Source organism: Thermus neutrinimicus (assembly GCF_022760955.1).
GTDB lineage: Bacteria > Deinococcota > Deinococci > Deinococcales > Thermaceae > Thermus > Thermus neutrinimicus.
In genome coordinates this window covers 220859-273167 of record NZ_JAKTNU010000001.1, presented here as the reverse complement: position 1 = coordinate 273167, position 52309 = coordinate 220859, and the positions used below count along the sequence as shown (strand labels likewise).

At 65.9% G+C, this 52309-nt stretch carries 61 protein-coding genes, 2 tRNA genes and 2 pseudogenes (2 of these 65 cut by a window edge); 36 read left to right on the top strand and 29 right to left on the bottom strand.

Features of this window, described 5'->3' with window-relative positions; translation table 11 throughout:
* The 3 genes in view from L0C59_RS01490 to L0C59_RS01480 are tightly spaced (each overlapping or abutting the next) and all read right to left on the bottom strand, a layout consistent with a single transcriptional unit that may run on beyond the window.
* A protein-coding gene (locus L0C59_RS01490; RefSeq protein WP_243089386.1) for a PSP1 domain-containing protein crosses the window boundary here: on the bottom strand, positions 1-511 show its 5' portion. 278 nt of this gene lie to the left of the window's left edge; the window shows 511 of its 789 coding nt (coding positions 1-511); the start codon lies at positions 509-511; its stop codon lies off the left edge, out of view.
* Positions 508-1317: a DNA polymerase III subunit delta' gene (locus L0C59_RS01485; RefSeq protein ID WP_243089385.1), complete on the bottom strand. Its 810-nt coding sequence runs from the start codon at positions 1315-1317 to the stop codon at positions 508-510. The genes L0C59_RS01490 and L0C59_RS01485 overlap by 4 nt, the downstream gene beginning before the upstream one ends.
* Positions 1284-2006 carry a metallophosphoesterase family protein gene (locus L0C59_RS01480; RefSeq protein WP_243089384.1) on the bottom strand — a complete coding sequence of 241 codons (723 nt, stop codon included), beginning with the start codon at positions 2004-2006 and terminating at the stop codon, positions 1284-1286. The genes L0C59_RS01485 and L0C59_RS01480 overlap by 34 nt, the downstream gene beginning before the upstream one ends.
* A 23-nt stretch (positions 2007-2029) precedes the next feature.
* Between L0C59_RS01480 and L0C59_RS01475 the strand changes: the two genes are divergently transcribed.
* Both L0C59_RS01475 and L0C59_RS01470 read left to right on the top strand, forming a co-directional pair.
* Positions 2030-2653, top strand: coding sequence for a hypothetical protein (locus L0C59_RS01475; RefSeq protein WP_243089383.1), 624 nt, complete (start codon positions 2030-2032; stop codon positions 2651-2653).
* Positions 2654-2666: 13 nt separating this feature from the next.
* Positions 2667-2867 carry a hypothetical protein gene (locus L0C59_RS01470; protein WP_243089382.1) on the top strand — a complete coding sequence of 67 codons (201 nt, stop codon included), beginning with the start codon at positions 2667-2669 and terminating at the stop codon, positions 2865-2867.
* Positions 2868-2914: 47 nt separating this feature from the next.
* On the opposite strand, the gene L0C59_RS01465 is transcribed toward L0C59_RS01470, so the two are convergent.
* Both L0C59_RS01465 and L0C59_RS01460 read right to left on the bottom strand, forming a co-directional pair.
* Complete coding sequence (locus tag L0C59_RS01465) at positions 2915-3334, bottom strand: hypothetical protein (protein ID WP_243089381.1); 420 nt, start codon at positions 3332-3334, stop codon at positions 2915-2917.
* Positions 3335-3378: 44 nt separating this feature from the next.
* Positions 3379-4347: a tetratricopeptide repeat protein gene (locus L0C59_RS01460; protein ID WP_243089380.1), complete on the bottom strand. Its 969-nt coding sequence runs from the start codon at positions 4345-4347 to the stop codon at positions 3379-3381.
* Between L0C59_RS01460 and L0C59_RS01455 the strand changes: the two genes are divergently transcribed.
* The 10 genes from L0C59_RS01455 (at position 4304) to L0C59_RS01410 (ending at position 14934) form a co-directional block, all read left to right on the top strand.
* Positions 4304-5527 (top strand): MFS transporter, encoded by a 1224-nt coding sequence (locus tag L0C59_RS01455; RefSeq protein WP_243089379.1) that lies wholly within the window; start codon positions 4304-4306, stop codon positions 5525-5527. The two genes, L0C59_RS01460 and L0C59_RS01455, sit on opposite strands and share 44 nt — an antisense overlap.
* A 179-nt stretch (positions 5528-5706) precedes the next feature.
* Complete coding sequence (gene thrS, locus L0C59_RS01450; RefSeq protein ID WP_243089378.1) at positions 5707-7686, top strand: threonine--tRNA ligase; 1980 nt, start codon at positions 5707-5709, stop codon at positions 7684-7686.
* Complete coding sequence (locus L0C59_RS01445; RefSeq protein WP_243089377.1) at positions 7686-8468, top strand: PaaX family transcriptional regulator C-terminal domain-containing protein; 783 nt, start codon at positions 7686-7688, stop codon at positions 8466-8468. Before thrS ends, L0C59_RS01445 begins: the two co-directional genes overlap by 1 nt.
* Before the next feature lie 10 nt (positions 8469-8478).
* A complete protein-coding gene (locus L0C59_RS01440; RefSeq protein WP_243089376.1) occupies positions 8479-9669 on the top strand; it encodes an ABC transporter substrate-binding protein in 1191 nt (396 codons plus the stop codon).
* A gap of 45 nt (positions 9670-9714) precedes the next feature.
* Positions 9715-10911, top strand: a complete 1197-nt coding sequence (locus L0C59_RS01435) for an ABC transporter substrate-binding protein (protein WP_243089375.1) — start codon at positions 9715-9717, stop codon at positions 10909-10911.
* Positions 10912-10940: 29 nt separating this feature from the next.
* A complete protein-coding gene (locus L0C59_RS01430; protein ID WP_243089374.1) occupies positions 10941-11708 on the top strand; it encodes a sugar phosphate isomerase/epimerase family protein in 768 nt (255 codons plus the stop codon).
* Positions 11709-11803: 95 nt separating this feature from the next.
* Positions 11804-12529, top strand: coding sequence for a c-type cytochrome (locus tag L0C59_RS01425; protein WP_243089373.1), 726 nt, complete (start codon positions 11804-11806; stop codon positions 12527-12529).
* Positions 12530-12539: 10 nt separating this feature from the next.
* Positions 12540-13022, top strand: a complete 483-nt coding sequence (locus tag L0C59_RS01420; RefSeq protein ID WP_243089372.1) for a DUF1129 domain-containing protein — start codon at positions 12540-12542, stop codon at positions 13020-13022.
* Between the two features lie 10 nt (positions 13023-13032).
* The gene (locus tag L0C59_RS01415) at positions 13033-13662 is read left to right on the top strand and encodes a QcrA and Rieske domain-containing protein (RefSeq protein WP_243089371.1); all 630 of its coding nucleotides are present in this window, start codon (positions 13033-13035) and stop codon (positions 13660-13662) included.
* Positions 13663-13671: 9 nt separating this feature from the next.
* Positions 13672-14934 (top strand): cytochrome b, encoded by a 1263-nt coding sequence (locus L0C59_RS01410; protein WP_243089370.1) that lies wholly within the window; start codon positions 13672-13674, stop codon positions 14932-14934.
* Positions 14935-14991: 57 nt separating this feature from the next.
* Here the strand turns inward: L0C59_RS01410 and L0C59_RS01405 are convergent, their stop codons facing one another.
* Positions 14992-16611, bottom strand: a complete 1620-nt coding sequence (locus L0C59_RS01405) for a 30S ribosomal protein S1 (protein WP_243089369.1) — start codon at positions 16609-16611, stop codon at positions 14992-14994.
* Between the two features lie 198 nt (positions 16612-16809).
* Here L0C59_RS01405 and L0C59_RS01400 point away from each other — a divergent pair, with 198 nt between their 5' ends.
* Genes L0C59_RS01400 through L0C59_RS01380 form a run of 5 tightly spaced genes read left to right on the top strand, consistent with a single transcriptional unit; the run spans position 16810 to position 19373 of the window.
* Positions 16810-17925, top strand: a complete 1116-nt coding sequence (locus L0C59_RS01400; RefSeq protein ID WP_243089368.1) for a M20 family metallopeptidase — start codon at positions 16810-16812, stop codon at positions 17923-17925.
* Positions 17922-18398, top strand: a complete 477-nt coding sequence (locus L0C59_RS01395; protein WP_243089367.1) for a YbaK/EbsC family protein — start codon at positions 17922-17924, stop codon at positions 18396-18398. Before L0C59_RS01400 ends, L0C59_RS01395 begins: the two co-directional genes overlap by 4 nt.
* A gap of 1 nt (position 18399) precedes the next feature.
* Positions 18400-18678 (top strand): hypothetical protein, encoded by a 279-nt coding sequence (locus tag L0C59_RS01390; RefSeq protein WP_243089366.1) that lies wholly within the window; start codon positions 18400-18402, stop codon positions 18676-18678.
* A gap of 9 nt (positions 18679-18687) precedes the next feature.
* A complete protein-coding gene (locus L0C59_RS01385; RefSeq protein WP_243089365.1) occupies positions 18688-18972 on the top strand; it encodes a hypothetical protein in 285 nt (94 codons plus the stop codon).
* A 2-nt stretch (positions 18973-18974) separates the two neighbouring features.
* Complete coding sequence (locus tag L0C59_RS01380) at positions 18975-19373, top strand: hypothetical protein (RefSeq protein ID WP_243089364.1); 399 nt, start codon at positions 18975-18977, stop codon at positions 19371-19373.
* Positions 19374-19416: 43 nt separating this feature from the next.
* Here L0C59_RS01380 and L0C59_RS01375 read toward each other — a convergent pair whose 3' ends face one another.
* Positions 19417-20775, bottom strand: coding sequence for an alanine/glycine:cation symporter family protein (locus L0C59_RS01375; protein ID WP_243089363.1), 1359 nt, complete (start codon positions 20773-20775; stop codon positions 19417-19419).
* 2 nt (positions 20776-20777) lie between these two features.
* A complete protein-coding gene (locus L0C59_RS01370; protein WP_279232434.1) occupies positions 20778-21590 on the bottom strand; it encodes a DUF4388 domain-containing protein in 813 nt (270 codons plus the stop codon).
* A gap of 94 nt (positions 21591-21684) precedes the next feature.
* Here L0C59_RS01370 and L0C59_RS01365 point away from each other — a divergent pair, with 94 nt between their 5' ends.
* Together L0C59_RS01365 and L0C59_RS01360 are read left to right on the top strand one after the other, a co-directional pair.
* Positions 21685-22380: an alpha/beta hydrolase gene (locus L0C59_RS01365; protein ID WP_243089361.1), complete on the top strand. Its 696-nt coding sequence runs from the start codon at positions 21685-21687 to the stop codon at positions 22378-22380.
* Positions 22381-22393: 13 nt separating this feature from the next.
* Entirely contained in the window at positions 22394-23140 is a 747-nt protein-coding gene (locus L0C59_RS01360; protein WP_243089360.1) for a ZIP family metal transporter, read from the top strand.
* Here L0C59_RS01360 and L0C59_RS01355 read toward each other — a convergent pair.
* The 4 genes from L0C59_RS01355 to L0C59_RS01340 form a co-directional block, all read right to left on the bottom strand.
* Positions 23093-23440, bottom strand: coding sequence for a DNA/RNA nuclease SfsA (locus L0C59_RS01355; protein WP_243089359.1), 348 nt, complete (start codon positions 23438-23440; stop codon positions 23093-23095). The genes L0C59_RS01360 and L0C59_RS01355 overlap by 48 nt on opposite strands.
* A 60-nt stretch (positions 23441-23500) precedes the next feature.
* Positions 23501-23803: a PDDEXK family nuclease gene (locus L0C59_RS01350; RefSeq protein WP_243089358.1), complete on the bottom strand. Its 303-nt coding sequence runs from the start codon at positions 23801-23803 to the stop codon at positions 23501-23503.
* Positions 23804-23839: 36 nt separating this feature from the next.
* Positions 23840-23932 (bottom strand) — tRNA-Ser (locus L0C59_RS01345).
* Positions 23933-23940: 8 nt separating this feature from the next.
* A tRNA-Ser gene (locus L0C59_RS01340) sits at positions 23941-24031 on the bottom strand.
* Between the two features lie 72 nt (positions 24032-24103).
* On the opposite strand from L0C59_RS01340, the pseudogene L0C59_RS11185 reads away from it, so the two are divergent.
* A pseudogene (locus tag L0C59_RS11185) lies at positions 24104-24498 on the top strand (HEPN domain-containing protein).
* Between the two features lie 89 nt (positions 24499-24587).
* Positions 24588-24665: pseudogene (locus L0C59_RS01330) on the top strand (hypothetical protein); the annotation flags it as partial.
* 102 nt (positions 24666-24767) lie between these two features.
* On the opposite strand, the gene L0C59_RS01325 reads toward L0C59_RS01330, so the two are convergent.
* The 3 genes from L0C59_RS01325 to L0C59_RS01315 form a co-directional block, all read right to left on the bottom strand.
* Positions 24768-25673, bottom strand: coding sequence for an alpha/beta hydrolase family protein (locus L0C59_RS01325; RefSeq protein WP_243089357.1), 906 nt, complete (start codon positions 25671-25673; stop codon positions 24768-24770).
* A complete protein-coding gene (locus L0C59_RS01320) occupies positions 25670-26686 on the bottom strand; it encodes an acyltransferase (protein WP_243089356.1) in 1017 nt (338 codons plus the stop codon). The genes L0C59_RS01325 and L0C59_RS01320 overlap by 4 nt, the downstream gene beginning before the upstream one ends.
* Before the next feature lie 178 nt (positions 26687-26864).
* Entirely contained in the window at positions 26865-28274 is a 1410-nt protein-coding gene (locus L0C59_RS01315) for an SWIM zinc finger family protein (RefSeq protein ID WP_243089355.1), read from the bottom strand.
* Positions 28275-28346: 72 nt separating this feature from the next.
* Here L0C59_RS01315 and amrS point away from each other — a divergent pair, with 72 nt between their 5' ends.
* Together amrS and amrB are read left to right on the top strand one after the other, a co-directional pair.
* On the top strand, positions 28347-29399 hold the full coding sequence (amrS, locus tag L0C59_RS01310; RefSeq protein WP_243089354.1) for an AmmeMemoRadiSam system radical SAM enzyme: 1053 nt from the start codon (positions 28347-28349) through the stop codon (positions 29397-29399).
* Complete coding sequence (gene amrB / locus L0C59_RS01305; protein WP_243089353.1) at positions 29387-30190, top strand: AmmeMemoRadiSam system protein B; 804 nt, start codon at positions 29387-29389, stop codon at positions 30188-30190. The genes amrS and amrB overlap by 13 nt, the downstream gene beginning before the upstream one ends.
* A gap of 94 nt (positions 30191-30284) precedes the next feature.
* On the opposite strand, the gene L0C59_RS01300 is transcribed toward amrB, so the two are convergent.
* The 5 genes from L0C59_RS01300 to L0C59_RS01280 all read right to left on the bottom strand — a co-directional run bounded on the left by L0C59_RS01300 (position 30285) and on the right by L0C59_RS01280 (position 32894).
* A complete protein-coding gene (locus L0C59_RS01300; RefSeq protein ID WP_243089352.1) occupies positions 30285-30674 on the bottom strand; it encodes a hypothetical protein in 390 nt (129 codons plus the stop codon).
* 78 nt (positions 30675-30752) lie between these two features.
* The gene (locus L0C59_RS01295; RefSeq protein WP_243089351.1) at positions 30753-31502 is read right to left on the bottom strand and encodes an HAD family hydrolase; all 750 of its coding nucleotides are present in this window, start codon (positions 31500-31502) and stop codon (positions 30753-30755) included.
* A gap of 13 nt (positions 31503-31515) precedes the next feature.
* Entirely contained in the window at positions 31516-31899 is a 384-nt protein-coding gene (locus L0C59_RS01290) for a VOC family protein (RefSeq protein WP_243089350.1), read from the bottom strand.
* Positions 31896-32411: an LOG family protein gene (locus L0C59_RS01285; RefSeq protein ID WP_243089349.1), complete on the bottom strand. Its 516-nt coding sequence runs from the start codon at positions 32409-32411 to the stop codon at positions 31896-31898. Before L0C59_RS01285 ends, L0C59_RS01290 begins: the two co-directional genes overlap by 4 nt.
* A gap of 48 nt (positions 32412-32459) precedes the next feature.
* Entirely contained in the window at positions 32460-32894 is a 435-nt protein-coding gene (locus L0C59_RS01280) for a universal stress protein (protein ID WP_243089348.1), read from the bottom strand.
* 46 nt (positions 32895-32940) lie between these two features.
* Here L0C59_RS01280 and rlmB point away from each other — a divergent pair, with 46 nt between their 5' ends.
* The 5 genes from rlmB to L0C59_RS01255 are packed head-to-tail and all read left to right on the top strand — an operon-like array spanning position 32941 to position 36074.
* Positions 32941-33657, top strand: a complete 717-nt coding sequence (gene rlmB / locus L0C59_RS01275; protein ID WP_243089347.1) for a 23S rRNA (guanosine(2251)-2'-O)-methyltransferase RlmB — start codon at positions 32941-32943, stop codon at positions 33655-33657.
* A gap of 4 nt (positions 33658-33661) precedes the next feature.
* Positions 33662-34732, top strand: coding sequence for a M20 family metallopeptidase (locus L0C59_RS01270; protein WP_243089346.1), 1071 nt, complete (start codon positions 33662-33664; stop codon positions 34730-34732).
* Entirely contained in the window at positions 34717-34953 is a 237-nt protein-coding gene (locus tag L0C59_RS01265) for a hypothetical protein (RefSeq protein ID WP_243089345.1), read from the top strand. Before L0C59_RS01270 ends, L0C59_RS01265 begins: the two co-directional genes overlap by 16 nt.
* Entirely contained in the window at positions 34950-35855 is a 906-nt protein-coding gene (locus L0C59_RS01260; protein WP_243089344.1) for a glucokinase, read from the top strand. The genes L0C59_RS01265 and L0C59_RS01260 overlap by 4 nt, the downstream gene beginning before the upstream one ends.
* A 36-nt stretch (positions 35856-35891) precedes the next feature.
* Positions 35892-36074 carry a DUF2905 domain-containing protein gene (locus tag L0C59_RS01255; RefSeq protein WP_243089516.1) on the top strand — a complete coding sequence of 61 codons (183 nt, stop codon included), beginning with the start codon at positions 35892-35894 and terminating at the stop codon, positions 36072-36074.
* Here the strand turns inward: L0C59_RS01255 and L0C59_RS01250 are convergent.
* Positions 35985-37706, bottom strand: a complete 1722-nt coding sequence (locus L0C59_RS01250; RefSeq protein WP_243089343.1) for a hypothetical protein — start codon at positions 37704-37706, stop codon at positions 35985-35987. The two genes, L0C59_RS01255 and L0C59_RS01250, sit on opposite strands and share 90 nt — an antisense overlap.
* Positions 37707-37858: 152 nt before the next feature.
* On the opposite strand from L0C59_RS01250, the gene L0C59_RS01245 reads away from it, so the two are divergent.
* The 6 genes from L0C59_RS01245 to L0C59_RS01220 are packed head-to-tail and all read left to right on the top strand — an operon-like array spanning position 37859 to position 44862.
* Complete coding sequence (locus L0C59_RS01245) at positions 37859-38692, top strand: hypothetical protein (RefSeq protein ID WP_243089342.1); 834 nt, start codon at positions 37859-37861, stop codon at positions 38690-38692.
* A 52-nt stretch (positions 38693-38744) separates the two neighbouring features.
* A complete protein-coding gene (locus L0C59_RS01240; RefSeq protein ID WP_243089341.1) occupies positions 38745-39587 on the top strand; it encodes a DUF916 domain-containing protein in 843 nt (280 codons plus the stop codon).
* The gene (locus L0C59_RS01235) at positions 39584-40072 is read left to right on the top strand and encodes a hypothetical protein (RefSeq protein WP_243089340.1); all 489 of its coding nucleotides are present in this window, start codon (positions 39584-39586) and stop codon (positions 40070-40072) included. The genes L0C59_RS01240 and L0C59_RS01235 overlap by 4 nt, the downstream gene beginning before the upstream one ends.
* 1 nt (position 40073) lies before the next feature.
* A complete protein-coding gene (locus tag L0C59_RS01230) occupies positions 40074-43187 on the top strand; it encodes a hypothetical protein (protein WP_243089339.1) in 3114 nt (1037 codons plus the stop codon).
* Positions 43188-43218: 31 nt separating this feature from the next.
* Positions 43219-44379, top strand: coding sequence for a hypothetical protein (locus L0C59_RS01225; RefSeq protein ID WP_243089338.1), 1161 nt, complete (start codon positions 43219-43221; stop codon positions 44377-44379).
* 51 nt (positions 44380-44430) lie between these two features.
* A complete protein-coding gene (locus L0C59_RS01220; RefSeq protein ID WP_243089337.1) occupies positions 44431-44862 on the top strand; it encodes a hypothetical protein in 432 nt (143 codons plus the stop codon).
* A 143-nt stretch (positions 44863-45005) separates the two neighbouring features.
* Here L0C59_RS01220 and folE read toward each other — a convergent pair whose 3' ends face one another.
* Genes folE through L0C59_RS01200 form a run of 4 tightly spaced genes read right to left on the bottom strand, consistent with a single transcriptional unit; the run spans position 45006 to position 47563 of the window.
* Positions 45006-45614 carry a GTP cyclohydrolase I FolE gene (gene folE, locus L0C59_RS01215; RefSeq protein WP_243089336.1) on the bottom strand — a complete coding sequence of 203 codons (609 nt, stop codon included), beginning with the start codon at positions 45612-45614 and terminating at the stop codon, positions 45006-45008.
* A 38-nt stretch (positions 45615-45652) separates the two neighbouring features.
* On the bottom strand, positions 45653-46345 hold the full coding sequence (locus L0C59_RS01210; protein ID WP_243089335.1) for a gamma carbonic anhydrase family protein: 693 nt from the start codon (positions 46343-46345) through the stop codon (positions 45653-45655).
* Entirely contained in the window at positions 46326-46706 is a 381-nt protein-coding gene (locus L0C59_RS01205; protein WP_243089334.1) for an NUDIX hydrolase, read from the bottom strand. The genes L0C59_RS01210 and L0C59_RS01205 overlap by 20 nt, the downstream gene beginning before the upstream one ends.
* Positions 46697-47563: a DUF1028 domain-containing protein gene (locus L0C59_RS01200; protein WP_243089333.1), complete on the bottom strand. Its 867-nt coding sequence runs from the start codon at positions 47561-47563 to the stop codon at positions 46697-46699. Before L0C59_RS01200 ends, L0C59_RS01205 begins: the two co-directional genes overlap by 10 nt.
* A 52-nt stretch (positions 47564-47615) precedes the next feature.
* Between L0C59_RS01200 and typA the strand changes: the two genes are divergently transcribed.
* Positions 47616-49379 carry a translational GTPase TypA gene (gene typA, locus L0C59_RS01195; protein ID WP_243089332.1) on the top strand — a complete coding sequence of 588 codons (1764 nt, stop codon included), beginning with the start codon at positions 47616-47618 and terminating at the stop codon, positions 49377-49379.
* Between the two features lie 45 nt (positions 49380-49424).
* Here typA and L0C59_RS11070 read toward each other — a convergent pair whose 3' ends face one another.
* Both L0C59_RS11070 and L0C59_RS01190 read right to left on the bottom strand, forming a co-directional pair.
* On the bottom strand, positions 49425-49550 hold the full coding sequence (locus tag L0C59_RS11070; RefSeq protein WP_279232395.1) for a hypothetical protein: 126 nt from the start codon (positions 49548-49550) through the stop codon (positions 49425-49427).
* A 62-nt stretch (positions 49551-49612) separates the two neighbouring features.
* Positions 49613-50296, bottom strand: coding sequence for a nucleotidyl cyclase domain-containing protein (locus L0C59_RS01190; protein ID WP_243089331.1), 684 nt, complete (start codon positions 50294-50296; stop codon positions 49613-49615).
* Positions 50297-50340: 44 nt separating this feature from the next.
* On the opposite strand from L0C59_RS01190, the gene L0C59_RS01185 reads away from it, so the two are divergent.
* Positions 50341-51588: a replication-associated recombination protein A gene (locus L0C59_RS01185; RefSeq protein ID WP_243089330.1), complete on the top strand. Its 1248-nt coding sequence runs from the start codon at positions 50341-50343 to the stop codon at positions 51586-51588.
* On the opposite strand, the gene L0C59_RS01180 is transcribed toward L0C59_RS01185, so the two are convergent.
* Together L0C59_RS01180 and L0C59_RS01175 are read right to left on the bottom strand one after the other, a co-directional pair.
* The gene (locus L0C59_RS01180) at positions 51566-52120 is read right to left on the bottom strand and encodes a hypothetical protein (RefSeq protein WP_243089329.1); all 555 of its coding nucleotides are present in this window, start codon (positions 52118-52120) and stop codon (positions 51566-51568) included. The two genes, L0C59_RS01185 and L0C59_RS01180, sit on opposite strands and share 23 nt — an antisense overlap.
* 10 nt (positions 52121-52130) lie before the next feature.
* On the bottom strand, positions 52131-52309 hold the 3' portion of the coding sequence (locus L0C59_RS01175) for a hypothetical protein (protein ID WP_243089328.1). 343 nt of this gene lie beyond the right edge of the window; the window shows 179 of its 522 coding nt (coding positions 344-522); its start codon lies off the right edge, out of view; its stop codon occupies positions 52131-52133.

Below are 52309 nucleotides of genomic sequence, written 5' to 3'. Positions count from 1 at the left end.
CCTGGAGCCAGGTGGAGCAACAGGACTCCATCCCGCAGGCGCCCAGGGTGCCCAGGTAGGCGGCCTCCTCCCGGGGGCCCTCGGCCAAGAACTCCACCCGGGCCCCGAAGCGCTCCGATAACTCCCGGGTAAAGCGCCTAAGGTTAACCCGCTCCTCCGCGGCGTAGTGCACGGAAAGGTGGCGGCCATCCAGGGTGAAGTCGCACCCCAGGACCTTGGCCTTGACCCCCTCCTCCCGAAGGCGGGCCCTGAGGTAAAACGCCGCCTCCTCCGCCCTGGCCCGGAGCCTCGAGGCCAGGTCCAGATCCTCCTTGGTGGCCAGGCGCACCACCTCCCCGGCCTCCTTCTCCTTCCGGGGCGGGGTGCGCACCTTGCCCACCTCCAGACCCCGGCTGGTGCGCACCACCACATATGCCTCCAGGGGCGGGGGCTCCCCCTGGAAGCGGAAGTAGCGCAGGACAGGGGTGCGGGCTTTGCGCACATCGGCGTGCAGGCGAACGCCCACGGTCATGTTTCCAAGTCTAAGGCCAACCGGGCCAGGACCAGGTCCGGGCTCACATACCGTTCCAAGGCCTCCCGGGCCGCCTCCAGGGCCAGAAGGGCCCGAGGGGAGTGGCGAAAGGCGGCATAAAGGGCGAAAACCCCTTCCTCATCCGCCAAGAGCTCCCTCAGGAGGGCAAGCCGCCGCCAGGGGGAGGCACCCCCCACCTCCCTGGCCTTCTCCATGCGGGCGCGAAAGGCACTAGGATCAGCCAAAGCCCTTAGGAGCCGGCCTGGGGCCCCGCCGGCATAGGCCAGGAGCTCGGGGTCTTGGGTCAAGGGGTAAAGGCGTTCCTCGGGCACGGGGGCAAAGGCCACCTCCAGGGCCCGGCTGGCCAGGGTGGGAAGAAGGGTGGCGCGGCTTGGGGCGATGAGGACGATGCGCCCGTAGGAAGGGGGTTCCTCTAGGAGCTTCAAAAGGGCATTGGCCGCGGCCTCGGTGAGGAGGTGGGCAGCATCCAGGATGGCCACCTTGACCCGCTCCCGGGGGTGGGTGGCGAACCAGGGCAAAAGGGGCTCCACCTCCTCGAGGCGGATCTCCGCCTGTCCCTTCAAACCCCGCTCCGGAGGAGCAATCTCCCAAAGATCAGGGTGCTCCCCCAAGGCGGGGGGAGGGAACCCCCGGTTGAGCCCCCAGGCATACCAGCGGGCCACAAGGCGCCTTCCTACCCCTTCCGGCCCCGAGAAGAGCAAGGTGGAGGCGCCAAGCCGGGGAAGAAGCTCTAGGATGGCCTCATGGCCGATTATTCCCCCAGGGTCAGGCGGGTGTAGAGCCACGTGGGAAACCCCTCCTCCTTCAGGCGGTGGGCCACCCGTTCCAGGTCGTAATCCACCCGGAAAAAGGTGATCCCATCCCCTTCCCAAAGGGCAAAGGCCGCCCCCGGCACATGGTCGCGGGGCTGGCCCACCGAACCCGGGTTGGCCAGGGCCCGTACCGTGGGGGGAAGGATCAGCTCACCCCCCTCGGAAAGGCGTTGGTAGCGCACCCAGGAACGAGGTCCGGAAAGCTCCAGAAAGGCCCCGGCCAGGTGGGTATGCCCGTGGAAGGTGAGGCGGTGCTCCGTGCAGGCAAAGGCCTGGCGGGCCATATCCAGCCCATCCACGTACTCCATGGGGTCGCAGGGGCTCCCGTGGACCAAAAGCGCCCCCTCCACCTCCTTTTGCCAGGGCCAGGAGGCGAGGAAATCCAGGTGCCTTTGGGAAAGCCTCCTTCGCTGCCAGGCCAGGATCTCCAAGACCACCCCCTCCTTGGGCAACCGGTCCAGGGCCAGAAGCCAGGCGTCGTGGTTGCCCAGGACGCACCAGGCCTCCACCTCCATGAGCCAGTCCAACACCCGGTCCCCATCCGGATAGTAGCCCACCGCATCCCCCAGGAAGAGCACCCCATCAAAAGGGGGGGCAGCCTGAAGCACAGCCTGCAGGGCAGGCCAGTTGCCGTGGATGTCGGAGAGGACCAGGTAGCGCACGGGGTTTAGGATACCATGAGAACATGGTTTCTTCCCTACTGGAACAGCTTTCCGCGGACCTCGAGGTCCTCTCGGAGCACCTCCGGGCGGGATTGGACGAATTCGGCACCCTTTACTGCTACCTGGAGGGCGGGCGGGGAGGCAGGACCTACCTTCTCCACGCTCCCTACGGGGAGGCTTTGCCCGTGCTCCAGGCCCTAAACGGCCTCTCCTTTCGGGGGCGGATTCTCCTGGCCTTGGATCCCTCCCCCCTCTCCCCCACCCTGGAAGGCCTTACCCTTTCCGGACCCACCCGGGCACCCCTGGCCCACCTTCTGGAAAAAACCCGCCCTGACCGCCTCCTTCTAGCCTTTCCCGGGGAGGGCCTTGGCCAAAGCTTCCCAGGAGCCAAGGAAACCCCAAAGGGCTGGCAACCCCTAAAGGCCGAGGAGGAACCCCTGGTCTTGCGGGTGGAGGCCCCCACGGGCCTCACCTACCAAGAGGTGCGGGCTTACGAGCCCTGGGAAAGCCCCTCCCTTCCCCTTGAGCTACCCATAAGCCCGGGGCCCTATTGGGGAAGCGTGGGCTTGGCCTTGGGGATTCCCACCTACGGGGTGGGTTTGGTAAACTTACGGGCAAGCCTGGAGGCGCTTCTTAGCCTCTGGTAAGCGGAGGGAGAATATGGTGTACATCGCGCTGTTTGCCTTGGGAGCGGCCCTGGTTACCCTGCTTTTCTACCTGATCCTGAACCCCCGCGTGCTCACCACCGAGGGGGAGACCTTTGACCTGCGCTTTATCCTCTTCATGCTGATGCTCATCATCCTGGCCGCCAGCACCGTGGCCCTGATGCTGACCCTGGGCAAGATGCACCACCTGCTCTAAGCCCAGGCCCGGCTTGGGCCGGAGGGCGCCTTTTGCGGGCTTCCCCCTCAGGAAGCCCGGGTGGCTCCCTTATGGGAAAGCTCTTTGCGAAGATACTCCAGGTCCTTCTCCAGGACCTTGCGGGTGGCCTCGAGGACCGGGGCGAACCCGGGGGGGAACTCCCGGGCCAGGTGGCCCACGCACACCAAAAGCCCCTCCACCATGGCCTTCTCCTGCTCCCGCCGGCGCCTTCCCCCCCGCAGGGCGCTATAGGCCAGGTGCTCCAGCCGCCGCACCACGCACACCCTAGGCTCCCCTCCCACCCCGGCACAGGGGAGGCCCTCCGCACCCCCACAGGCCGCATAGGCCTTGGCGTACAGGGGCGCCAACTCCGGATGCCCTAAAAGGGCGGGCCCCAAGGGTCCCGCATGGGCCGCGGCCAGGCGGAGGTAGGCGGCATGGCGGGCGCGGCGAATCTCCACCTCCATACTTCCATCTTAGCCAAAGGCCCGGGGGACAAATGCCCCCAGGGCTAGGGAAGCCGGAAAGGGCTCCTCAGCCCGGCTAGGGCGATGGCCCTGGCCTCCTCCGGGGCCCAGGAGAGGGCCAAGACCCCCCGGTAGGCCCTCAGGGCCCTCTCCCGCTCCCCCGCCAGGTCCAGAAGCTGGCCAAAGCGGGCCAGCACGTACCCCGGCAGGTAACCAGGGTGCTGGAAGTCCATGCGGAACACCTCCTCCATGAGGCTTAAGGCCTCCTGCCACTCCCCGGCCGCCAGGTAGATCTGGGCCGCCAGATACAGGGCCTCGGGATCCCCTATCTGGAAGAGCCCCTCCAAGAGCCCCGCCCAGTCGTCCCCCTCCTTAAGCTGCCAGGCCCGGTCCAAAAGGGCCCTATGGCGTTCCCCCTCCGTGGGCTCATGGGCCTTGGGCAAGGCCTCGGGAAAGCTTTTGGCCAGAAGGAGGTAGTCCAAAAGCTCCGCCACCACCGCTCCTTCCCGGCCCCTCAAGGCCTCCACCACCCTCTCCATACGGCGGGCCCGGAATCCCGTGGCCGGGCCTTCCCCGAAGGCCTGGGCGTACCCCTCGTAGATGTGGCCCAGACGGTCCAGGAAGGCCTGCGAGCCCAAAACCTCCGGGGCCAGGGGGGTCTTGAGAAGCTGCAAAAGCTCCTGGTCAAAGGCCTGCATCCGCCCCAGGTGGGGTTTCCCCAGGGGATGCTGGGCCAAGGCTTGACGGAAGGCCTCGGCCTCCTCCTTAAGATGGGCCTCCTGGTCCAGGGCCACCACGGGGATCCCCTTTCCTTCCGCCCAGGGAAGCAGGTGAAAGAGAAGGGGGTCCTCCTCCCGCCAAAGCCCTTCCCTCAGGCTTTCCTCCGAGTGGGAGGCCAGATAGAGGACAGGGGCGCCGGCCTCTTCCAAAAGGGCCAGCACCGTGGCGGCGTTGTAGCGTGGATGCAGGATGTGGAAGGGCCCAAGGGAAGGAAGGAGCAGCATCCTCACCATCTTAGACCTCCGGGAGCGCAACTACCGCCTGGCGGTGCTCAACGGCTGGCTGGTGTGGCTGGGGGATACCTTTTTGAATCCCAACATCGTCCTCACCAGCTTCGCCGCCAAGCTGGGGGCCCCCGGGGCCTTGATCGGCCTCCTCCCCGCCTTGCTGCAGGCCGGGGGTATGATCCCCCAGGCCTTCCTGGCCCCCTACGTGGCCCGTTTCCCCCGCAAGATCGTGGTGTACCGGAAGGTGGCGGCCCTAAGGCTTTCCGGGGTGATCCTCATGGCCTTGGCCACCTTCTTCCTGGGTCCTTGGCCCCACCTCCTCCTGGCGGGCTTCCTGGCAGGCCTCCTCCTGAATGCCCTCTTTACCGGGGTTTCCAGCCTCCCCTTCTGGGAGGTGGTGGCCAAGACCACTCCCGTAGAGCGCCGGGCCCCCCTTTTCTCCGCCCGGAACCTCATCGGGGGCTTCCTGGCCTTCCTGGCGGGTTTCGGGGTCCGGGAAATCCTCACCCTTCCCCTTCCCTTCCCCTTGCCCTATGCCCTCCTCTTCGCCCTGGGGGCCTTGGCCTTTGGCACGGGCTGGTACCTTTTCGGCCTCACCCAGGAGCCGGAAGAACCCCCCAGGGAGGAAAGGATCTCCCTGGCTCTACCCCTTAAGCACGGGGGCTTCCGCCGCTACCTCCGGGTGCGGGTCCTCCTGGGCCTTGCGGGGATGGCCGAGCCCTTTTACGCGGTGTACGCGGTGCGCACCCTGGGACAGGGGCAGGAGCTCGGGCTTTACCTCTCCCTTTACGCCCTTTCCTTCACCCTTTCCAACCTGCTTTGGGCCAAGCTGGCGGAGCGGGGTTCCAAGGGGGTGTTGCAGGCTGGGGCTTTTCTGGCCCTCCTCACCCCCCTCTTGGCCCTCCTCCTGCCCGGGGGGCTCTTCGGCCTGGTTTTCCTCCTCCAGGGGGCCTACCTGGCCGCCTTGGGGCTTTCCACCACCACCTATCTCCTAAACCTGGCCCCACCGGAGGAGCGGAGCGCCTTCATCGGCTTGGCCAACACCGTGGCCGGGGTCTTTGCCTTCTCCACCGTCCTGGGAGGATGGCTGGCCGACCGCCTGGGGTTTTCCGGCCTCTTCCTGCTGGCAGCCCTCTTCTACGCCTGGGCCTTTTATGCGGGGAGAAAACTTCCCCACGAGGGCTAAGGAAGCCCTGGGAATCCGGAAGAGTCCCTTTGGCCAGGGGCTTCTTCCATTCGGCCCATCCATGCCCCTCCCCATGCGGGTTCGGCCCCGGCCCCAGCCGGAAACCCTGGGTTTACCCCTAGTCCTCGGCTTAGCTGAATCCATCCCCACCGGCCACGGGGCTGTGTATAGTAGGGTTCATGGTGGTCTACCTGCCGGATGGGAAGGCCCTCGAGGTGCAGGAGGGGGCCACCGCCTGGGACGTGGCCCGGGCCATAGGCCCAGGGCTGGCCAAGGCGGCCGTGGGGGCCTTGGTGAACGGGGAGGTCTACGACCTGCTCAAGCCCCTCCCGCCCGGGGCCCAGGTCCGGATCCTCACAGAGAAGGACCCCGAGTACCAGCTCCTCTTCCGCCACACCCTGGCCCACGTCCTGGCCCAGGCGGTGAAGGAGTTCTTTGCGGAAAAGGGCTACGACCCAGAAAGCGTGCGGCTTGGGGTGGGGCCGGTGATCGAAAAGGGTTTCTACTACGACATCGATGCCCCCGAACCCCTCTCCGATGAGGACCTGCCCGCCATAGAGGAGAGGATGCGGGCCATCATCGCCAAAGACCTTCCCTTGCGCCGCTATGTGCTGCCCCGGGAGGTGGCCCTTTCCCGCTACCAGGGCAAGAACCCCTACAAGACCGAGCTCATCCTGGACCTGCCCGAGGGGGAGGAGATCAGCTTTTACCAGCAAGGGGACGAGGCCTACGGCTTCACCGACCTCTGCCGCGGGCCCCACGTGCCCTCCACCGGCCGCATCCCTCCCCACTTCAAGCTCACCCACGTGGCCGGGGCCTACTGGCGGGGGGATGAGAAAAGGCCCATGCTCCAGCGGGTCTACGGGGTGGCCTTCCGCACCGCCGAGGAGCTTAGGGAATACCTCTGGCAACTGGAGGAGGCCAAGAAGCGGGACCACCGCCGCCTGGGGCGGGAGCTGGAGCTATTCCTGATCGATCCCATGGTGGGGAAGGGCCTGGTGCTTTGGCTCCCCAAGGGAAACGTGATCCGGGAGGAGCTCATGGCCTTTATGCGGGAGGAGCAGATAAGGCGGGGCTACCAGCTGGTCACCACCCCCCATATCGGGAGCCTCGAGCTTTACCGGACCAGCGGCCACTACCCCTACTATGCGGAAAGCCAGTTCCCTCCCATCAGCTTCAAGGAAAGGGGCGAGGAGGAGGAGTACCTCCTCAAGCCCATGAACTGCCCTCACCACATCCGCATCTACGCCTTTAAGAAGCGCTCCTACCGGGAGCTTCCCTTGAGGCTTGCCGAGTTCGGCACCGTCTACCGTTACGAGAAGGCGGGGGAGCTTCTGGGCCTGACCCGGGTGCGGGGCTTCACCCAGGACGATGCCCACCTCTTCTGCACCCCCGGGCAGGTGAAGGAGGAGTTCTTGGGGGTCTTGGACCTGGTTCTGAAGGTGCTCTCCACCCTGGGCCTGAAGGACTACAGGGCCCGCATAGGCACCCGGGACCCCAAAAGCGACAAGTACGTGGGGGACGAGGCCAAATGGTCCCTGGCGGAAAGGCAGATCGAGGAGGCGGCCCTGGAAGCCGGGCTCCACTACACGGTGGAGGAAGGGGATGCCGCCTTCTACGGCCCCAAGCTGGACTTCGTGGTGAAGGACGCCCTGGGAAGGGAGTGGCAGCTGGGCACCATCCAGGTGGACTACAACCTCCCCGAGCGCTTCGGCCTCACCTATGTGGGTCCGGATGGGGCCGAGCACCGCCCCGTCATGATCCACCGCGCCCCCTTTGGCTCTTTGGAGCGCTTCATCGGCATCCTCATCGAGCACTTCGCCGGGGACTTCCCCCTTTGGCTTGCCCCGGTGCAGGCCGTGGTGGTGCCGGTTTCGGAAAAGCAGGAGGACTACGCCAAGGAGGTGGTCTCCAAGCTCAAGGGGGCGGGCCTCAGGGCCGAGGCCGACCTCCGCCCCGAGCGCATGCAGGCCCGCATCCGCGACGCCGAGGTGCAGAAGGTGCCCTATATCCTGGTGGTGGGGGACAGGGAAAAGGCCGAGGGTACGGTAAGCGTGCGCAGGCGGCACCGGGGGAACCTGGGGAGCATGCCCCTGGCCACCTTCCTCGAGGCCGCCCTTAAGGAATACCAAGAACGCCTCTTGGAGCCAGCCTTCTGATGCGGGCCAGATCCACCATCTTCACCCTCTTTGTGGAATACATATACCCGGAACGGCGCGCCCGGGTTCGGGACCTCATCGCCATGATGGAGGCCTTGGGCTTCTCCGAGGCGGCGGTGAGGGCAGCCCTTTCCCGGAGCGCCAAAAGGGGCTGGGTGGTTCCGGAGCGGCGGGGGCGGGTAGCCCACTACGCCCTTTCCGACCGGGTCTACTGGCAGGTGCGCCAGGTCCGGCGGCGCCTCTACGAGGCCAGGACCTCCTGGGACGGGCGTTTCCTCCTGGTCCTGCCGGAAGGCCCCAAGGAGCGGGGGGAAAGGGAGCGCTTCCGGAGGGAGATGGCCCTCTTGGGCTACGGTAGCCTGCAAAGCGGGGTCTACCTGGGGGCAGGGGTGGACCCCGCCGCCACCCAGGAGCTCCTCGCCTTTTACGGGCTTTCCGCCGCCCTCTTTCGGGCGGAGCACCTGGGGCCGAAGGTGGAGGTGCTCCGCGCCTTCCCCCTCAAGGAGGCCTCGGCCCACTACCAAACCCTCCTCTCCCGCCTGCCCCCGGCGCTGGAGGACCCCCTTTTGGCCTTCCAAACCCTGACCCGCCTGGTGCACGAGATGCGCAAGCTCCTTTTTCTGGATCCCCTTCTGCCCCCCGAGCTCCTTCCCCCAGGCTTCCCAGGCCCCTCCGCCCGGGAGCGCTTCCTCGCCCTGCGGGAGACCCTTTACCGGCAGGCCGAACCTTTCCTTAAAAAGCTCTCCCTTCCCCTCTCAGCCCTCTCACCCCAGGCGGGATAACCTTTAGGGGATGAGGCGGTTTTTATCCCTTCCCCTGATCCTGGCCACCCTGGCCCAAGCCCAGGTGGTCATCCCCTTCTGGCACACGGCAGGCCCCCCAGGGAATAGCGTCCTGGAGGAGGCGATAAGGAGCTTCCACGAGTCCCAGCGCACCTACCGCCTCGAGGCCCGCTACGTGGGGGACTACCGGGAAGCGGGGGTGAAGCTCCTGGCCGCCTTGCGCTCGGGAGGTGCCCCGGTCCTTTTCCACGGGGAGCTTTCCTTCCTCCCCCGCCTGGCCCAGGAAGGGGCGGCTTTAGCCCTGAACCCCTACCTGCAAAACCTGCCCAAGGACCTGTACCCGGAGATGATGCGAACCACCCAGGTTCGGGGTCAGGCCTATGGCCTTCCTTTGGGGCTATCCGTGCCCGTCCTCTACTACAACAAAGATGCCTTCCGCGCCCGGGGCCTTAGGCCCCCCAGGACCTGGGCCGAGGTGGAGGAGGCCGCCGGCAGGCTCACCAGCCGCACCAGCAAGGGCCTCGTGGTCTCCACCGACATCTGGAGCTTCAACGCCCTCGTCATGAGCCTGGGGGGAAGCCTGGTCAAGGACGGGCTCCCCGCCTTCACCTCCAAGGAGGTGGTGGAGGCTTTGGAGATGCTTTACCGGATGGTGCAGAAGGGGCACGCCCAGGCCAGAAACCTGGCCGAGGCCCAGTTCGCCGTGGCCGATTTCCTGCGCACCAAGGCCTTCATGGGCATCGGGCCCACCACCGCCTTGCCGGTGGTCCTCTCCCAAACCTCCCTGCCCTTTGGCGTGGGCATGGCCCCCCTGCCCAGACGGGAAGGGGGCGCGGTACCCCTTTCCGGGGCGGCCTTGGCGGTGCTCAAGGGGGCAAGCCCCGAGCAGGCCCGGGGGGCGGTGGCCTTCTGGCTCCACTTCCTGGATCCCCGGCGGCAAGCGGAGTGGGTGCGGACCACCTGGTACCTGCCCTTGCGGAAAGAGGCGGAAAAGGAGCTTGGCGACTTCCTGAAAGACCCCGAAAGGCAGGCGGTCTTCGCCCAGGCGGAGGCGGGGCGCCCGTGGAGCCAGGGCCCAGAGCTGGTGGTCTGGTACGGCTACCTGGAAGAGGCCCTGGAACGTAGCCTAAAGCAGGGGGTGAGGCCCCAGGTGGCCCTCGAGGAGGCCCAGAAAAAAGCCCTGGCGGTGGAGAGGCGGTAGGGCAGCTGACTCCCTTCTGACGGGGAGGATGGTAAAATCCCCGCCATGAAAAAGTTCGTGGCCCTGGTCCTCCTCTTCCTTCCCGCCTTGGCCCAGGTGGAGGTCTCCTTCTGGCATTCCATGGATGGCCCCGCGGGGCGGCTTCTTGCCACCTTCGCCCAGGAGTTCAACGGCCGCCAGGGGCTCTACCGGGTGGTGCCCCAGTACGTGGGGGACTACCGGGATGCCGAGACCAAGCTGGTGGCCGCCTTGCGCACAGGAGGCCAGCCCGTGCTTTTCCAGGCGGAGATCAGCTTCTTCCCCCGGCTGGTGGGGGAAGGCCGGGCCCTGGCCCTGGATGGCTACCTGAACCTGGAGCGGGCCTTCCTGGAGGATCTCTTTGAGCCGGCCTGGAACTACGGGGTCATGGAGGGGAGGCGTTACGGCCTTCCCCTAAACACCTCCACCCCCGTTCTCTTCTACAACCTGGACGTTTTCCGGGCCAAGGGGCTCAAGGCCCCAAGGAACTGGAAGGAGTTTGAGGAGGTGGCCAAGGCCCTCACCTCCCGCCAGGCCAAGGGCTTCATCTTCGTCACCGACCCCCAGGCCTGGCTCTTTGAGGCCATGGTGACCAGCCGGGGCGGGAACCTGGTGAAGGAGGGCAAACCCAGCTTCACCTCCAAGGAGGCCCTCGAGGCCCTGGAGATGCTCTGGCGCCTAAACCGCGCCGGAGCCCTTTCCGCCCGGAGCATGGCCGAGGCCACCTTCGCCCAGCTGGACTTCGTGCGCACCAAGGGGATGATGGTCATGGCCTCCATCGCCAACTGGCCCGCTGCGGAAAACTTCTCCTTCGCCTTCACCCTGGGGGTGGCCCCGGTGCCCCGGGAACCCGGGGGCAAGGTACCCCTGGGCGGGGCCCAGCTGGTGGTGCTCAAGGGTGCCTCCGAGGCCCAGGTGCGGGGCGCCTTGGAGTTTTGGCGGTATCTGATGGAGCCCGAGAACGTGGCCCGGTGGGTCCAGGCCAGCTACTACGTGCCCGTGCGCAAGGCGGCCATCCCCCTTTTGGAGGGCTTCTACCGGGAAAACCCCTTCCGCAAGGTGGCCTTTGAGCAGATCGCCTACGCCCAAGAGCGCCCTCGCACTCCCCAGTTCTCCGCCTGGGCCAGCCTCCTGGCAGAAGCCTTGGAAAAGGCCCTAAAGGGCGGGGTTCCTCCCCAGAAGGCCCTGGAGGAGGCCCAGCGGAAGGCTGAGGCCATCCGGTAGCCGTCCGCAAAAAGCCTAAAATGGCAGGGATGCGGCTAGGTTTCAGTCCCTTCAATGCGGAGATGGGCTACGAGGAAGCCTTCCGCCTGGCGGCGGAGCTGGGCCTGGACCTCGATGTTCCCTACGACCTGCACGAGGTCCTACCCCTTCCTGACCCCAAAAGCCTGCGGGCCACGGGGGAAGCCTTGGGGATAGGGTTCACCCTGCACCTCCCCTTCGTGGAGATGAACCCGGCCAGCCTCATCCCCAGCGTCCGCGCCTTGGCCGAGGAGCGCCTCAAGCGGGCCCTGGAGTTCGGCGAGGCCCTGGGAGCCAGGGTGGGCGTGCTCCACACCGGCCAGGTACCCGTGCGCCACCCCATGGCCTTAAGCCTGGCCCGGGAGGCCTTGGAAAAGACCCTCTCCGCCCTCCTTCCCCTTCCCTTCCCCGTGGCTTTGGAAAACCTGGCCCTTTCCCAGGAGGACCTCCTCCGGGGTCCGGAGGAGCTAAAGGCCCTCCTGGACCGCTTCCCCCAGTACGGCTTCTGCTTGGATGTGGGCCACGCCCTGGTGGAGCTGGGTCCCTTAGGCCCCTTCCTCTACTGGGAGGCCCTGGGAGAACGCCTCATCCACCTCCACCTCCACGACAACCACGCCCAGAGGGACGACCACCTGCCCGTGGGCACGGGAGCCGTGCCCTGGGAGAGGCTGGCCTCCCGACTAAGGGGCTTCCCCGCCACCGCAGCCCTCGAGGTGGGTGGAGGCATCCAAGGGGTGCACCAAAGCCTTTCCCGCCTGCAGGCCCTCCTCGCCTCCTGAGCCTTCCTTTCATAAGTGGGGACATCTGTCCTTGCCGGGGTACGCTTATAGTAGTGGGGTGGGGGTTTGTACCCCCTTTCACAAAGGGAGGCAGAATGGTCGTAGACCGGATTGAGGTGTACCTGGACGGGGCCAGCGAGCCCCTGGCGGTTTTGAAGGAGCCCCCCTATCGGCTAAACCTGGACACCCGAAGGATCCCGGATGGGGAGCATGTCCTGCGGGTGGTGACCCACTTCCGCGGCGGAGGCCAGGAGGTCCGGGAAATCCCCTTCACCGTCAACAACTACCCGGACGTCATGGTCCTGGGCCTAGACGAGGGAGGCGAGGTGGCAGGGAACCTGGAGCTCCGCCTGGCCGTGGGGGAACCCGAGCTCCCCGTGGAACCCGTGCGCTTCAACCCCATCTGGTACGTGGTGGCCTCGGTGATCGTGCTGGGGGGCGTCTGGGCCTACTTCGCCCTCTCCCCCACGGCGGAGAAGGTAGCAGCCCAGCTGGCCCCCCCAGCCCAGGAGGCCCAGGCTCCCAAGGAAGGCTCTGGCCAGGCCGCCAACGTGGACCAGGCCCTTATGGAAAAGGGCAAGTCCATCTACGAGGCCAGTTGTGCCGCTTGCCACGGGGCTAATGGTCAGGGCATACCCCCAGCCATGCCTGCCCTAGCGGGCAACCCCAATCTAAAGGACGCCCAGATGATTCTGGGCATCGTTAAAAACGGCCGTGGGGCCATGCCGGCGGTGGGTGCCGCCCTCTCGGATGAGGAGCTCAAGGCCGTGGCCACCTACATCCGCAACAGCTTCGGCAACGCCTTCGGCCCGGTGGAGTAAGGAGGGTTGGATGTACCGGAACGATCCCATCGTGCCCACCTTCGCCCTCATCCTGGCCGTAGGCCTCTTCTACATGGCCTACCTGGATGGTCTCCACATCGCCCGCCTCTTGGGCCACAGCCCAGAGGAACTCTCCGTGGGCCAGATCGGTCTGATGGCCTTCGGCGCCGTATTCCTCCTCTACGGCCTCATCGGCCTGGTGTCCTACTGGCTGGAGGGAGTAGAGCTCCGCCCCGGCCGGCATTTCCCCGCACCCTCCACGGCTCCTGTGGCGGTGGGGGTAATCCTGGTTCTCCTCCTCACCGCCCTTTCCGGTTTCTTCGTGCGCCTCATCGTTTACTCCGCCCAGACCGGGCACAACCCCACCTGGCTCCAGGGCCTGGTCTTCGGGGCCATCAGCCTGGTGGTGGCCGCCCTCTTCGGCATTTACAAGAAGTACTTCGGCCGGGACGAGGTGGTCACCGAGGAGGAGAAGAGCCACTTCCCCTGGTAAGAGGTGAAGCATGGACGAACGCGAGATTCGCTTGCAAAGATCCCGCAGGCGGCTTTTTCTGCAGACCGCCATCGGCACAGGAATCGGCCTCTCCCTGGTTTCCGCCTTCTACGTGGGGGCGAGCCTACGCCCCAAGGCCGAGGTCACCCCGGAGAAGGAGCCCTTGAAGCCGGGGGATATCCTGGTCTATGCCCAGGGTGGGGGGGAGCCCAAGCCCATCCGCCTCGAGGAGCTCAAGCCCGGCGACCCCTTCGTCCTGGCCTACCCCATGGACCCCAAGACCAAGGTGGTGAAGGGTGGCGAGGCCAAGAACACCGTTTTGGTGGTCCGTTACGACCCGGCTGAGCTTTCCCCAGAGGTGGCCCAGCACGGGGTGGAAGGGGTTGTGGCCTTTTCCGCCGTCTGCACCCACCTGGGGTGCATCGTGAGCCAGTGGGTGGGGGATAAGAAGGCGGGCCTTTGCCCCTGCCACGGAGGGATCTTTGACTTCGCCCACGGGGCCAGGATCATCGCCGGCCCCCCGCCCAGGCCCGTGCCCCAGCTTCCCCTTAAGGTGGAAGAAGGCGTCCTGGTGGCGGCCGGGGAGTTCCTGGGCGAGGTGGGGGTGAAGGCGGAAGCGGGCTTCTGCCGCCATGTCTAGGAGGGAAGCATGTACAAATGGCTTGACGAACGCCTTGACCTCACAGGCCTTTACCAGAAGGTCCTGCGCAAGGCCTTCCCGGTACACCACTCCTTCTTCCTGGGCGAGATCACCCTCTTCGCCTTCATCGTCCTGGTGCTCACCGGCATCTTCCTCACCTTGAACTTCGAGCCCTCTATCCGGGAGGTGAAGCTCCCCGACGGCCGCACCGTGCCCGCGGCTTACGCCAGCGTCCTCTACATCGACAGCCTTCCCTTCGGGGCGGTGATCCGCAGCCTCCACCACTGGTCGGCCCATGTGATGATCGCCGCCGCCTTCTTGCACATGCTCCGCATCCTCCTTTCCGGGGCCTACAAGAAGCCCCGGGAGCTCAACTACCTGGTGGGCCTGGCCCTTCTGGGCCTGGCGGTAGTCACCGCCTTCACCGGCTACGCCCTGCCCTACGACAACTACGCGGTCACCGCCACCCGCATCGGCTACGGCATCGCCGCCTCCATCCCCTGGGTAGGGTCCACCCTAGCCCAGGTGATGTTCGGGGGGGAGTTCCCGGGCTCAGAGAAGGCCATCCCCAGGCTCTATAGCCTCCACGTCCTCTGGCTTCCCCTCCTCCTCATGGCCCTCATCGGGGTGCACATGGCCATCATGATGAAGCAGAAGCACACCCAGCCCCGGTATGCGGAAAGGGTGGCCCCTGGGAGGATTCTCGGCGTGCCCATGTACCCCCAGCAGCTGGTGATGATGGGCATCCTCTTTGCCCTGTACGTGGGCATCATGACCATGATCGCCGGGGCCTTCCTGGCCCACCCCATCGAGGCCTTCGGCCCTCCCACCCCCAACACCCCGGCGGTCAAGCCCGACTGGTACTTCCTCTGGATCTACGGCATCCTGCAGCTGATCCCCTCCAGCTGGGAGTTCCACCTCTTCGGGGCCACCATAGGACCGGAGTTCATCGGGGGGGCAATAATCCCAGGAATCCTGGCCGTGGTGGGCCTCCTTTTGCCCTTCCTGGACACCCGCAGGGACAAGATGCGCTACATGGAGCTTCCCTCGGAGCACCCGGTGCGCACCAGCGTGATCCTGGCCCTTTTGGTCTTCTTCCTCATGACCACCCTGGCCGGCTACAAGATCGACTTCCAGCAACAAGGTTCCATCCTGGGGAGCAACGCCGTGCTCTGGAGCCTGGTCCTGGGCGGTCCCTTGCTCACCTATATTGTCTCCTACACCCTGCTCCGCATCTTTTACGGGAAGGAGGAAGCCCCCAAAAGGGCCTAGATCCGGCTAGAAAAAGGGCCCCCGCCACAGGCGGGGGCCCTAGCCTTCCCCTACGGCCTAAGAGGACTTTTCCTCCTCGAGGCCCAGGCTCGCCAATAGGTCGCCGTAGAGGTCACCCAGCTTCACGCTGGCGCTTGCCGTGGGCACCGCGGAGGCATCGTAGAGGTTGTACTCGGCCACGGCCCCGTACTCGTATTCCCGGCGCTCTTCGCGGCGAGAAGCGGGCTTTCTCTTGCCCCGGGCCTCCTTGCCCTTGGCCCGGCGGGGCCGCTCCTCCTCGGCCTTGGGAGGAGGCGGGGGCAGAAGGCGCTTGCGGGAGAGGGAGATCCTCTGCTCCACAGGATCGATGTTGAGGACCACCACCTCCATCTCCTCCCCCTTCTTGAAGAGGGCGGCGGGGTTTTCGATGCGCCCGTGGTCCAGCTCGGAAATGTGGACCAGCCCCTCCATGCCGGGCTCCAGCTCCACGAAGACCCCAAAGTCGGTGATCCCGGTGATCCTGCCCTTGACCACGGTGCCCGGGGGGTACTTTTCGGTGAGGAGCTGCCAGGGATCGGGCTGGGTTTGCTTAAGACCCAAGGAGAGGCGGCGCTCGGCGGGATCCAGCCTCAAGACCACCACCTCCACCTCCTCCCCCTCCTTCACCACCTCAGAAGGGTGCTTGGGCCTTTTGGTCCAGGAAAGCTCGGAGATGTGGATGAGCCCCTCGAGGCCAGGCTCCACCTCCACGAAGGCCCCGAACTGGGTGAGGCCCACCACCTTGCCCCGAACCCGGCTCCCCACCGGGTACTTCTCGGCCACGGTGGTCCAGGGATCGGGGATCAGGGCCTTGATGGAGAGGTTGACCCGCTCCTTTTCGGGGTCCACGGAAACCACCTGGGCCCGCACCTTCTGCCCCTTGTGGATGACCTCCTTGGGGTGGTTAAACCGTCCCCAGGTGATCTCGGAACGGTGCACCAAGCCGTCCACGGGGCCCAGGTTCACAAAGGCCCCGAAGTCCGTGACGTCCACCACCGTCCCCTCCACCACCTGGCCGGGCTGGAGGCTTTGGAAAAAGGCCTCCTTGGCCCGCTTCTGCTCCTCTTCCAAAACCGCCCGACGGGAGAGGAGAACCCGCCCCTTCTTGCGGTTAAACTCGATGATCTTCACCAGGATCTGCTGGCCCACGTAGGCATCCAGGTTGGGGATACGCTTGAGGTCCAGCTGCGAGGCAGGGATGAAGGCGGACACGCCATCCAGGTCGGCCACCACGCCCCCCTTGACCTTTTCCTTTACGGTGACGGTCACCGGCTCGCCCTTCTCATAAAGCTCCCGGATGCGGTCCCAGTGCTCCGTGGCCTCCACCCGCTTGCGGGAAAGGAGGACCTGGCCCGTTTCAGGGTCCACCTTGATCACCTGGACCCGCACCTGGTCCCCAGGCTTCAAAAGAGCCCGTAGCTCCTCCTCGGGGAGGGACTTCTCCGTAAGCTCGTTAAAGGGAATGGTGCCTTCCGTCTTCGCGCCGATATCTACCGCCACACCCTCCGAGCCCACCAGGACCACCTTGCCCGTCAGGATCTGGCCCGGACGCACGCGCTTTTCCAAGCGGGCCTCGGTTTCCTGAAGGGCCTCCTCCATGCTGAAGGTCTGGCCTGGGGTCAAGTTGGCTTCGCTGACCTGGGTCGCCTTTTCTTCCATGCCGCCTCTTTCCTCCTTACGCGCCTTCCAGGGAAGGCGGGCGCATTTTGCGCACGTCCACACGAAAAGGAGGGGGAGAAGCCTCACTCCCCGCTTCCGTGTGAACCGGCCCCGAAGGGCATACCCTTCCTTTATACCACGGGGAGGCCACCTTGCCAAGAGGCACCAGGCCTCCTGGGCTTAGGTGATAATGGACTCATGGAAACCCTAGCCTGGATGCAGGCGAAGCTCCCGGAGTTTTTAAAGGACCTCGAGGCCTTCGTGCGCCGGGAATCCCCCTCCAGGGACCTAAAGGGCCTGGCGGAAGCGGCGGCCTTTCTGGAGGAGGCCTTCGGGCCCCTAAAGGGGCGGCTTTCCCGCAAGGACACCCCCTTGGGCCCCATCCTCCTCTTGAAGCGGGAGGGGGACGGGGCCCCGGTCCTGGTGCTCTGCCACTACGACACCGTCCACCCCAGGGGAAGCTTCCCCGCGCCCTTCCGCCTGGAAAGGGACCGGGCGGTGGGGCCTGGGGTCTACGACATGAAAGGGGGCATCGTGGGCTTGCTCTATGCCCTCCGCCACGCGGAGGCCACGGGAAGGAAGCTTCCCCCTTTGGAAATCCTCTTCACCCCCGACGAAGAGATCGGTTCCAAGGAAAGCCGGCCCCTCATCGAGGCCGCTGCCAGGAAGGCCAGGGCGGCCTTGGTCCTCGAGCCCCCCACCGCGGAAGGGGATCTAAAGGTGGCCCGAAAAGGGGTGGGGCTTTACCGCCTTAAGGCCCTGGGCAAGGCCGCCCACCAGGGGGTGGAGCCGGAAAAGGGGGTGAACGCCATCCTGGAGCTCGCCCACCAGATCCTGAGGGTGGCGGCCCTCGAGGACCGGGAAAAGGGGACCACCCTAGGCCCCAACGTGGTGGCGGGGGGCACGGTGAGCAACGTGGTGGCGGAGGAGGCCTGGGTGGAGATTGACCTCCGGGCCTGGACCCTGGAAGAGGCCAGGCGGGTGGAGGAAGGCCTTAAGAGCCTCACCCCCATCCTCCCGGGAGCCAGGCTGGAGCTTTCCGGTGGGTTAAACCGTCCCCCCATGGAGCCCACAGCGGAAAGCCTAGCCCTCTTTGAAAAGGCCCGGGCCATCGGCGAGGCCCTGGGCCTCTCCCTGCGCCCAGGGCGGGTGGGCGGGGGATCGGATGGAAACTTCACCGCCGCCTTGGGGGTGCCCACCCTGGACGGCCTCGGCCTTTTGGGCGGCGATGCCCACCAGAAGACCGAGTACGTGGTGGTCTCGGAAATCCCCAGGCGCGCCGCCCTTCTGGCCGAACTCCTCTATGCCCTATGAGCCTCTCCCCTTCCGCAAAAAAGGTGCAAAGGTTCTTGGAGGAAAAGGGGTTCGGCCACCTAAGGGTGGTGGAGCTTCCCACCTCCACCCGCACCGCCCAAGAGGCGGCAGAGGCCGTGGGGGCCGAGGTGGGTCAGATTGTGAAAAGCCTGGTCTTCCTGGGAGAAAAGGGGGCCTACCTCTTCCTGATGAGCGGGAGAAACCGCCTGAACCCCTCCAAGGCCCAAAGGGCCACGGGCGAAGCCGTGAGGCGGGCTACCCCAGAGGAGGTGCGCGCCCTAACCGGCTACGCCATCGGCGGGGTGCCCCCCGTGGGGCACGAAACCCCTCTTCCCGCCTTTTTGGATCAGGACCTCCTGGCCTACCCCCTGGTCTGGGCCGCAGGGGGTACCCCCAAGGCCCTCTTCTCCCTGAGCCCAAAGGAGCTCCTGGCCCTCACCGGGGCCCAGGTGGCGGACCTCAAGGAGGTCTAGCGTGTGGTTTTTCCGCACAGACCCCCACGTGAAGCCCGAAGGACCCTTGGCCTTCCGGGTGCGGGTGCGCACGAAAAGCGGCGAGGTGGTGGAGCTTAGGCTCTCCAAGAGCATGGAGATCAGCCCGGTGGAGGGAGGCTATTACGTGCGCAAGGAGATCGTGGCCCCCAAGAGCCTGGACCGGGCGGTTTTGGAGATCTGGTTTGACAGCCGCTACCGCCCCGTGCGCAAAAGCATTGAGGGGGGAGAGCTTATACCTATCCGGGAATGGAGGGGTTAAAATGGGGCCATGGAAAAACTCGCGTTGCTCCTGGGCCTTTTGGTCATGGTGTATAACGTCCTTTACGGCTTCCGGCTCAAGCGGGCCATCCCCGGAGGGGTCATGGGGGAAAGGGGCGGGCAGATGCTGGGGCTCATCGTCTTCTTCGCCTTGGCCTACCTGGTGGTCCTGATCCTCACCTGGAACGAACCCACAAGCCTCCTCCTCTTCCTCCTCTCCCTGATCCTCCTCCTGGGGGCGGTCTTTGTCTACATGGTCCTGCGCTTGGTGGACGCCATCGTGGCCTCCTTGTAGCCATGGTCTTCCGCCGCAATCCCAACCCTCCGGAAACCGACTGGAAGCCCACCCCCGAGGAGTGGCGGGTCTACACCCTCTGCGACGGCCAGCGCACCGAGGAGGAGGTGGTGCGGGAAAGTGGCCTTGGAGAAGAGGCCTACGTCATCCTGGCCGCCCTACTCAAGCGGGGCCTGATCCTGCCCGTGGAGGGCGTTAGGGAGCTTTGCCAGAAGCTGGTGGACCTCCTCAAAACCCGGCTTGGCCCCAGGGCGGGCCCCTTTGTGGCCCGCCTGGAGGGGTGCAGAAGCCGGGAGGCCCTCGAGGAGGAAGCCCTAAGGGTGGCCCTCAAGGTCAAGCTCACCCTGGACCGCAAAACGGGGGAGGAGCTGGAAGGGGCTATACGGGCCCTGTTCCGCTAGGCGGGGAAAGAAAGCCCAGCCCCTGGTGGACGTCCCCAGGCATCTATCCGCGGGGCGGTATCCAGGGCTCGCCCCGGAAGAAGCCGTACACCAGCCGGGCCACCACCGGCCCCAGGAGGAGGAGGCCCAGGAGATTGGGTATGGCCATGAGGCCGTTTAGGGTGTCGGAGATGGCTAAGAAGGCCTCGAGGCCTCCCAAAGGCCCCACGAAGGCCAAGACGGCAAAGGTGAGGCGGTAGGGCCAGCGGATTCCCTCGCCAAAGAGAAAGGCTGCCGCCTCCTCCCCGTAAAACCCCCAGGACACCATGGTTCCCAGGGCGAAAACCGCCACGGTGCCGGCCAGGATAAGCCCCCCCAGGGGGTGGGCCTGGAAGAGGGCGCTGGCGGCCTCGGCCGCGCTCCCTCCTCCCCGCCAAAGCCCCGAGGCGATGAAGGTGAGGGCGGTGAGGCTGGTCACCAGGAAGCTCACGAACATCTCCGTGACCCCCCAGAAGCCCTGGCGCACGGGATGGTCCACCTGGGCCTGGGCGTGGGCGATGGGGGCGGATCCCAAGCCCGCCTCGTTGGCAAAGATGCCCCGGCCAAGCCCGGCGTTGATGGCGGCGAAGAGGCTGTACCCTGCCGCTCCTCCCAAGGCGGCCTCCGGGCTGAAGGCCGCCTGGAAGACCAGGGCCAGGGCCTCTGGGATCTGGCCCCCATAGACCACCAGAAGGGGAACCACTGCCACCAGGAAAAGCAGGAGCTTCAAGGGCACCACCACCTGGGCGAAGCGGGCTACCCGCACAATGCCCCCGCCCAACACCACCCCCACCAGCAGGGCCAGGAAAAGCCCCACCAACGCTGGAGGCACCCCCAAAGGAGCCAGGGCGCCCCCCACCGCCCCGGCCTGGGAGAGGTTGCCGATGCCAAAGGCGGCCACGGCGGCGAAGAAGGCGAAGAGATACGCCAGAAAGCGGAGCCTGGGGAGACCCCGGTACAGGTAGTACATGGGTCCACCGGAAACCGAGCCATCGGCAAAACGGCGGCGGAAATGCACCGCTAAGGTGGCCTCGGCGAACTTGGTGCCCGTGCCGAAGAAGTAGCCCAGCCACATCCAAAAGACCGCCCCGGGCCCCCCGAGGAGCACCGCCGCCAGCATGCCCAAAAGGTGCCCGTTCCCCACCGTGGCGGAGAGGGCCACCATGGTGGCCTGGAAGGGGGTGATCTGCCCGCCGAAACCGTAGGCGCGCTCGCGGATGGCCCCCAGGGTTTCGCTGAAGGAAACCCGCATCATCCGCAAGGGGGCGCTGAACCAGCGGATCTGGAAGATGACCAGATACGCCCCCACCAGGAGGAAGACCAGCTTCATGGGAAAGCCGTATACGAACCGATTAAGATACTCGTTTAAGGCCAGGATATCCATGGCTATACCTCCGGCGCCACCTCCACCCTATCCCCCCGCCTGAGGCGGAGGCGCTTGATGTCCTCCTCCAAGAGGCCAAGCCGCCCCGGGATATTGGGCCTGGGCCGCACCTCCATCACCGCCTCGGGAGGCTTTAGGCGCAGGCGGAACCCATGGCGGATGGCCCGGGCCCACTCGGCGTAAAGGGCCTCGTCCACGTAGGCTACCCCGGACCCAGGACCGTAGATGGGAAGGACCAGAAGGGAAACGGGCGGTACCTCCACCAGGGGCACCGCCTCGAGGGCCCCCATCTGCAAAAGGGTGTGCAGGATGCGGGCCAAGCGCAACACCCCGGGGGCCAGGAGCACCTCCACGATGCGCTTACCCTCCACCTGGGCAAGAACCCGCAAGGCCTCGAGACCCAGTTCCACCGCACCCCCCTTGGCGGGCAGGCGCAGGACATACCCCCAGTCGGCGGGAAGCGCAAGCCCCCGCCACTGGGCCTCAGCCTCCGCCAGGCGGGCGGGCACCGCAAGCCCCCCAAGGAGGGTGGTGTGGGGGGGCGAGACCTCGGGCTCGAAGCGGTAGGGGGCCCGCCGGATCCCCGTGAGGAGGTCCAAGGCCTCCTCCCCCTCCAGGGCCTTTTCCCCCGAGCGCACCCGGGCGTGGGCCACCTGGCCGCTTCGCAAATAGACCTCTCCCTCCAGGTAAGGGGTGCGAACGAGAAGTCTTCCCGTGCGCCCGGTGCTCATCAAAGCCCCCACCAGAGCCGAGAAGGGGAACTCCGCAAGGTTGCCTTCAAGGTGGCCAGAAGGTTGACCAGGATGGCCCAGCATTCCCCCCTGTTTTACCATGCCGCCTCCCAAGCGTCCAGGCAGGGTATCCTGGGGCTTTGCCCGAAGGGCGAACCCCTTTGCGTAAGCTAGGGGCATGAACCTCCTCTTGCTCCACGGGTTTACCTCGCATCCGGTCCTCACCCTAGGTCCCTTGCCCCAGGTGTTGCGGGAGGCTGGGTTCCAGGTGAGCCAGCCGGCCCTTCCCGGCCACGGCACCCGCCCCGAGGACCTCCTTAAGGTGCGCTGGCAGGACTGGCTGGAAACAGCCCGGGCTGCCTACCGGGAACTGCCCGAGCCTCGAGGGGTGGTGGGGCTTTCCATGGGAGCCCTGCTTTCCGCGCACCTGGCGGCGGAAGCCCCCACCCAGGCCCTGGTGGCCCTGGCCCCCGCCTTAGCCCTAAAGCATCCCCTTGCCCCCCTGGCCCCCCTCCTCGCCTGGCTCATTCCCCGCTTCCCCGGCCCCGACTCCATCCAGGACCCCGAACTCAAGAGGTCAAACCCCAACTACCCCTACTTCCCCACCCGGGCTTTGCTCCAGCTTCTGGCCCTGATGCGGCGCACCCCGGAGGTCTTGCCCAGGGTGAAGGCCCACGCCCTGGTGGTGGAGGCGGGCCGGGACAAGGTGGTGGCTTCCGCTGGGGTGCGGGGCTACCACGCCCTTTTGGGTAGCCAAAGGAAGGACTACTTGGTCTTCCCCGAAAGCGGCCACGACCTGCTTCTGGACCAGGACCGGGAGGCGGTGGCCCTGGCGGTGCGGGACTGGCTTATTGCTAACAATAATCACTTGTAATAAGATGGAAGGCATGGAACCCACATCCATCTCTCCCTGGACCGTTTTCCTGTACGCCCTCCTCACCGCCATCGCCACCGGTCTAGGGGCCCTGCCCTTTCTCTCCACCCGCCGCATCCTGGCCCACCACCTGGGCCTGGCCAACGCCGCAGCCGCCGGCCTGATGCTCTCAGCCAGCTTCGGCCTCATCTACGAGGGGGTGCACTACCACCTGGGCCGCACCCTCTTGGGGGTGGTGCTGGGCCTTTTCTTCATCCAGCTTTCCCACCGCTTTCTCCACGGCCGGGAGGTGAGCTTCGGAAACCTGAACGGCCTGGATGCCCGCAAGGCCCTCATGATGGTGGGGATCATGACCCTGCACTCCTTTGCCGAGGGGATCGGCGTAGGGGTGGCCTTCGGGGGTGGGGAGGCTTTGGGGGTTTTCATCACCCTGGCCATCGCCGTGCACAACATCCCAGAGGGCTTGGCCATCAGCCTGGTCCTGATCCCCAGGGGGGTTAGCGTCCTGGGCGCTGCCCTTTGGAGCGTCTTCTCCAGCCTGCCCCAGCCCCTTATGGCCGTGCCCGCCTTCCTCTTCGTGGAGGTCTTCAAGCCCGCCCTCCCCGTGGGCCTGGGCTTCGCCGCCGGGGCCATGATCTGGATGGTGGCGGCAGAGATCCTCCCCGAAGCCTTGAGGGAAGCCAAGGCGGAAGGAGTGGCCACGGTGCTCACCCTAGCGGCCGCCCTGATGGTGGCCTTCCAGATTCTCCTGGGAGGGTAGCCAGATCCAGGGGAGCTGTTCCTCCAGGTGGAGGGCCTCGAGGGTCGGCCGCACCCGGTAGGCCAGGAGCTGTACCCCAGCCCGCTCCGCTTCCTGGGCTGCCCGGTGAAGAGCCCGGTCCTCAGGGTCTAGGGCGAAGGCCCGGGCCAGGGGATGCTGGACCATCCACACCGCATAGGCGAGGCCCCCACCCCGGGCGAAGTCCGCCAATAGGCTAAGGTGCCTAGCCCCGCGGAGGGTGGGGGCATCGGGAAAAAGGGCCAGGCCTCCCTCAACCCGGTTGCAGTTCTTGGCTTCCAATAAAGCCTCCTTACCCCCGATCCGGGCGGAGAAGTCCAGCCTCTCCCCTTCCAGGCGTACCTAATTCCTCAAATCCGCAAGGGAGCCGAAAACCCCCTCCTTCAAAAGGAGCTCCAGGAGGCGGTTGGCCAAGGAGGCATCCACCCCCACCAGCACACCCCGGCTTTCCAAAAGAAGAAGCCGCCCCACCGTCTTGGGGGTGACCCTGGGATGGTAAAAGCAAGGGCTTCCGGGTAGGAGGAGCTCCGCCATCCGCCCGGAGTTGGGAAGGTGCAAAGGACCCACATCCGACGCCACCAGGAAGCGGTTTTTCCGTTCCAGGAAGCGGCAGGGCTTTAGGGGAGGCAAGGGCAAGGCCAGCATGACCAAAACTTTAGCCCGGTCCAAGACCGGGCCCTGTGGCGGAGAGGGCGGGATTCGAACCCGCGGTACCGGTTTTCCCGGTACAACACCTTAGCAGGGTGCCGCCTTCGACCACTCGGCCACCTCTCCAAGCCTTCTGGCGGAGGGTGAGGGATTCGAACCCCCGGTGGGCTGGAGGCCCACAGCGGTTTTCAAGACCGCCGCCTTCAACCGCTCGGCCAACCCTCCAAGGTATGGCCGCAACCTTTACTATGCGGCAAGCGTCTCCGCTTGTCAATCGGAATGGGCTATACTGCCCTTGTGCAGCGAAGCCGGGACTTTATTCTTCAAGCCCGAAGGGACCTGGAACACGCCCGCTTCGCCTGGAAAAAGGGGTTTTACGGGTGGGCCACCTTCTCCGCCCAACAAGCAGCAGCGAAAGCGGTTAAGGCGGTTTTTCAGCACATGGGCGCCGTGGCCTGGGGGCATGCGGTGCTGGGGCTTTTGCAGGAGCTAACCCAGAAGCACCCGTAAGCGAGGCCCTACTAGATGGGGCCAGCGAGCTGGATAAGGCCTACATCCCCACCCGCTATCCCGATGCCCTCCCCGAAGGAGCCCCCTTTGAGCGGTACCGGCGCCCTGAGGCCGAAAGGCTTTTGCGCTATACCGAGGAAATCTATGCCTTCTGCCAGGGTCTTCTTCCCCCCATGGACTAAGGAGGAAATCCTAAGGCGCCTGAAGGAGGGGCTTAGGGTGCTAAGCCCTACGACAGGCCTACCTCTTCGGCTCCTGGGCCACGGGCCGGGCGCTACCGGGAAGCGACGTGGACCTTCTCCTCATCTACGAAGGCCCTCCTCCACCGCCTGGCGTGGAAGGCCTTTAAGGGCCTTCCGGTGGAGCTCCATGCCTACACGGAGGAGGAAGCAAGGACCTTAGAACCCCTTCTTAGGCGGATGCTGGCCCAGGCCATCCCCCTTTTGACCCCCTAACGGAGCCGGGCCAGGACAAACCGTTCCACCAAGGCCTCCATGGCAGGGGTCACCGCATGGTGGAGGTCGGGGAAAAGGATTAGGTGGTCCTCCTCCCAAGGGCCAAACCCCGTGGGCCTAAGGCAGGCCCGACCCTTGGTGAGGGGCCGGGTCCAGGGTTCGCCCTCCCGGGTCAGGGCCACCTGGTACACCCTGCGGCCTGCTTTCTCCCGCACATCCCTCAGGCGGCAGGCCTGCGTGGGGGGGATAAGGGGGTCGTTGCCCGCATGCAGGATGAGGAGGGGAGCCCCCAGGCGGGGGGCATAGGGCAAGGGGCTCTGCCGGGCGTAGCAGTCCGGGCAATCCTCTGGAAGCCCACCGAAAACCTCCCGCCAGCGGGCAAGGGCATCCGGGCGGGTTCGGCGTAGGATCTCCACCTGCTCGGCGAAGTCCACGGGGCCGATGACAAAGGCCACGCCCCTGGCCCTCCCCTCCAAGGCCGCTGCCTTCAGGGCCACGCAGGCTCCCAAGGAGTAACCGGCATAGGCGTGGTACCTTATCCCAAGCCTCGTCAGCAGGCGGGCCAGAAGGGCCAGGTCCTCGGCCTCCTCCAGGCAGCCGGTGGGCTTGCCTTCGCTTTTCCCCCGGCCCCTCAGGTGGGGCACCAGGGCCATAACTCCCTTTCCCGCGTAGAGACGGCACCGCTTTTCCATGTCCGCCGTGGGTGGGCCGAACCCACCGGGCACCAGGATCACCGCCCGGTCCGCGGCCCCTCGAGCAGGGCATACCTGGGCGAACAGGGTGAGGCCATCCCGCCCATAGACCACACCCCCCTCCACCCGCTTAAGCCCCGGGCTTGCCCACCCTAGCCCCCAGAATAGGCCCAGGGATAGGACCAAGAGCCAAACCGCGAAGGCTCTCATCGGCCGAAGATGGCGGGGGACACCCTGGCCCTCCCCAGGAGGTAGGCCAGGGAAAGGGGGACGAGGAGGGCCAAGGCCAGGTAGACGACAAAAGCAGGCTTAAGCCCCAAGGGCTCGGGAAAGTCCGGGTACTTCTCCAGAAGGCGCACCACCATGGGGTGGACCAGGTAGATCTGTAAGGAATAGCGCCCCAGAAAGGCCAAGGGTGCCCGCAGGGGAGTACGGGACAAGGCGTAGGCCAAGGCCAGGAGGAGGAAGGCCATGCCGGTGGTGTACAGCCAGTGGGAGGCCTGGTAGAGGAAGGTGTTCACGGGGAGGCGCTTAAGCACCTCCAGAGCCAAGGGCAAGTACCCCCATAGCCCAAGCCCGGCCACGAAAAGGGCTAGGGGCCAAAGGCGGAGAAGACGGGGTAGGTGCTCGAGGCGGCTTGCCAAGTAAAGCCCCAAGGCAATGGCTGGGGTGTACCAAAGAACGAAGCTGGCCGGATAGGGCAAAAGCCAGTAGTGGCGGTTCAGGAAGTAGACCCCCAAGGTAAGCCCCACCCCCAGGACGAGGAAGGCCCAGCCCGGGGGCCGCCGCCTTAGGAGGGGAAGGAAAAGGGGCAGGAGGAGGGTAAGCTGCAGGGCCACCGCCAGGAAGTAGAGGTGAAAGTAGGCCTTTCCCCAAAGGAGCTGGTGGGGAAGGCGTTCCGGCTGAAAAACCCCATAATCCCAGTAGCGGAAGGCCAGATAAACCCCGCTCCAGAGGAGGTAGGGCCATAGGAGGCGAAGGGCCCGGTTTCTCAGATAGCGGCCTAAACGGAACTCCCTTAGGAAACTGGCTCCTAAGACCAGGGTGGTCATGAAGAGGAAGGCGGGCACGGCAAAGTGCAGGGTGCGGTTCGCCGCCGCCAGGAGGTGCCACTCTAGGCTTCCCGGGGAAAGCTCCCGCAGGAAGCGGCCCGTCACGTGATGCAGGACCACCTCCAAAATGGCCAGGCCCCGGAAAACCTCCACCCAGGGAAAGCGCTCCATAGCGATATTTTTACCCACCCAGCAGGCTACGGCCTGCCGGGGAGCGCGATCGTGTGGTGCACAGCGATTAGGCGAGAAGGAGAACCCTACCGGGGGACTCCCCCCAAACAAGAGGAGCCCTTCCGCATCCTGCCCGAAAAGAGATAAGCCCAGGACATCCATGCCCCCGGGAGAACCCCTAGCCCAGCAGGGGAGCCAGTTCCTCCTTCAGGGCAGGCCGCCTGGGGTAGGCCAGGACCAGGGCCAAGGCCGCCTCCTTGGCCGCCTTGGGGTCCAGGCGGGAAAGGCGCTCAAGAAGCACCCGGGCCTGGCGGTAGGCCTGGCGGCTTCCCCTTTCCACCTCACGCCTGGCCGCCTCCCGGTAAAGCCCTTTGGCCTCCTCGGGAAGCCTCTCCTCCAGGACCTCCGCCAGGCGGGGGTAGGCCTCGAGGGGAGCACCCCTTAAGAGGCGGTCCAGGGCCTTCCAGTCCTCCTCGAGGAGGTAGATGCGGGCCAGGAGGACAGGGTCTTGCACCCGGCGCAGAAGGGCCTTCCGCTCCGCAAAAAATCCCCGGCCCAGCTTGGCCTTTAGGGCCAGGTAGTCCTCGAGGTTCGGCCTCACCTCAAACCGGGCCCTGTGGTCCTCAGGAAGCCCCCGATGGGCCACCAAAAGGTCCAGAAGGGGCAGGAGCCTGGGGTCCTTGCCGAACCAGTCCCGGGCCTCCTCCGCATACCTTAAGGCCTCCCCCACCCGGCCCAGGGCCACAAGGCGCTCCACCAGAAGGAGGTAGTCCTCAACCCCTTCCAGTCCCTCCCGCAAGGCGGCAAGCCCCTCCTCCACCCGCCCCAGGCGAAAGAGAAGCTCGGCCCTAAGGGCCCGCTTAAGCTCCAAGCCGTCCCCACCCCTTAGAAGCTGGAGGGCCTCCTCCCCCCTTTCCCCCGCCACCCCCAAGAAAGCCTCCCGCAAGGCCTCGGAAGGGTACCTCAGGTAAAGGTCCAGGAGGAAGGAAAGCCTAGGGGTAAGGGACAGGTAGCGCTCCAGGGCTATCCGCAAGTAGGGCTCCGGGTCAAAGGGGGCTCCCAGCAGCGCCTCCAGGTAGGCCTCCACCTCCTCCCTCCCTACCCGGTCCAGGCGCAAGGACAAGGCCCGGGCCTCCCCCTCCCCTCCCCCCAGCCTAAACGCCCGGCGCAGGTCCTTCACCCCTTCCAGGAAGGCCTTCTTTGGGGCCAGGGCTTCCGCCAGGTAAAGGCCCACCTCGGGAAGGAGGGCGAGCCCCTTCAGGAGACCCCTGGCCTCCTCAGGGGCCAGGGCCTCAATCAGGGGTGCCAGGTCCGGGGCCTTTCCCTCCACATAGGCGTAGAGGAGGGCCACCGCATGTTTGCAAGGGAACTCGGGATAGGGGCAGGTGCAATGGCCCCAAAGCCCCGGGCCCACCTCCACCTGGTAGGGCACCTCCGCGGAGCCCTGCACCAGGCCCAACACCTTCTCCCCCACCCGGTAGACCCTGAGCACCCGGCCCTCCTTGTAATAGGCCAGCCCCCGGCGCAACACCTCCTGGGGAACAAGGGAGGCAAAGTCCCCTTCCTCCCTGGGGGGGAAAGCGGGCACGGGATCAGTTTAAGGCTTGCCATGGGAGGGAAACCCCCTGGGCGTGGTACCATGGGATGAGAAGCCTATGAAATGACCCTGACGGTTACCCTCAGGGAAGCGGATCTTAAACGCCCCTTGCCCAGGGGCTATGTGCAGTGCCGGGCCTGCGCCCACTACTGCGCCATCGCGGAAGGGGAAGCGGGGAAATGCGGCGTCCGGCGCAACTTTGGGGGCAGGCTGTACCTGGTGACCTATGGAAAGGCCGCCGCGGTTCACCTGGACCCGGTGGAGAAAAAACCCCTTTACCACTTCCATCCCGGGGAAGGAATCCTTTCCCTGGGCACCGTGGGGTGCAACCTCTTCTGCGCCTTCTGCCAAAACTGGCAGATCTCCCAGTTCCGGGAGTTCAAGGTTACGCCAGAAGGCCACCTAAACCGGCCCATCGGGGAGGACTGGCCCCCCGAGGCCATCGTGGAGAAGGCCGAGGCCCTGGGGGTGAGGCTCATCGCCTACACCTACAACGAGCCCGCCGTCTGGATAGAATACGCCCACGACACGGCCAAGCTGGCCAAGGAACGGGGCATGAAAAACGTCTTCGTCACCAGCGGCTTTGAAACCAAGGAGGCCTGGGAGTACATCCACCCCTTTCTGGATGCCGCCAACGTGGACCTGAAGGGCTTCACCGAGGAGTTCTACCGGAGGATCTGCGGGGCCCGGCTGAAGCCGGTCCTGGAGAGCCTCGAGCACCTTGTGGCCCAAGGGGTCTGGGTGGAGGTGACCACCCTCCTCCTGGAGGGCTACAACGACTCCCCGGAGGAGGTCCGGGCCATGGCCCGCTTCCTCAAGGGCCTTTCCCCCGAGATCCCCTGGCACCTCACCGCCGCCCACCCCGACTACCGCATGCTGGACCTGAGGCCCACCCGGCACAGCACCCTGGTGCGGGCCTATGGGATCGCCAAGGAGGAGGGGCTTAAGTTTGTGTACGTGGGCAACGTCCTGGACGAGGAAAGAAGCTCCACCCGCTGCCCGGATTGCGGAAGGCTCCTCCTCCGCCGCCTAGGCTTTCGGGTGGAGCCCCTTTGGCAGGTCCCCGGGGTCTGCCCGGGGTGCGGGAGGAGGATTCCCGGGGTATGGACCTGGTGAGGCCGCCGGCGGTGGCAGGCTACTTCTACCCCCTGGAGGCAAGGCGCCTTTGGCAGGAGGTGGAAGGTCTCCTGCAAGGAGCCCAAGCCCCCCCTGACCCAAGGGCAAGGGGGCTTCTTTCCCCCCATGCCGGCTACCCTTACTCGGGGAAGGTGGCGGCGGAGGGCTTTAAGGTGCTTTCCGCCTGGCGGGGAAGGGCGAGGAGAATCCTCCTCCTGGGGCCCAGCCACTTCGTGCCCTTCTTGGGGGTGGCCTTTTACCCCTACCGGGCCTGGGCCACCCCCTTGGGGGAGGTGGCGGTGGACCTGGAAGGGGGAAGCCGGCTTGTGGCCAAGGGTCCTCCCTTTTTGATCTACGAGGAGCCCTTCCGGGAGGAACATAGCCTCGAGGTCCTCCTCCCCTTCCTCCAGGTGGCCTTGCCCAAGACGCCCATCCTCCCCCTCCTCTTCGGGGAGGTGGACCCTAAAGGGGTGGCCGGGGCCCTCTTGTCGGAGCTGGGGGAAGGGGACCTGGTGGTGGCTTCCAGCGACCTTTCCCACTACCATCCCGACCCCGTGGCCAGAAGCCGGGATCAAAAGACCCTGGGAAAGGCCTTGGCCTTGGACGTGGAGGGAGTGGCCCAAGGGGAAGCCTGCGGCCACCTTCCCTGGGCCACCCTCACCGCCCTGGCCAGGGGCTTGGGCTGGAAGCCCACGCTTCTCGCCTATGCCACCAGCGCCGAGGCCTCTAAGGATGCAAGCCGCGTGGTGGGCTACGCCGCGGTGGCCTACCTGGAGGAAGGTCCACCCTAGGGTGAGGCCATAACCCCAGCGGGCAGGCGGTTTACCCGAGCGTTTCCCCAAGATGAACCAGGTGGCCCCCTTAGGGGAGGCTTACCGGTCTGGGCTAGAGCCTAAGAAGGGGCCGGAACCAGGGAATGGAAAGGATGAGGAGGGCCAAGGCCAGGGCGAAGAAAATCCGGGCCTGGGGTCTTCCCTTTCGCGCCTGGGAAAGCCCCGCGTGGGCCAGCCCCAGGGCGACAAGCCCCCCCACCCAGTGTTCCGCCACAAAGTAGCGGGCCTCGCCCGGGGTTTGCATGGTGGCCTCGAGGTTGGCCAAGGCCCCCTGAAAGAGAGGGCTTACGAAGGCCAAGAGGATCCCCAACACCACCTGCAGGGTGAGGGTGTGGGCGAAAAAGGCCCCTTCCCTGGCCCTAAAGCGCCAAAGGGCCAGGAGGCCAAAGGCCAAGACCGCCCAACGCACCAGGTTGTGCACGAAGAGGATCGCCTCGAACATAGCCCAAGGCTATCCCGGCAAGCCCTTGGTCCCCGGAAGAAAATCACAAAGGGCACCAGAACCCAGGGCAGAGGAGGGTCAAACCCCCAAAAGGGGCAGGGCCTCCCTCAGGTCCCGCACCTCCAGGTGGGCGGGATACCGGGGGTCCTTGGGGCGGTGGCCCCGGTCCACCCAGACCGCCCTGAGGCCCGCCAAAAGGGCCCCCTGGATGTCCCGCTCGGGGTTATCCCCCACCATCACCGCCTCCCCCGGGGCCAGATCAAAGGCGCAAAGGGCCATGCGGAAAAGCCTGGGATCGGGTTTGCCAAGCCCCACTTCCCCGGAAACCAAGGCGAGGGAAAAGGCCTCCCCCAGGCCTGCCCCGAAGAGCTTTTCCCGTTGCAGGTCCGGCACCCCGTTGGTGAGGAGGACCAGGATGGCGCCCTTGGCCCTCAGGGCTTCCAAAAAGTCCGGCACCTCGGGGAAAAGGGGGTAGCGGCGCCTCTCCTGAAAAAAGGCCTCCGCCAGCTCCCTTGCCCGCTCCACAGGACCGCCAAGCTCCCTAAGGGCCTCCCGGAAAACCCTTTCCCGAAAGGGCCAGGCCCACGCCGCCAGGGCTTCCAGCCCCGGGGTGGAGTAGCGGGCCCAAAGGGCCTCCAGGGCCGAGTGGCCGATGCGCTCCGCCCAGGGGTAGAAGGGAGCCTGCCGGAAGAACCCCTCTGCCCTTCTCCGGACCGCCTGGGGTAGCCCCTCCACCCCCACCTCCTGCCCCAAGCGGCCTAAAACCTCCTCGCTCACCCGGTGGTCCACAAGAAGGGTATCGTCCAGGTCCAAAAGCCAAAGCTTCATGGATCTCCTTGGGTCAGGAATGCTTTTCCAGGGGAGGCTCCCGCACCAAGACCGGGTTTTCCCCCGGGTCAAAGAGGAGGAGGTGCTCCCCTGCCTCGCGGAAGGAAAGGCCGTACTTGGAAAGCCGAAGCTTTTCGTGCTCCAGGTTCTCCACCAAGAACACCAGGCGGCCCTCCTCCACCCCCACCCGGGCAAACCCCTGCCCCTCGGGCCGGGGGCGGTTGGGCCCCTGCTCCACTCCCCCGCTCCCCGGGCGCAGGAGGAGCAGGGGCCCCTCGAGGGGGGCCAAAAGGGCTTCCCGTTCCGGGATCAGCTCCTCGAGGGCCAGCCCCAAAGCCTGGTAAAAGCTCACCCCCTGGCCCAAATCCGGCACGTACACCACAAGGGTTTCGCTCATAGGCTCCTGAGAAACGCCCGCAAATCCTCCTCGCCGGCCACCACCCGCAAAAGGGCCAGGTCCTCCGGGGCGATCTCCCCGTGGACCTTAAGGAGGGAAAGCCAGTAGGGGTCCACCGCCAGGGGCCGTCCCCAGCCCCGCCGTAGGTAGAGGAGGTTCCAGGCCAGGGTGAGCTCGGCCAAGGTTCCCACCCCCCCGGGCAAGGCCAGGTACCCCGCCCCCAGGTCCAAAAGCCTCCCGATACGCTCGGGCAAGGAAGGGGCGGGCAGCTCCAGGTCCACATAGGGGCTTGGCCCCTTGCGCTCAGGGAAAAGGGCTGGGGCCGTAACCCCCACCACCATCCCCCCCTTGGCCTTCACCCCCCGGGCCAAGGCCTCCATCCCTCCCTGGTAGCCCCCGCAGGCCAGGCCGAAGCCCTCCTCGGCCAGCACCTCCCCGTAGCGGACCAGGCGAGGGTACAAGGGGTCATCCGGGGAAACCCTGGAGGAGACGAAAACGCTAAGGAGCCGCATCCTCATGGCCCTGGCTCCCACCCCACCCCGGGGCCGGGCAGGGTGGGGTTAACGGCACCGCACCACCAGAACGGGTATCCCCACCCGGTGCAAGACCCCCTCGGTCACCGAGCCCAAAAGGAGCTTGTCCAGCCCGGTGCGCCCGTGGGTGCCCATGACCAGGAGGTCAAACCCCTTGGCCGCCTCCACGATGGTGGGTATCGGCACCCCCTCCTTCACCTCCCCCGTGGCCTCCACCCCCTTCTCCTGGGCCAGGTTAAGGGCCTTGGCGATGGCCTCCTCCCCCGCCTTTTTCAGGTCCTCCAGGAGCTCGAGGCCATAGGGGACGCTCTCGGGAGCGATCCAGATGGCTTGGGCAGGGTTCTCCAGCACGTAGAGGAAGTGAACCCTGGCCCCCAGGGCCTTGGCCAGGGAAAGGCCCTGCTCCAGGGCCTGGAAGCTACAGGGGCTTCCGTCCGTGGGCATCAGGATGGTTTTGTACATGCCTCGCCTCCTTCACCCCCATAATACCCAGCCGTAAACTCAGGCCATGTGGATCTACGGAAGGAACCCGGTCCTCGAGGCCCTGAAGGAGGGCCGGGTGAGGCGCGTTCTGGTGGCCAGGGGGGTGGAGGCCTGGCTTCTGAGGGAGCTGGAGAGGCTGGGGGCGGAGTACACCCTGGTGCCCCGCATCCAGCTGGACACCCTCCTGAGGACCACCCACCACCAGGGCCTGGCCGCGGAGGTGGAGGAGCCCCGCTACGCCCCCCTGGAGGAAGCCTTCCTTCTGGCGGAAGCCCGCAAGGAGCCTCCCCTTTTGGTCTTCTTAGACGGCATCACCGACCCCAGGAACTACGGGGCCATGATCCGAAGCGCCTTGGCCCTAGGGGCCCACGGGGTGGTCTCCGAGGAGCGCCGAAGCGCCCCCCTTTCCCCCCTGGCCCTGAAGGCCAGCGCCGGGGCCGCCTTAAAGCTTCCCGTGGTGAAGGTGAAAAACCTTCCCCGGGCCCTCGAGGAGGTCAAGCAAAGGGGGCTTTGGGTGTACGGCCTGGACCTACGGGGGGGGAAAACCCCCAAGGAGCTGGACTTCCAAAGGCCCCTGGCCTTGGTGGTGGGCTCGGAAGGGGAAGGGATGCGCCGGTTGGTGAGGGAAAGCTGCGACGAGCTTTTCCGTATCCCCATCCGGGAGGAGGCCGAGTCCCTGAACGCCTCCGTGGCCTTAGGGATAGCCCTCTACATGGCCGCCTTGGGCCGGGGTGTAGGATAGGGGGGTGGACTGGATCCGGCTTCTTTCCCGCCTCCTCCAGGCGGAAAGCCTCCCCGGGAGGGAAGGGGAAGCGGCGGCCCTTCTCCTGGAGGCCCTTAAGGGCATGGGCTTGGCGGCCACCCTGGACGAGGCGGGAAACGTGGAGGCCCTTCTGGGGGAGAAGGAACCCGAGGTGGTCCTAACCGGGCACCTGGACGTGGTGCCCGCGGGGGACCCCGCCCACTGGCCCTACCCCCAGGGCGCCGTAGCCCAGGGTGCCCTTTGGGGCCGGGGGGCGGTGGACATGAAAGGCCCTTTGGTGGCCATGCTCCTGGCCCTCGAGGCCCTTTCGCAAAAACCCCTCAAGGGGCGGGTGCGCTTCCTCGCCACGGTGCAAGAGGAGGTGGGGGGCTTGGGAAGCCGCCACGCCGCGGAAAGGCTTTCCCCTTTGGCCTTCATCCTGGGGGAACCCTCGGGAAGAAGGCTCATGCGGGGCCACCGGGGCCGGGCGGAGGTCTGGGCGGACTTTGAGGGGGAGGAGGCCCACGCCGCCCTTTCGGGCCCGGAAAACCCCCTCTTCGGCCTGGGGGAGTACCTCCTGGCCCTAAGGGAGCTCCCCCTTCCCCCCGGCCTCAAGCTCACCCCCACCCGGGTGGATACCTACCCTGGGGCCAAAAACCAGACCCCCGGGGTGGTGCGCCTGTACCTGGACGTGCGCTATGAACCCGAGGCCGACCTGGAGGGCCTTTTGCAGAGGCTCAAGGCCCTGGGGGATGCCTCGGTCTACATCCCCGAGGAGGAGCGGGCCTCGGGAGAGGTGCGCCTCCTCATCCCCGCCCTCTGGCCCCCCTACCGCCTGCCGGAGGACCACCCCTTGCTCCTGGTGGCCCTTAAGGCCCTGGGCCAGGAAAGGGCCGGCCTTTGGCCCTTCACCACCGACGCCCCCTACCTGGGAGCCAGGGCTCCCGTCCTGGGCTACGGCCCGGGGGACCCCTCCCTGGCCCACACCCCCAGGGAGCATATCCCCTTGGCCGAGGTGGAAGGGGCCGCCCAGGACTACGTGCGCCTGGTGGAGGCTTTATGGAACGCCGCCTGATCGCCGGCATCCCCTACCGCAAGCTCCTTACCGCCCCCCGGCCCGTGGCCGAGGGCGTGAAGGCGAGGCTTCAGGCCAGGGGCATCCCCGTCATCCTGGAAACCCCCTTTTCCGGCCTGCCCGAGGCCGCCTTGGGCACCTACATGGGGGATGTGAACCTCTTTGTGCCCGAGGCCCTTCTGGGGGAGGCGGAGGTAGCCCTGGAGGAGGAGATCCCATGACCGTGGTGGGCCTGGACCTAGGGGGCACCAAGATCGCCGCCGGGGTCTTTGACGGGGAAAGGCTTCTTTCCCAGGTGGTCCTCCCCACCCCCGCCGCAGGGGGGATGGCGGTGGTACAGGCCCTGGCCGAGGCCACGGCCCAGGCGGAGGCGGAGGCCGGGGTGAAGGGGGTGGCCCTCGGCCTGGGCACCCCGGGTCCCCTGGACTTCAAGGAGGGGGTGATCCGCTTTACCCCCAACATCCGGGGCCTGGTGAACTTTCCCATCCGCCGCCTTCTGGAAGAGGCCACGGGTAGGCCCGTGTACCTGGAAAACGACGCCAACGCCGCCGCCTTGGCCGAACACCACCTGGGGGCAGCCCGGGGAGAGGATACCTCCCTCTTCCTCACCGTTTCCACCGGAATCGGGGGCGGAGTGGTTCTGGGGGGAAGGGTCCTGAGGGGGGAAAGGGGGCAAGGGGGGGAGCTAGGGCACATCACCCTGCTCCCTGGGGGGCCGGTGTGCGGCTGCGGGCTGGAGGGGTGCCTCGAGGCCCTGGCCGCGGGCAGGGCCCTGGAGCGGGAGGCCTCCTACGCCTACCACCGGAAGGTGGACACCAAGGAGCTCTTCCAGCTTTTTCTGGAAGGCGAGGCCAAGGCAAGGCGCATCCTCCTGCAGGCGGCCCGCTACGTGGGAATCGGCCTGGCCAGCCTGGTCAAGGCCTTTGACCCCGGGGTGGTGGTGGTGGGCGGGGGACTGGCCCTGAACGCCCCCCAGGCGTACTGGGAGGCCTTGGAGGAAACCTACCGGCATTACCTCTCGGGCTGGGAGGTACCCCCCTTGCGCCGGGCCCTTCTGGGCGGGGAAGCAGGGCTTCTGGGGGCTGCCCTCACCGCCCATCTGGAGGTGAGGGACAAGGCGTGAGCCATTCGGATCAAACCCTCTTGAAAGCCCAGCCCCCTGGTCCTCTTGGGACTCCTTTTCCTCTATGCCCCTAAGCTTCTCTCCTGGTTCGGCCACCTGCCGGGGGATATCCGCATAGAACGGGACGGGCTAAAGGTATACATCCCCATTGCTTCCGCCCTGGTCCTTTCCCTTCTCCTCACCCTGCTTTGGAACCTCCTCACCCTTCTTCGCCGCTAGGTTCCAGACCTCCACTAGACCTTTGTCCAACGCCAGTCTCCCACCCCCACGCCCGATCCTATGAGCCCGCAGGGAAAACTCCGCCACCCCCAAACCGGAAAAACGCAGGCGGAAAGGCCCAGGGGGAAGGAGCATGCGGTGGGCGAAAGCCCCTTCCAGCCGGATATACCTTTCCCCCCAGGCCCCCCGCAAGGCCAAAAGAAGGCCCCAGGAGTCCTGGGGAGCATAGGCTTCTCCCACCAGCTCCAACACCGCCTCCTCCTCCAAGGAGGCAAAGTCCAGGTGGACCCTATCCGTGGGCTCCAAAAGGGCCAGGCCAAACCCTTGTCCCAAAGGGAAGACCCCTTGGCCGGCCTGTACGAGCAAGGCCAGTTCCCGTCCCAACCCCCTTCTTTCCCAAACCCTCCCTTCCCCAAACAGGGCCTGGCGTAGGCGTGGGCCAAGGAGGCCTTCGTACCCCTCCCCCAAGGCCTTCCGGTGCAGGGCCTCCTCCTGGTTATGACCCGCAAGAGCCAAGGCGGTGGCCGCCCGCTCATGGAGCTCGCGCCTTCGGCCTTCAGGGAGAGCGGAATAAAAAAAGCGGCGCTCCGCCTCCTTAGCAAAGCCGTAGCCTTCCCCGTAAACCAGCCATCCCTTGCGCTCCAGCTCCTCCAGGTAAGGCAGGGCCCCCAGGGCGTCCAGGACCTGCTCGGGAATGGGCCCAAAGGCCACGGATAGCCGCTCCAGGGCCACGCGGGCGGGTTCACTAAGCCAACGGGCTTGCAGGCGAAGCTGAGCCAGAAGGCGCTGAGGAAAGCTGGCCGAAACCAGCCACTCGGGGATCCATTCGGGCTGACCTCCCGCCAGGAAGTAGGCCCTGGCAGCTTGCTGGAAGCCATATCCAGCCAAGAGCCCCTGCCGGGCCTCGAGCCAGGGTAACGGGGATAGCTCCAGCACCCGCATGCGCTCCGGAGGATAGTGGGCGCGAAGCTCCAGGAAGAAGCGGGGCTCCTCCCCGGGGTCCAGGCTCAGGACCAAAAAGGCCTTGGAGCGCAGGAGTTCCCGCAAGGGCACCTGGGGATAGGGGGACTCCAGGTAGACCAAGCCCTCCGGGCGCAGGCTTTGGTGGAAGGCCAAGCCCAGAACCCGGGCCAGCTCCTGGGCCAGCTGGCGCTGGCCTGCCCCAAGGCGCCCCCTTAACACCAAGAGAAAGGGAGGGCGCAAAGGGGAAAGCTCCCGCAAGAGTTCCTGACGGCAGGAAAGGCCAGGAACGGCCTCGTAGCGGGTGCGCACCTCCTGCACCCACTCCCACAAGCCCCCCACATCCTCCAGGCCCTCCAGAACCTCCCCGTGCCCCAAGGTCTCCAGCTTGAGCCAGGAAGGCAAACCCAAAGGGTCCTGCCCCTTGGGGAAAACCTCCCGTCCCAAGGCTTGGCTTAAGCGGTGGAGCTCCACCCGAAGGTTTTGCAGGGCCGAGCCGTGACCGTAAAGGAGGTCGGCCAGGCGGCCCCTCGAGGTGGGCCCCTCCAGGGCCAGGTAGTAAAGCAGGGCCAATCCCTTGCGGGAAACCCGCAGCTCCGTGCCCTGGGAAACCACCCGAGCCCGGCCAAAAAGGGGCAGGGCATAAACCGGATCGTTAAGGGGGCGTTTCAAAGCGTTACCTTCCTTGCCCTTCATTCTACCACGAACCCAGAGGCTCTTTGAGCCACGGGCCTCCTTCCCGTAACGCCCCCGTAACGCCCTTCCCCTTAGGGTGAGGGCGTCCTGAGAGGCCACCACCTCGAGGGGCAGATTCGGAGGGATATATGCGCAAAGGCATTTTGGTAGCAGTATTGGCTTTGGCACCCCTGGCCCTGGCCCAGGCCCCCACGGTGGCCCCCACCAAGGGGAACGGCCCCGACGCCTACGCCAAGGGCGCCGACTCGGCCGCCGTGAACCAGACCATCGAGCTCATCCTCCCCAAGGCCACGGCCCTGCACCTGGACGTGACCACCCTGACCTTTGACCTCACGGGGCTGGACGGGGCCAACTGGCCCAACTCCACCCCGGATTTCGGCGGGCAGATGGTCTGCGTCTACGGGCTTACGGACCAGGACGTGAAGACCCAGCTGGGGGACAACTTCTACAACCAGGTGCAGACCCTGCCCCTGGGCACCAGCTACAGCACGGCCACCTGGCCCAACATCAGCATCAACGGGGGCGGGGCGGTGACCGCCTATCCCCCCATCAAGCTGGATAAGAACGGGGAGCTGGTGCCGGGGAGCAAGAACTACTTCGTCTGCTACCGCACCTTCATCCTGCAGAAGTTCTCTAACGGGAAGCAGTGGCACCTCACCGTGAACCGCAACGACCCCGAAAGCGCCCAAGGGATCCAGCACCTCTACATCCAGGACAACCCCTGCGACACCTTCGGCGCGGCCACGGGCCTCTACGAGCTTCCCAATGGCGCCAGCCTGGAACTGGTGCCCCGGAACCTGCAGGCCGGCCCCACGGGGACCCGTTCCGGCAACAACCCCGAGCGGTGCGGCTACAAGAGCTGGCTGGATGACCTGGTGGTGGTGGCCGTCAAGGTCAACAGCGATCTCTGGGGCAAGAGCACCGCGAACCTCACCTACACCCTGGCCACGACTGCTTGGTAAGCGACCTTGAAGGCCTGGCCCTGGGGCCAGGCCTTCGCCCTTTCGGTGAACCATGAAGCGAATCTTTCCCCTCCTCCTCACCCTGGCCCTCGGCGCCCTGGCCCAAAGCACCCTGGGTGTAGAGCCCCCCGTCCTCCTCAAGGAGGCCAAGCCGGGGGAGGTGCTCACCCAAACCCTCACGGTCTACAACGTGGGCACCCGTCCGGTGCGGGTAAGGGCCAGCCTGGGGGACTGGACCTACGACCCCATGGGAAAGATCCAGTTCCTCCCCACAGGCGCCTTGAAGGTAAGCGCAAGCCCATGGGTCACCTTTGCTCCGGCGGAGTTCCTGCTTGAGCCGAAGCAGAGCCGGCCCCTCACCTACACCCTCACCGTTCCCAAGGAGGCCACCTCGGGCACCCACTGGGGCATCCTCTTCCTGGAATCCGAGGATCCTAACCCACCTCCCGGGGTCCCCTTAGCCAACTTCCGGGTGCGCATGGCCCACGTCTTCTACGTGAACGTGCCCCCTCTAACAACCTCAGGGCGCATCACCGGGATTGTGCCCAGTCCCCCACGGGAACCTCGGGAGCCCTATCGCTTTGCCGTCCAGTACCAAAACACGGGAAACACCGCCCAAAAGCTCTCGGGCCGCTTTGAAGTGCGGGACGGAGCAGGTCGCAAGGTGGCGGAGGTGGAAGTGGAGGAAGTGGTGGTCCTTCCAGGCCAGGTACGCATCCTGCCCGTCGCCCTAGTGGGTCCCTTGCCCGTGGGCAACTACACCGCCTTGGCCATCCTCAACTACGGCGACCCCACCAAGGACGTGGCCGCAGACCTCCCCTTTACCCTGCGCACCCCCTTGGCCGCCCCTCCCGCGCCTCCTGCGGACGAGGGGGAGAAAGGAAATACCCCATGAGAAGTTGGCTGACCCTTCTCCTCTTGCTGGCTACCCCAGCCCTGGCCCAGGCCACCTGGATCGTGCAGACCCTGATCCCCGAGACCATCGCCCTCCGCACCCCCACCACCCAGATCGCCTTTGACCTTAAGGACTATCCCCCCAAGGCCTTCCCCGCCACCTACCCCGCCAGTAACCTGGAAGGTGGCATCCTCCCGGTACAGGTTTTCTCCAACGCCCCCGGGGTTTGGAGCCTCCTCCTGCAGATCCCAGACCTCAAGGACCAAAACGGGGTATTGCTTCTGCCTGCCCGACAGGTCCTCTACCGGGTGAACGGGGGGCTTTGGCTTAGGGCCGACGGCACCCCTCAGATCGTCTACACCCAGACGGGCCCCACAGGGGACTGGATGGAGATCCGCCTGGAGTTTGCCCTCGAGCTTCTCGGGAACGAGCGGGCGGGTAGTTACGTGGTCCAGGCCCTGGTCACCGCTTTGAGGCAACCTTGAGATGAGGCGTCTTTTGGTCCTTTTCCCCCTCCTCTTGGGCCTGGCCTGGGCCCAGGTGCGCTTCCTTCCCAGCCCTGGCCTCGCCGGGGCCCCGGGGGATTACCTCACCCTGAGCCTGAGGGTGGAGGGAACAGGGCCGGTGCGCTTCCGCCTCTTCCCCCCGGAGGGGTGGCAGGCCCTTTCCCAGGAAAGGCAAGCGGTGCTGGAGGGGAAGGAGGAAACCCTTGGCTTCACCCTCAGGGTACCGCCCCTGCCCGCGGGCACCCAGGGCAAGGCCTTGGTGGTGGCCTACCAAGGGGAAAAGGAGGCGGCCAGGGCCGAGGTGGCGTTAAGGGTGTTGCCCTTGATCCAGGTGGCCCTCTCCGCCCCGGCCACCCTCGAGGCCAGCTTGGGAGGACCCTTCGAGTTCCCGGTCTACGTCAGCAACCGTTCCAACCAAAAGGAGGAGTTCCTTCTACAAGCGGAAGCCGCTATGTTCCAGGTGTTTTTAAACCCACCAGGCCTAAGCCTGGCTCCCGGGGAAACCGGGGTGGTGCGGGTGCTGGTGAACCCCCAAGGGGAGATCTCCGCAGGATACCGCTTTTACCTGAAGCTTCGCGTCACCCCCAGGACAAGGCCCGAGGCCCGGAAGGAAGCCGGAGTCATCGTGCTCTTTAAGGACCCCTTTCTGGCAAGCGGCCCAAAGGGCCAGGACCCCGAGCTCATCCTGGGCCTGGGTGTGGCCTTGAGCCTGGGAGCCACCTTGGAACGAGGCCAACTCCAGGGACAGGTGGGCTACCTCTTGGCCCCGAGCCTGAGCGGAGCCCTCTCGGACTACGTGACCGCCACCGCGGCCTCAAGCCCCCTCACGGGGAGCCTGGCCGAGCCCCTTCGCCTGCCCCAGACCCTCACCTTAAGCCTCAAGGGAGAGGGCTGGGAGGCCCGGGCCCAGGGGGGGCAGGGAAGCTTCGGCCTGGCCACCACTTTTCGCCTGGACCCAGCGCGGGTGAGCCTCGAGGGCAACTACCGCCCGGAGGCCCTGGGCCTTAGGGCCAGCGCGGTGAGCCTGGACAAGAACCTGGACCTGCAAGGGGCCCTCTCCACCCAGACCGCCCCCACGGGCCGGCAGGACAACCTAAACCTGCGCTACCGGCTTCCCTTGGAGGGAGGCCTCAGCCTGGGCCTGGGCACCGACCTCAGCGGCCAGACCGGGGAGGGCTACCGCCTGTCCCTAGGCTTGAGTCAAAGCCTCACCTGGCAGACCCAGGATCTGGAGCTGGTGCAAAGCTATGGGGGCATACCCCTGGCTGGCCTTCACACCCTGGGCCTGGCGGGAGGTACCCGGAGCCTTTATCCCTTTGGCCTCCGCGGAAGCACCAGCTGGCAGCTTGGCCCCAACCAGGGCCTTTGGCAAAGCCAGCTCACCCTCTACGCCCAACCCGTGGCCGGAGCCTTCTTGAGCCTGGGGGGGAGTTACCGCCAACAGGGGGAAAGCCGCAGCTTCGGCCTCGCCCCAAGCCTCAGCACCACCTTCGGCGAACCCGGGGTCTACACCGGAAGCCTCAGCCTGGGCTACGGCTTGAACCGAAGGCTTTCCGGGGAAGCCCTGGAGAGCCAGAGCTATCAGGCCAGCCTCACCCTGGGCACCCGTGACCTAAGCCTTTCTGGCTACCTGCGCTACCTCCTTCAGGAACATCCTTTGTGGGAAGGCAGTCTCTTGCTCCGGATGGCCCTGGAGGGAGGGAGCCTCGAGGGGCAGTACCTGATCAAGCGGGGAACGGAAAAGGACTTCACCCTCTACGGAGCCGCCTGGAACCAACTCTGGCCCGGGAGCCTGCAAAGCCGCCTTTTCTACGAGTACCGCTTGGAGGAGGCCTCCAGCCAGCGCCTGGGCCTTTCCCTAGCCCAGCGCAACTTCCTAGAAGCCGGCCTCTCCTTGGGAGCCTCCTACACCCTCATCCTGCAGCCCGGGGAAGCCCGCCACGCCTTTGGCCTCAGCCTGGCCTACACCCAGACCTTTGCCTTCACCACCCCGAAGGAGATGGTGGACCTCTTTGGCGGTCGCAAGGGAGGCGAGGTGGTAGGCCAGGCCTTCCGCGACGAGAACCTCAATGGACGCCTGGACCCAGGCGAAGCTCCCCTGGCGAATCTCCGGATCTGCCTGGGAAAGATCTGCGAAACCACCGACACAGAAGGCCGCTACCGCCTCTTCGTGGCCGCTGGGGAAGGCATCCTTACCTTCCCCAACCTGCCCGCCACCTTTGCCCTTCTGGGGGAGGAACGGGTACAGGTAAGCTTAAACGCCAGCCTGGAAAAGAACCTCCCCTTCGCCCCCGCCACCACCCTGGCCGTTCAGGTGCGGGACGGTGGGAACGAGCAGGGCCTAGCCTTCGCTGGCGTCTGTGCGGAAGGGGTGGTGAAGCGCTGCACCCGGGCAGATGCCAACGGCCATGCCCTCATCGGCGGGCTTTTCCGCGGGGAATACCGGGTCTACGCCGACCCCCGCTACCTGCCCGAGGGCTACCGGCAGGAGGGCGGGGTCCAGGCCCAGGTGGACCCCAGCGCACCCCCCAGGGCTATCCAGGTGGTGGCCCTCCCCCCCAAGCGGGAGGTGGAGGTGACCTATACCGCAGGCCGCCTTAGCTTGGTGGCCACCGCCGACCCCACCGCCCCCATCGCCGGAGCGGAGGTGGAGGTCAAGGCATTGATCCAAGGAGAAGCAGAGCGGGTCTTTTTGGACCTACCCTCGGGTCCGGTTCCCCTGGCCCGCCAGGAGGGAAACTTCTACACAGCTCGGATACGCCTAACCCTACCTCCAGGGTTCCACTCCCTGTCCGTGAAGGCTAGGGGTCAGGAGGAAGTGGAAGCCCCTCTTTTCCTTCAGGTGGTTCCCGGCCCTCTTTACAACCCCCGTTCCCTCGAGGGCCCTAAGGTGAAGATCACCCTACGCTTCCGGGCCACCCAGGTGGTCCTCACGGAAAAAGGCCAAAGCTTCGCCCTAAAGAGCGAAGACGGCTACTCCTGGACCGGGGAAGTGCCCTTGGGCCCCGGTCGCTACACCCTTTTGGTGCTGGCCGACGGGGAAACGCTAGGACCACTGGAGCTGGGCATCCCCTCGGAGAGCGCAAACCATTGAGGTAAAGGATTTAGGAAAGGAGAGGATGGGTATGCGGTATTGGTACGGGATTCTTTTAGCAGTGGGGTTCCTTGGGGCCTGCTCCCAGGCTCCCCAAGGCGTGAAGCCCCAGGTGGCGGTAGGCGCCTCGGTGACGGTGGAAAAGACGGCGGTGCCCAAGTTCAAGCGCACTTACCGCTGGACCATGGAGAAGAAGGTGACGGACCCGGCAAGCGGAAACCTTACCCTGGCTCCAGGGCAGTCCTACCTGGTCAAGTATGCGGTGTACCTGCTGGGCACCCCCACGGATTCGGACTTCCAGGTGGAGGGGACGGTCACCCTCAAGAACACCGGCAGCGTGGACGTCCTCCTGCAAGCCCCCAGCGATACCCTCTCCACAGGGGAAACCGTGGCCCTTAGCTGCGGCGTAAGCTTCCCCTACACCCTGCCCGCAGGGCAAACCCTTAGCTGCACCTACAGCCAACCCTTGCCGGACGGGCAAAGCCGCACCAACACCGCCACGGTGAACTGGAGCGGCAATGGGGAAAGCGGCACTGCCTCGGGCCAGGCCAGCTTCGCCTTCAGCACCCCCACCCAGGTGGTGGACGGTAGCGTGCAGGTAAGCGACCCCTCGGCCACCCTGGTCAAGGCCATCAGCGGCATCACTCCTGAGGGCGTGATCTCCCAGACCTACTTCTTTGAGCGCTGGGTCAGCTTTGAGGGATGCGGGGAGTACCAGGTGGACAACACCGCCACCTTCACCACCTCCACCACCCTGACCCAGGGTTCCGCCTCGGCCACGGTAAAGGTTTCCGTGCCCTGTACGGGTGGGTGCACCCTAACCCAGGGTTACTGGAAAACCCATTCCCGCTACGGCCCCGCCCCCTACGACGACACCTGGGCTAAGGTAGGCGAGGACACCTCCTTCTTCAATTCCGGACAGAGCTACCACGGGGTTCTCTGGACCTCACCGAGCGGTAACGCCTACTACATCCTGGCCCACCAGTATATTGCCGCCAAGCTGAACATCCTGAACGGGGCCTCCACCACCTCCGAGGTGGATGCGGCCTTGGCCTGGGCGGAAAGCTTCTTCGGCACCTATGAGCCCAGCGACTCCCTGAGCAAGCCCCTGGCCAACCAGGCCAAGGGATACGCCGCCACCCTGGACAGCTACAACAATGGCCTCATCGGTCCAGGCCATTGCTCAGAGTAAAGGTTCCTTCCCAGAGGGCCTCTGGCCCTCTGGGAAGCTTCTGGAGGAAGCATGAAAAAGATCGTCTGGCTCCTGATCCTCAGCCTTGCAGCCTGCTCAGCGCCTCAGGGCATCAGGACCACGGGAAAGCTGCGCATCCAGAGCGTCCAACCCGACGTGGTCTTTGGGTGCACCGTGCGGGCCGGGGATTGGATGGCCCTCAAGGGCAACACCTTCGGCACCCAAGAGGAATGGGATGCGGGCATCCACCGCGCCCTTTTTCCCCCGGATCCGGGCCTGCCCGCACAAAACCCCGAGATCACCCAGGCTGAGGATCCCGCAACCTTGATGTTCCGCGTACCCATGGGAGCGGAAAGCGGGATCCTCAGGGTTCACGTGGAAGGCGTGGGGGATGCGGAAATCCCCATTGCGGTGGAAGGCATCTCCCCTGAAATGGCAGTGCCGGGATGCGAGGTGCCTGCGCCGCCGCAAAACCCCGAGTAAAAGCCCTGGGCCAAACCCCCCTGCCCAGGCAGGGGGGTTCATACCACCCCACCTTGGCGCAGCCAAGGTGGGGACCCCGGCACATCCCTTCTCTAGGCCAGGTTCTCAGGCACCCCAGGAGCGGGGTATAGCGAGCAAGGGTATCACTTTAGGTGGCTCAGAAACTCTTCCCGGGTCTTCTGGCTCTCCCGCAAGACCCCCAGCATGGCGCTGGTCACGGTGCGGGAGTGCTGCTTTTCCACACCCCGCATCATCATGCAAAGGTGCACCCCCTCCACCACCACCCCTACCCCCTGGGGCTCGAGGATCTCCTGAATGGCCTCGGCGATCTGAACGGCCAGGCGCTCCTGCACCTGAAGCCTTCTTGCAAACATGTCCACGATGCGGGCGAACTTGGAAAGGCCCAGGATCTTCTCGCCCGGAATGTAGCCGATGTGCACCTGGCCGAAAAAGGGAAGGAGGTGGTGCTCGCACATGGAGTAGAACTCTATGCCCTTCACCACCACCATCTCGCTCCCCTCGGCGGGGAAGATGGCCCCGTTGACGATGGCCTTCAGGTCCTGGCGGTAGCCCCGGGTGAGGAAGGCCCAGGCCTTGGCCACCCGCTCGGGGGTCTTCAGGAGGCCCTCCCGGCTGGGATCCTCCCCGATGACCTCCAGCCATTCCGCCGCAAGGCGCCTTAGGCGCCCCAGGTCCACGTGGGTTTCAAAGGTAAGACCCGTATCCTCGAGCTCCACCATCTTGCGTTCCATCTTGCCACCCCCGGTTCGCTCCCTATGTGGCCCTGGGCTCACTCCGGGACGAGGAAGCCCTCCTCCACCAAGGGCAGGGCCTCATCCAAGGCCAGGGGAAATCCCTGGGAAGCCCGCCTCAAGGCTTCCAGAGCCTCCCTCCGGGTGCGCTTCAGGCGGAGGTGGAGCTCGCTGAAGGGGTTCAAGGCATCCTGGCCCCGCAGGGTAAGCCGGTAGCGCCTGGGAAGGTCCATGGCCAAAAGCCCCTTCTGGTACCGCTCCGCCAGGGCCCGGTACCGGGGAGCGTTGCCCGGCGGCTCAGCGGGACCCTTGACCCGGGCTGGAACCCCCAAGGCCAGGGTGCCCTCGGGGATCTCCATTCCCGGGGGAACCACCGCCCCTGCCCCCACCACCGCATTCCGCCCCACCCGGGCCCCGTTTAGCACCACCGCCCCCATGCCCACCAGGGCTCCTTCCTCCACCACCGCCCCGTGGACCACCGCCCGGTGCCCCACGGTAACCCCGGCCCCCAAAAGGCAGGGAAAACCGGGGTCGGCGTGGAGAACCGCGCCATCCTGGACGTTGCTTCCCGGGCCGATCACCACCCGCTCCAAATCCCCCCGCACCACGGCGGCAAACCAGATGGAGGCTCCCTCCCCCACCTCCACCTCCCCCACCACGTAGGCCCCGGGGGCGATGAAGGCGCTGGGGTGCACCCTGGGAAGCTTGTCCTCAAAGCGGTAAACGCTCAAGGGCCACCTCCAGAAGGCGCAGGTCCTCGGGAAAGGAAAGGAGCAAGCGGGCCTCCTCTGGGCTAAACCACCCCAGGCCCGTCATCCCCTTTTCCAGGCGGGGCTCGCCTTCCCCCCGCATGAGAAACCAGTGTATTTCCCGCTCCACCCCCTTAGGGTTTACGTACCGGGTGGGGAAAAGGGGAGCCAGAACCTCCGCCTTTACCCCGGTTTCCTCCTGGACCTCCCGCACCGCGGCCACCTCGAGGGTCTCCCCCGGCTCCAGGTGCCCCTTGGGAAACACCCAGAAGCCCATGCGGTCGCGGAGGAGGAGCACCTCCCCCTTCTCGTTGAAGACCAAACCCCCCGCCCCTAGCTCCACGGATACCTCCTTTTGAGGTAGCTCAGGGTAGCCTCGTCCACCTCCGGGCCTCCCTGGTAGCGCTCCTCCAGGTTCTCCATGCCGATCAGGGCAAGAAAAGCGCGCTCCGTGGCCTCGTCAAACTCCCCGTGCGCCTCTCCCGCATAAAGCCCCAGGTTCCGGAGCACCCCCTGCAACCACCGCACCTCCTCCGGGGCCAAGGGACGGCGCTCCTTGGGCCTTTCAAAGAGAAGGCGATGGAGGGAAAGCAGGCGGAAAAGCTCCTCCACCGGGTTTGGGTGGTCGTCGGCCCGGAGGTCGATGTACCGGTCCCAAAGCCCTCCGTACCCCTTGCCCTCCCCCACCACCAGAAGCGCCGCGGACTGCTTGCCCCTTTTATCCCCCCCCGCCTCTTCCCCCGCCTTTAAGGCCAGCAGGAGCCTCTCGGGAAAAGGCGTCCCTTCCTCCCGCAAAAAGGCTTCCACCATGGCCTCCACCACCTTAGGACCTGCCAGGAGGTTGCCCTGGGCGGCGAATCCCTTTCCCGCCCTTCCCCCGGCCCAGGGATGGCACTCCGCCCCGGTAAAGCTCAGGGCCTCACCCCTGGCGCTCACCAGGCCGAACTGCCGCTTTTCCAACCCAGGGTCAGTACGGCGGAAGGCCTCCAAAACCCCCTCCGGGCTGGCCCCTTGCTCCAAAAGGGCAAGCCCCTGCGGCCCGAAGCGGGGATTGGCGTAGGACTGGGTGGCGATAGCCCCCACCCCCGCCCGGGCGAAGGGGACCACCGAGCCCACCGCCAGGAACTTGCTGGCCACGGCCACGCCCAGGTCCCCGGTATTTGGGTCCTGAGCCACCAGGGAAAAGGTGGCCACCACCATGCTCCTATCCTACGCGCCCTCGCGTGGTAGAGTGGGGGGATTGGGTGCGCCCATGGATATTAGAAATATTGCCATCATTGCCCACGTGGATCACGGGAAAACCACCCTGGTGGACGCCATGCTCCGTCAGGCCAAGGCCTTGTCCAAGGAGGAAGGGGAACGGATCCTGGACTCGGGCGACCTGGAGAAGGAGCGGGGCATTACCATCCTGGCCAAGAACACCGCCGTAGTCTGGGGTGGGGTGAAGATCAACATCGTGGACACCCCTGGCCATGCTGACTTCGGCGGGGAGGTGGAACGGGCCCTCTCCCTGGTGGACGGTGTTCTTCTCCTGGTGGATGCCGCCGAAGGCCCCATGCCCCAGACCCGCTTTGTCCTGCGAAAGGCCCTCCAAGCTGGGCTCAAGCCCATCGTGGTGCTCAACAAGGTGGACAAGAAGGAGGCCCGCCCCGACGAGGTGCTGAGCCTCACCTTCGACCTCATGGTGGAGCTGGGGGCCACGGAGGAGCAGCTGGACTTCCCCTACCTCTACGCCATCGGTCGCGAGGGTCGGGCCTGGCGGGAAGCACCCCGGGAAGATCTCTCGGAGCTTTTCCAGACCATCCTCGAGCACATCCCCTCCCCCAGGTGGGAGGAGGGACCTTTCCAGCTTCTGGTGGCCAGTCTGGACCACTCCCCCTACCTGGGGCGGATCGCCATCGGCAAGGTGGCCCGGGGCCGGGTGGGCAAAGGGGAAAGCGTGGCCATCTTGAAGGAAAACGAGACCCTTTCCGCCAGGGTGGTGGCGGTCTACACCCACCAGGGCCTGGAACGGATGGAGGTAGAGGAAAGCCTTCCCGGGGACATCGTGGCCCTGGCGGGGGTGGAGGGGGTTGAAATCGGGGACACCTTGGCCGCCAAAGAAGCCCCTGAGGCCCTTCCCCGCCTTAAGGTGGACGAGCCCACCGTGGCCCTCACCCTCACCCCCAACACCTCCCCCTTCGCCGGACGGGAGGGCGTGCACGTGACGGGCCAGAAGTTGAAGGAACGCCTACTTAGGGAGCTTCGCACCAACCTGGCCCTTCAGGTGGAGGAGGTGGGCCCCGAGGTCTTTGAGCTTAGGGGCCGGGGAGAGCTCCACCTGGCCATCCTCTTGGAAACCATGCGCCGGGAAGGCTACGAGTTCAGCGTGGGCCAGCCCCGGGTGCTCACCAAGGATGGCCTCGAGCCCTACGAGCTTTTGGTGGTTGAGGTACCCCAGGACCGCTTTGGAAGCGTCATGGAGGCCCTGGGGGCCCGGCGGGCGGAGATGGTGCACATGGAGGTGGGGGAAAGGGTGCGGGCGGAGTTCGTGGTCCCAGCCCGGGCCCTTTTTGGCCTCCGGAGCCTTTTCCTTTCCCTCACGGGGGGAGAGGGCCTTCTAAGCCACACTTTCCACGGCTTCGGCCCCGAGGCGGGTCCCATCCCTACCCGCACCACGGGAAGCGCCGTGGCCATGGAGGCGGGGGTGGCCACCGCCTATAGCCTCAACCGCCTGCAGGAGCGGGTGCGGTTTTTCATCGAGCCGGGCACGGAGGTCTACGTGGGTATGATCCTGGGGGAGCACGTGCGGGAAAACGATCTGGATGTGAACGTCACCACCGCCAAGAAGCTCACCAACATCCGGGCCGCGGGCTCTGACGAGAACATCCGCCTGATTCCTCCTAGAAAGCTTTCCCTCGAGGAGGCCCTGGAGTTTCTCGCCGAGGATGAGCTTCTGGAGGTAACCCCCCAAAGCCTTCGCCTGCGCAAGAAGGTGCTGGACCCTTCCAAGCGGAAGCGCCTGGTGGGGAAGTAGGCAGGGGCCAGGTTCTTTGGACCCGGCCCCCTATGACCTTCCCCCCTACTCCTCTTCCCGCTCCCCGTAGGTTTCCAGGGCTTCCTGCCACGCCTGGCTGATCTCCTTGGCCTGCTCCATCTTGACCTCCCTGAGCCTAAGGGTAAGGGGCGGGAGGAAGGGGCGGGCCAAGGTAAAGAAAAAACCCGTACACCTTGCGGCCGGTGTACCCTCTGTTCCTTACACCAAAACCCTCAGGACTGGAGGAGGGCCTCCGCCTCGAGGCGGGCCAGGACGCTCTCCAAGCTTCCCCCTTGCCAGCGCTCCACCGCATAGGAGGAAAGGGGAAACCGCTCCCTCAGCCTACGCACCATCCCCGCCGCATCCTCAGGCCGGCTTCCCTGGAGGACCAAAAGATACCCTCCCGCCAGGCGGAAGGCCAAATCCCCCCGGCGGAGCTCCGCTTGAAGCCGCTCGGGAGGTACGGAGGTGGAGAGGTACACCAGCACCAAAGGGCGCCTAAGGGCCAGCCCCTCCAAGGCCCCGGCCAGGCGCAGGAGGTCCTCCCGGTTACCCACCCCCTCGAGGGCCGGCAAAAGGGGAGCCTCCCTGCCGGTGCCCAGGAAGAAGGCCATGGCCAGGGCCAAGGCCCCCAGAACCCCCCCAAGGGCCGTGTACCCCGAACCCCCCAACCCCGCGAAGGCCAAGGTGCTCTCCAAGGCCAGCTGAAAAGCCAGGAAGCCCAGGCCCAGCACCAGGAAAAACTGCACGGAAAAGGCCACGGGGAACCGGGAGAACAGGCTTCCCGTGGCCGCCAGCAAAAGGGCGGCGAAAAGAAGGCCTAGCCCCCGCTCCACCTGGCCCAGGGGTTCGAAAAGGGCCAAGGGAAGAAGCCCCAACAGGAAAAGGGCCCAGGGCAGGAGGAAAAGCCAGCGCATGCTCCTTCCAAGCCTACCATGCCTCCCCTTACCCTGGCCTTAGCATGAAGGGGATGGAGCCCCTTGCCGAGCGCCTTAGGCCCCGTTCCCTGGACGAGGTCCTGGGCCAGCCCCACCTCACGGGGCCTAAAGGGCTTTTAAGGCGGATGCTGGAGGCGAAAAGGCTTTCCTCCATGGTCCTCTTCGGTCCTCCGGGCACGGGCAAGACCACCCTGGCCCAGATCCTGGCGGAAGGGGTGGGCAAACCCTTCCTAAGGCTTTCCGCGGTGGAGGCCGGGGTGAAAGAGGTAAGGGCGGTGGTGGAAAGGGCCAGGAAGGAGGGGGGTCTGGTCCTCTTCCTGGATGAGGCGCACCGCTTCAACCGCACCCAGCAGGACTCCCTTTTGCCCCACCTGGAATCCGGCCTCCTCACCCTGATCGGGGCCACCGCGGAAAACCCGGCCTTTCAGCTCACCCCCGCCCTGCGCTCCCGCCTCCGCTTCCTTCCCCTAAGACCCCTTTCCGAGGAGGACCTCCTCACCCTCCTGAAGAAGGCCCTCACGGACCCCAGGGGCCTCCCAGGAACCCCTTTTGAGGAGGAGGCCCTCCGCCTCCTGGCCCAGGCTGCCGGAGGGGATGCCCGCTTTGCCCTCAACACCCTGGAACTGGCCGCCTCCTTGGGCCGGGTGGACGCCCATAGCGTGAAGGAGGCCCTGGGAGCGGAGCGCTTCGCCATGGACCGGGAAGGGGACCAGTTTTACGACCTGGTTTCCGCCCTCCACAAAAGCCTTAGGGGAAGCCATGTGGACGCAAGCCTCTACTACCTGGCCAGGCTTCTTAGGGCCGGGGCCGACCCCCTATACCTGGCCCGGCGCCTCATCCGGGTGGCGGTGGAGGATGTGGGCCTCGCCGATCCCTTGGCCCTGCGGCTGGCGGTAGCGGCCAAGGAGGCCTATGAGGCCCTGGGAAGCCCGGAAGGGGAGCTGGCCCTGGTGGAGGCCACGGTCTACCTGGCCCTGGCCCCCAAGTCCAACAGCCTCTACACCGCCTGGAAGAAGGCAGAAGGGGCAGCCGGGGCCCATCCCCACGCCCCCGTTCCCCTGAACCTCAGGAACGCCCCCACCGGCCTTCAACGGGCCCTGGGCCACGGCAAGGGGTACGCCTACTACCACGAGGACAAGGAAGGAAGCTTTGCCCAAGCCTACCTGCCCGAGGGCCTGGAAGGCCTCCTCCTCTTTGAGGCCACGGGGGAGGGCTGGGAGGAGCGGGTGCGGGAGAGGCTCAAGGCCCTTAGGGAGCGGTTCCGAAAGTGAGGCCCAAGGCCACGTAGGGCCCCTGGTGCAAGCGGCTATAATCCCAACCCACCTGGCAATAGCCACAGGGGCCGTAGCCCACCTCCACAGCCCAGCCCTTCCCCCAGTAGCCCAGGCTCACCTGGAAGGCGAGGTCGGTACGGGAACGGGATTGATCCCTATAGCTCAGGGCGTGCAGGCGAGGAGAGAGGTAGAAGCCATCCCCACCCAAGATCAGACCCAGATCCACGTCCCCAAACCAGGCATCTCCCGGGAGAAGGCTGACGCCGCCATCCAAGCTTAAACCTGGGGCCAGTTTGAGCTTTCCTCCCACCCTAACGCTCCCCTGGATGGAGAAGTTAAACTCCCACGTTCCGTCCCCTCCCGCATACCCCGCGTAGGGTACAGCCCAGACCGGGTACTGGCCCTGGGGGCTTGGGAAAAGGCTACCCCCTAGGGTGAAAACGTTTCCCTGCACCGGCTCCGGTGGGCGGAGCACGGCGATGGGCGCACACCCCACCAAAAGAAGGGCTAAAACCGTCAAAGCCCGCATACCCGCCTCCTTATAGACGCACGGCCGTGGAAACCACGAAAAGCACAGCCCCTTCTTGGGGGCTAAAAAGGAGGCTTCCCTCCCCGAGAAACCCATTCCCTGCATAGCCCAAGGTGGCCTGGTAGAGAAGGCCCGACACGCTGGTATTCTGGGACTGGAATCCTATCCAGTGCACCCGGGGAGAGAGGT

Bases quoted from the DNA above. Each gene is read 5' to 3' on its own strand.
- L0C59_RS01475 (WP_243089383.1), top strand. From the start codon at position 2,030: ATGGTTTCTTCCCTACTGGAACAGCTTTCCGCGGACCTCGAGGTCCTC.
- L0C59_RS01470 (WP_243089382.1), top strand. From the start codon at position 2,667: ATGGTGTACATCGCGCTGTTTGCCTTGGGAGCGGCCCTGGTTACCCTG.
- L0C59_RS01465 (WP_243089381.1), bottom strand. From the start codon at position 3,334: ATGGAGGTGGAGATTCGCCGCGCCCGCCATGCCGCCTACCTCCGCCTG.
- L0C59_RS01455 (WP_243089379.1), top strand. From the start codon at position 4,304: ATGTGGAAGGGCCCAAGGGAAGGAAGGAGCAGCATCCTCACCATCTTA.
- L0C59_RS01460 (WP_243089380.1), bottom strand. From the start codon at position 4,347: ATGGTGAGGATGCTGCTCCTTCCTTCCCTTGGGCCCTTCCACATCCTG.
- thrS (WP_243089378.1), top strand. From the start codon at position 5,707: ATGGTGGTCTACCTGCCGGATGGGAAGGCCCTCGAGGTGCAGGAGGGG.
- L0C59_RS01445 (WP_243089377.1), top strand. From the start codon at position 7,686: ATGCGGGCCAGATCCACCATCTTCACCCTCTTTGTGGAATACATATAC.
- L0C59_RS01440 (WP_243089376.1), top strand. From the start codon at position 8,479: ATGAGGCGGTTTTTATCCCTTCCCCTGATCCTGGCCACCCTGGCCCAA.
- L0C59_RS01435 (WP_243089375.1), top strand. From the start codon at position 9,715: ATGAAAAAGTTCGTGGCCCTGGTCCTCCTCTTCCTTCCCGCCTTGGCC.
- L0C59_RS01430 (WP_243089374.1), top strand. From the start codon at position 10,941: ATGCGGCTAGGTTTCAGTCCCTTCAATGCGGAGATGGGCTACGAGGAA.
- L0C59_RS01425 (WP_243089373.1), top strand. From the start codon at position 11,804: ATGGTCGTAGACCGGATTGAGGTGTACCTGGACGGGGCCAGCGAGCCC.
- L0C59_RS01420 (WP_243089372.1), top strand. From the start codon at position 12,540: ATGTACCGGAACGATCCCATCGTGCCCACCTTCGCCCTCATCCTGGCC.
- L0C59_RS01415 (WP_243089371.1), top strand. From the start codon at position 13,033: ATGGACGAACGCGAGATTCGCTTGCAAAGATCCCGCAGGCGGCTTTTT.
- L0C59_RS01410 (WP_243089370.1), top strand. From the start codon at position 13,672: ATGTACAAATGGCTTGACGAACGCCTTGACCTCACAGGCCTTTACCAG.
- L0C59_RS01405 (WP_243089369.1), bottom strand. From the start codon at position 16,611: ATGGAAGAAAAGGCGACCCAGGTCAGCGAAGCCAACTTGACCCCAGGC.
- L0C59_RS01400 (WP_243089368.1), top strand. From the start codon at position 16,810: ATGGAAACCCTAGCCTGGATGCAGGCGAAGCTCCCGGAGTTTTTAAAG.
- L0C59_RS01395 (WP_243089367.1), top strand. From the start codon at position 17,922: ATGAGCCTCTCCCCTTCCGCAAAAAAGGTGCAAAGGTTCTTGGAGGAA.
- L0C59_RS01385 (WP_243089365.1), top strand. From the start codon at position 18,688: ATGGAAAAACTCGCGTTGCTCCTGGGCCTTTTGGTCATGGTGTATAAC.
- L0C59_RS01380 (WP_243089364.1), top strand. From the start codon at position 18,975: ATGGTCTTCCGCCGCAATCCCAACCCTCCGGAAACCGACTGGAAGCCC.
- L0C59_RS01375 (WP_243089363.1), bottom strand. From the start codon at position 20,775: ATGGATATCCTGGCCTTAAACGAGTATCTTAATCGGTTCGTATACGGC.
- L0C59_RS01370 (WP_279232434.1), bottom strand. From the start codon at position 21,590: ATGCTGGGCCATCCTGGTCAACCTTCTGGCCACCTTGAAGGCAACCTT.
- L0C59_RS01365 (WP_243089361.1), top strand. From the start codon at position 21,685: ATGAACCTCCTCTTGCTCCACGGGTTTACCTCGCATCCGGTCCTCACC.
- L0C59_RS01360 (WP_243089360.1), top strand. From the start codon at position 22,394: ATGGAACCCACATCCATCTCTCCCTGGACCGTTTTCCTGTACGCCCTC.
- L0C59_RS01350 (WP_243089358.1), bottom strand. From the start codon at position 23,803: ATGCTGGCCTTGCCCTTGCCTCCCCTAAAGCCCTGCCGCTTCCTGGAA.
- L0C59_RS01325 (WP_243089357.1), bottom strand. From the start codon at position 25,673: ATGAGAGCCTTCGCGGTTTGGCTCTTGGTCCTATCCCTGGGCCTATTC.
- L0C59_RS01320 (WP_243089356.1), bottom strand. From the start codon at position 26,686: ATGGAGCGCTTTCCCTGGGTGGAGGTTTTCCGGGGCCTGGCCATTTTG.
- amrS (WP_243089354.1), top strand. From the start codon at position 28,347: ATGACCCTGACGGTTACCCTCAGGGAAGCGGATCTTAAACGCCCCTTG.
- amrB (WP_243089353.1), top strand. From the start codon at position 29,387: ATGGACCTGGTGAGGCCGCCGGCGGTGGCAGGCTACTTCTACCCCCTG.
- L0C59_RS01300 (WP_243089352.1), bottom strand. From the start codon at position 30,674: ATGTTCGAGGCGATCCTCTTCGTGCACAACCTGGTGCGTTGGGCGGTC.
- L0C59_RS01295 (WP_243089351.1), bottom strand. From the start codon at position 31,502: ATGAAGCTTTGGCTTTTGGACCTGGACGATACCCTTCTTGTGGACCAC.
- L0C59_RS01290 (WP_243089350.1), bottom strand. From the start codon at position 31,899: ATGAGCGAAACCCTTGTGGTGTACGTGCCGGATTTGGGCCAGGGGGTG.
- L0C59_RS01285 (WP_243089349.1), bottom strand. From the start codon at position 32,411: ATGCGGCTCCTTAGCGTTTTCGTCTCCTCCAGGGTTTCCCCGGATGAC.
- L0C59_RS01280 (WP_243089348.1), bottom strand. From the start codon at position 32,894: ATGTACAAAACCATCCTGATGCCCACGGACGGAAGCCCCTGTAGCTTC.
- rlmB (WP_243089347.1), top strand. From the start codon at position 32,941: ATGTGGATCTACGGAAGGAACCCGGTCCTCGAGGCCCTGAAGGAGGGC.
- L0C59_RS01265 (WP_243089345.1), top strand. From the start codon at position 34,717: ATGGAACGCCGCCTGATCGCCGGCATCCCCTACCGCAAGCTCCTTACC.
- L0C59_RS01260 (WP_243089344.1), top strand. From the start codon at position 34,950: ATGACCGTGGTGGGCCTGGACCTAGGGGGCACCAAGATCGCCGCCGGG.
- L0C59_RS01245 (WP_243089342.1), top strand. From the start codon at position 37,859: ATGCGCAAAGGCATTTTGGTAGCAGTATTGGCTTTGGCACCCCTGGCC.
- L0C59_RS01240 (WP_243089341.1), top strand. From the start codon at position 38,745: ATGAAGCGAATCTTTCCCCTCCTCCTCACCCTGGCCCTCGGCGCCCTG.
- L0C59_RS01235 (WP_243089340.1), top strand. From the start codon at position 39,584: ATGAGAAGTTGGCTGACCCTTCTCCTCTTGCTGGCTACCCCAGCCCTG.
- L0C59_RS01230 (WP_243089339.1), top strand. From the start codon at position 40,074: ATGAGGCGTCTTTTGGTCCTTTTCCCCCTCCTCTTGGGCCTGGCCTGG.
- L0C59_RS01225 (WP_243089338.1), top strand. From the start codon at position 43,219: ATGCGGTATTGGTACGGGATTCTTTTAGCAGTGGGGTTCCTTGGGGCC.
- L0C59_RS01220 (WP_243089337.1), top strand. From the start codon at position 44,431: ATGAAAAAGATCGTCTGGCTCCTGATCCTCAGCCTTGCAGCCTGCTCA.
- folE (WP_243089336.1), bottom strand. From the start codon at position 45,614: ATGGAACGCAAGATGGTGGAGCTCGAGGATACGGGTCTTACCTTTGAA.
- L0C59_RS01200 (WP_243089333.1), bottom strand. From the start codon at position 47,563: ATGGTGGTGGCCACCTTTTCCCTGGTGGCTCAGGACCCAAATACCGGG.
- typA (WP_243089332.1), top strand. From the start codon at position 47,616: ATGGATATTAGAAATATTGCCATCATTGCCCACGTGGATCACGGGAAA.
- L0C59_RS01190 (WP_243089331.1), bottom strand. From the start codon at position 50,296: ATGCGCTGGCTTTTCCTCCTGCCCTGGGCCCTTTTCCTGTTGGGGCTT.
- L0C59_RS01185 (WP_243089330.1), top strand. From the start codon at position 50,341: ATGAAGGGGATGGAGCCCCTTGCCGAGCGCCTTAGGCCCCGTTCCCTG.
- L0C59_RS01180 (WP_243089329.1), bottom strand. From the start codon at position 52,120: ATGCGGGCTTTGACGGTTTTAGCCCTTCTTTTGGTGGGGTGTGCGCCC.